Consider the following 57,671-nt stretch of genomic DNA (forward strand, 5'->3'; position numbering starts at 1 on the left):
AGGGAGCAGACTGTAAATCTGCCGTCACAGACTTCGAAGGTTCGAATCCTTCCCCCACCACCACTTTCTGGCAGCGTAAATGCCGCCGGAGCTGGTTGGAAAAATTAGCCAGCTCAAACTGAAAAAGAGAGAAATCTCTTTTTTCGTTACAGAAAGAACTGGGTAGCCGAGTTTCAGGATGCGGGCATCGTATAATGGCTATTACCTCAGCCTTCCAAGCTGATGATGCGGGTTCGATTCCCGCTGCCCGCTCCAATACGTGCTGATATGGCTCAGTTGGTAGAGCGCACCCTTGGTAAGGGTGAGGTCCCCAGTTCGACTCTGGGTATCAGCACCACTTCACTTCTCCTTCCCGTTTCTCTCTGTTTCAATTTTACTGTATTCAACAATTCAGGCATTTCGCCTGGTTGATGTGGTGATATCACCGATTTATCCGTGTCTTAGAGGGACAATCGATGTCTAAAGAAAAGTTTGAACGTACAAAACCGCACGTTAACGTCGGTACTATCGGCCACGTTGACCATGGTAAAACAACGCTGACCGCTGCAATCACTACCGTTCTGGCAAAAACCTACGGTGGTTCCGCTCGTGCATTCGACCAGATCGATAACGCACCAGAAGAAAAAGCTCGTGGTATCACCATCAACACTTCCCACGTTGAATACGACACCCCGACTCGCCACTACGCACACGTAGACTGCCCAGGCCACGCCGACTATGTTAAAAACATGATCACCGGTGCTGCGCAGATGGACGGCGCGATCCTGGTTGTTGCTGCGACTGACGGCCCAATGCCTCAGACTCGTGAGCACATCCTGCTGGGTCGTCAGGTAGGCGTTCCTTTCATCATCGTGTTCCTGAACAAGTGCGACATGGTTGATGACGAAGAGCTGCTGGAACTGGTAGAGATGGAAGTTCGTGAACTGCTGTCTCAGTACGATTTCCCAGGCGACGACACTCCAATCGTTCGTGGTTCCGCGCTGAAAGCGCTGGAAGGCGAAGCAGAGTGGGAAGCGAAAATCATCGAACTGGCAGGCTTCCTGGATTCTTACATCCCAGAACCAGAGCGTGCGATTGACAAGCCATTCCTGCTGCCAATCGAAGACGTATTCTCCATCTCCGGTCGTGGTACCGTTGTTACCGGTCGTGTAGAGCGCGGTATCATCAAAGTTGGCGAAGAAGTTGAAATCGTTGGTATCAAAGAGACTGCGAAGTCTACCTGTACTGGCGTTGAAATGTTCCGCAAACTGCTGGACGAAGGCCGTGCGGGTGAGAATGTTGGTGTTCTGCTGCGTGGTATCAAACGTGAAGAAATCGAACGTGGTCAGGTTCTGGCGAAGCCAGGCTCAATCAAGCCACACACCAAGTTCGAATCTGAAGTGTACATCCTGTCCAAAGATGAAGGCGGCCGTCATACTCCGTTCTTCAAAGGCTACCGTCCACAGTTCTACTTCCGTACAACTGACGTGACCGGTACCATCGAACTGCCAGAAGGCGTTGAGATGGTAATGCCAGGCGACAACATCAAGATGGTTGTGACTCTGATCCACCCAATCGCGATGGACGACGGTCTGCGTTTCGCAATCCGTGAAGGTGGCCGTACCGTTGGCGCGGGCGTGGTTGCTAAAGTTCTCGGCTAATCGCTGATAACATTTGACGCAATGCGCATGAAAAGGGCATCATTTGATGCCCTTTTTGCACGCTTTCACATCAGAACCTGGCTCATCAGTGATTCTTTTTGTCATAATCATTGCTGAGACAGGCTCTGCAGAGAGCGTATAATCCATAAAGGGATTAGCGTTTCGATTTGGCTCGCCTCGCAATCGCGGGGTGAAATTATTTGTAGAATTCTTCTGACAGGTTGGTTTATGAGTGCGAATACCGAAGCTCAAGGGAGCGGGCGCGGCCTGGAAGCGATGAAGTGGATCGCTGTTGCCGTGCTGCTGATTGTGGCAATCGTTGGCAACTATCTTTATCGTGACATGATGCTGCCGCTCCGCGCGCTGGCAGTGGTGATTCTGATTGCTGCAGCGGGCGGTGTCGCGCTGTTGACGACTAAAGGTAAAGCAACCGTTGCTTTCGCTCGCGAAGCACGTACCGAAGTCCGCAAGGTCATTTGGCCGACTCGCCAGGAAACATTGCACACCACGCTGATCGTAGCGGCGGTTACCGCTGTAATGTCACTGATCCTGTGGGGACTGGATGGTATTCTGGTTCGCCTGGTTTCCTTTATTACTGGCCTGAGGTTCTAAGATGTCTGAAGCCCCTAAAAAGCGTTGGTACGTCGTTCAGGCGTTTTCCGGTTTTGAAGGCCGCGTAGCAACGTCGCTGCGTGAGCATATCAAATTACACAATATGGAAGAGTTATTTGGCGAAGTTATGGTTCCGACCGAAGAAGTGGTTGAGATCCGTGGCGGCCAACGTCGCAAAAGCGAGCGTAAATTCTTCCCGGGTTACGTGCTGGTTCAGATGGTGATGAACGACGCGAGCTGGCACCTGGTGCGCAGCGTACCGCGCGTAATGGGCTTTATCGGCGGCACGTCTGACCGTCCGGCGCCAATCAGCGACAAAGAAGTTGATGCGATTATGAACCGCCTGCAGCAGGTGGGTGATAAGCCGCGTCCGAAAACGCTATTTGAACCGGGTGAAATGGTTCGTGTTAGCGACGGTCCGTTTGCTGACTTTAACGGTGTGGTTGAAGAAGTGGACTACGAGAAGTCCCGCCTGAAAGTTTCTGTTTCTATCTTCGGTCGTGCGACCCCGGTAGAGCTGGACTTTTCGCAGGTCGAAAAAGCCTAAGCAGCGATCAAAAAAGCGACGATTTAATCGTTGCACAGGGCGCGAGATTGGAATACAATTTCGCGCCTTTTGTTTTTATGGGCCCGGCCCGTAAAACGAATTTTATTCACGGGGAGCCTCCCTGAGGCGCTATTACCCAATCAGAGGATTTTAGAATGGCTAAGAAAGTACAAGCCTACGTCAAGCTGCAGGTTGCAGCTGGTATGGCGAACCCAAGTCCACCAGTTGGTCCAGCTCTGGGTCAGCAGGGTGTGAACATCATGGAATTCTGTAAAGCGTTCAACGCCAAAACCGAATCCCTGGAAAAAGGTCTGCCAATCCCAGTCGTCATCACTGTTTACGCTGACCGTTCTTTCACTTTCGTTACCAAAACCCCTCCAGCAGCAGTTCTGCTGAAGAAAGCGGCTGGTATCAAGTCTGGTTCCGGTAAGCCGAACAAAGACAAAGTGGGTAAAATTTCCCGCGCTCAGCTGCAGGAAATCGCGCAGACCAAAGCTGCCGACATGACTGGTGCCGACATTGAAGCGATGACTCGCTCAATCGAAGGTACTGCACGTTCCATGGGCCTGGTAGTGGAGGACTAAGAAATGGCTAAACTGACCAAGCGCATGTCCGTGATCCGTGACAAAGTTGATGCGACCAAACAGTACGACATCAACGAAGCTATCGCTCTGCTGAAAGAACTGGCAACGGCTAAGTTCGTTGAAAGCGTTGACGTTGCCGTTAACCTCGGCATCGACGCGCGTAAATCCGATCAGAACGTTCGTGGCGCAACCGTACTGCCACACGGTACTGGCCGTTCCGTTCGCGTAGCTGTATTTGCTCAGGGTGCAAACGCTGAAGCTGCTAAAGCTGCCGGCGCTGAACTGGTAGGTATGGAAGATCTGGCTGATCAGATCAAGAAAGGCGAAATGAACTTTGACGTTGTTATTGCTTCTCCAGATGCAATGCGCGTTGTTGGCCAGCTGGGCCAGGTTCTGGGTCCACGCGGCCTGATGCCAAACCCGAAAGTGGGTACTGTAACCCCTAACGTTGCTGAAGCGGTTAAGAACGCTAAAGCAGGTCAGGTTCGTTATCGTAACGACAAAAACGGCATCATCCACACCACCATCGGTAAAGTGGACTTTGACGCTGACAAACTGAAAGAAAACCTGGAAGCTCTGCTGGTTGCGCTGAAAAAAGCAAAACCAACTCAGGCGAAAGGCGTGTACATCAAGAAAGTTAGCATCTCCACCACCATGGGTGCAGGTGTTGCAGTTGACCAGGCTGGCCTGAGCGCTGCTGCAAACTAATGCCTTTACGTGGGCGGTGATTTTGTCTACAATCTTACCCCCACGTTTGCTAACGAAAGTTAGCGGCTAAAAGATTTGTTCGTTGGAGCCTGGCCTAATCCAGGCCTCCGTCGAAGACCGCAGGTGTTTCGCAAGAAACTTAATCCCCTGCGTAGACGGTGACAGAACGCTAAGATTATTTTTTGAATATTCTGGCTTGTTTCTGCTCACCGTATTAAGACGCTCTTCCCGTTGGGTTGAGTGAAGTGAGTTCCGGAACATGAGTTCCGGCAAACATCCAGGAGCAAAGCTAATGGCTTTAAATCTTCAAGACAAACAAGCGATTGTTGCTGAAGTCAGCGAAGTAGCCAAAGGCGCGCTGTCTGCAGTAGTTGCGGATTCCCGTGGCGTTACTGTAGACAAAATGACTGAACTGCGTAAAGCAGGTCGTGAAGCTGGCGTATACATGCGTGTTGTTCGTAACACCCTGCTGCGCCGCGTAGTTGAAGGTACTCAGTTCGAGTGCCTGAAAGACACGTTTGTTGGTCCGACCCTGATTGCATACTCTATGGAACACCCGGGCGCTGCTGCTCGTCTGTTCAAAGAGTTCGCGAAAGCGAATGCAAAATTTGAGGTCAAAGCTGCAGCCTTTGAAGGTGAGTTGATCCCGGCATCGCAAATCGATCGCCTGGCAACCCTGCCGACCTACGAAGAAGCAATTGCACGCCTGATGGCAACCATGAAAGAAGCTGCGGCTGGCAAACTGGTTCGCACTCTGGCTGCTGTACGCGATGCGAAAGAAGCTGCTTAATCGCAGTTATCTTTATAAAGCATTTGCTTACGTATAAACTTTATTCTGATTTTCAGGAACAATTTAAATGTCTATCACTAAAGATCAAATCATTGAAGCAGTAGCAGCTATGTCCGTAATGGACGTTGTAGAGCTGGTTTCTGCAATGGAAGAAAAATTCGGTGTTTCTGCTGCTGCTGCTGTAGCTGTAGCTGCGGGCCCGGCTGAAGCTGCTGAAGAAAAAACTGAATTCGACGTAATTCTGAAAGCTGCTGGCGCGAACAAAGTTGCTGTTATCAAAGCAGTACGTGGCGCAACTGGCCTGGGTCTGAAAGAAGCTAAAGACCTGGTAGAATCTGCTCCAGCTGCGCTGAAAGAAGGCGTGAGCAAAGACGACGCAGAAGCACTGAAAAAATCTCTGGAAGAAGCTGGCGCTGAAGTTGAAGTTAAATAAGCCAACTTTTCTGGTTGCAGCCTAAGCAATTAGGCTGATGGCTGGTGACTTTTTAGTCACCAGCCTTTTTGCGCTGTAAGGCATCAGTAGCATTTCACACTGTTTGACTGCTGATTGTCCTGACAATGCATGTTTCTATCGACGACTTAATATATTGCGACAGGGTGCTCGCTCTGTGTAAATCGCGACGAAATGATTTAAGCGTGATAGCAACAGGTATTGCGGAAAGTATTCAATTTTCCGGTCCACAAAATGGTGTTGCACAAACTGTCCCTTCGTCGGACAGATGGGTCGACTTGTCAGCGAGCTGAGGAACCCTATGGTTTACTCCTATACCGAGAAAAAACGTATTCGTAAGGATTTTGGTAAACGTCCACAAGTTCTGGACATTCCATATCTCCTTTCTATCCAGCTTGACTCGTTCCAGAAGTTTATCGAGCAAGATCCTGAAGGGCAGTACGGTCTGGAAGCAGCCTTCCGCTCCGTGTTCCCGATTCAGAGCTACAGCGGTAACTCCGAGCTGCAGTACGTCAGCTACCGCCTTGGCGAACCGGTGTTTGACGTTCAGGAATGTCAGATCCGTGGCGTGACCTATTCCGCACCGCTGCGCGTAAAACTGCGTCTGGTGATCTACGAGCGCGAAGCGCCGGAAGGCACCGTAAAAGACATTAAAGAACAAGAAGTCTACATGGGTGAAATTCCACTCATGACGGACAACGGTACTTTCGTTATCAACGGTACTGAGCGTGTTATCGTTTCCCAGCTGCATCGTAGCCCGGGCGTCTTCTTCGACAGCGATAAAGGTAAAACACACTCTTCCGGTAAAGTACTGTATAACGCACGCATCATTCCTTACCGTGGTTCATGGCTGGACTTCGAGTTCGATCCGAAAGACAACCTGTTTGTCCGTATCGACCGTCGTCGTAAGCTGCCTGCAACCATCATTCTGCGTGCACTGAACTATACCACTGAGCAGATCCTGGACCTGTTCTTTGAGAAAGTGATCTTCGAAATCCGCGACAACAAGCTGCAGATGGAGCTGGTGCCGGAACGTCTGCGTGGTGAGACCGCGTCGTTCGACATCGAAGCCGACGGCAAAGTGTATGTGGAAAAAGGTCGCCGTATCACCGCGCGCCACATCCGCCAGCTGGAAAAAGATGATATCAAACACATCGAAGTTCCGGTTGAATACATTGCAGGAAAAGTAGCCGCGAAAGATTACGTTGATGAATCAACTGGCGAGCTGATCTGCCCGGCGAACATGGAGCTGAGCCTGGATCTGCTGGCTAAGCTGAGCCAGTCTGGCCACAAGCGTATCGAAACGCTGTTCACCAACGATCTGGACCACGGTGCGTATATCTCTGAGACGATTCGCGTCGACCCAACCACCGATCGTCTGAGCGCGCTGGTAGAAATTTACCGCATGATGCGTCCTGGTGAGCCACCAACTCGCGAAGCGGCGGAAAGCCTGTTCGAGAACCTGTTCTTCTCCGAAGACCGCTACGATCTGTCCGCGGTAGGTCGTATGAAGTTCAACCGTTCTCTGCTGCGTGACGAAATCGAAGGTTCCGGTATCCTGAGCAAAGACGACATCATCGAAGTGATGAAGAAGCTCATCGATATCCGTAACGGTAAAGGCGAAGTGGACGATATCGACCACCTCGGCAACCGTCGTATCCGTTCCGTAGGCGAAATGGCGGAAAACCAATTCCGCGTTGGCCTGGTACGTGTTGAGCGTGCGGTGAAAGAGCGTCTGTCTCTGGGCGATCTGGATACCCTGATGCCTCAGGATATGATCAACGCCAAGCCGATTTCTGCAGCAGTGAAAGAGTTCTTCGGTTCCAGCCAGCTGTCTCAGTTCATGGACCAGAACAACCCGCTGTCTGAGATTACGCACAAACGTCGTATCTCTGCACTCGGCCCAGGCGGTCTGACCCGTGAACGCGCAGGCTTTGAAGTTCGAGACGTACACCCGACGCACTACGGTCGCGTATGTCCAATCGAAACGCCTGAAGGTCCAAACATCGGTCTGATCAACTCCCTGTCCGTGTACGCACAGACGAACGAATACGGTTTCCTTGAGACGCCGTACCGTAAAGTGACTGACGGTGTTGTAACCGACGAAATTCATTACCTGTCTGCTATCGAAGAAGGCAACTACGTTATCGCTCAGGCGAACTCCAACCTGGATGACGAAGGCCACTTTGTAGAAGATCTGGTTACCTGCCGTAGCAAAGGCGAATCCAGCTTGTTCAGCCGCGACCAGGTTGACTACATGGACGTATCCACCCAGCAGGTGGTATCCGTCGGTGCGTCCCTGATCCCGTTCCTGGAACACGATGACGCCAACCGTGCGTTGATGGGTGCGAACATGCAACGTCAGGCCGTTCCAACTCTGCGCGCTGATAAGCCGCTGGTTGGTACCGGTATGGAACGTGCTGTTGCCGTTGACTCCGGTGTTACTGCGGTTGCTAAGCGTGGCGGTACCGTTCAGTACGTTGACGCATCCCGTATCGTTATCAAAGTTAACGAAGACGAGATGTATCCGGGCGAAGCAGGTATCGACATCTATAACCTGACCAAATACACCCGTTCTAACCAGAATACCTGTATCAACCAGATGCCATGTGTGTCTCTGGGTGAGCCAGTTGAGCGCGGCGACGTGCTGGCAGACGGTCCGTCCACCGACCTCGGTGAACTGGCGCTCGGTCAGAACATGCGCGTAGCGTTCATGCCGTGGAACGGTTACAACTTCGAAGACTCCATCCTCGTCTCCGAGCGTGTGGTTCAGGAAGATCGTTTCACCACTATCCACATTCAGGAACTGGCATGTGTGTCCCGTGACACCAAGCTGGGGCCAGAAGAGATCACCGCTGACATCCCTAACGTGGGTGAAGCTGCGCTCTCCAAACTGGATGAATCCGGTATCGTTTATATCGGTGCGGAAGTGACCGGCGGCGACATTCTGGTTGGTAAAGTGACGCCGAAAGGTGAAACCCAGCTGACGCCAGAAGAGAAACTGCTGCGTGCTATCTTCGGTGAGAAAGCGTCTGACGTTAAAGACTCTTCTCTGCGCGTACCAAACGGCGTTTCCGGTACGGTTATCGACGTTCAGGTCTTCACTCGTGACGGCGTTGAGAAAGATAAGCGTGCGCTGGAAATCGAAGAGATGCAGCTCAAACAGGCTAAGAAAGACCTGTCTGAAGAACTGCAGATCCTCGAAGCGGGTCTGTTCAGCCGTATCTATGCGGTGCTGGTTGCCGGTGGCGTTGAAGCTGAGAAGCTCGACAAACTGCCACGCGATCGCTGGCTGGAACTGGGCCTGACCGACGAAGAGAAACAGAATCAGCTGGAACAGCTGGCTGAGCAGTATGACGAGCTGAAACACGAGTTCGAGAAAAAACTCGAAGCGAAACGCCGCAAAATCACTCAGGGCGACGATCTGGCACCAGGCGTGCTGAAGATTGTTAAGGTTTATCTGGCTGTTAAACGTCAGATCCAGCCGGGTGATAAGATGGCAGGTCGTCACGGTAACAAGGGTGTTATCTCTAAGATCAACCCGATCGAAGATATGCCGCACGATGCTAACGGTACGCCGGTAGATATCGTACTGAACCCGCTGGGCGTACCGTCTCGTATGAACATTGGTCAGATCCTGGAAACTCACCTGGGTATGGCTGCGAAAGGTATCGGCGACAAGATTAACGCCATGCTGAAACAGCAGCAGGAAGTCGCGAAACTGCGCGAATTCATCCAGCGTGCCTACGATCTGGGTACCGACGTGCGTCAGAAAGTCGACCTGAACACCTTCAGCGATGAAGAAGTGCTGCGTCTGGCAGAGAACCTGCGCAAAGGTATGCCAATTGCAACGCCGGTATTCGACGGTGCAAAAGAAGCTGAAATTAAAGAGCTGCTGCAACTGGGTGGTCTGCCAACGTCTGGTCAGATTACGCTGTTTGACGGCCGTACCGGTGAACAGTTCGAGCGTCCGGTAACCGTAGGTTACATGTACATGCTGAAACTGAACCACCTGGTCGACGACAAGATGCACGCTCGTTCTACCGGTTCTTATAGCCTGGTTACTCAGCAGCCGCTGGGTGGTAAGGCACAGTTCGGTGGTCAGCGCTTCGGGGAGATGGAAGTGTGGGCGCTGGAAGCATACGGCGCGGCATACACCCTGCAGGAAATGCTCACCGTTAAGTCTGATGACGTGAACGGTCGTACCAAGATGTATAAAAACATCGTGGACGGCAACCATCAGATGGAGCCGGGCATGCCAGAATCCTTCAACGTACTGTTGAAAGAGATTCGTTCGCTGGGTATCAACATCGAACTGGAAGACGAGTAATTCTCGCTCAAACAGGTCACTGGTGCCGGGTTAACCCCCGGCACCAGATTGTGCTAACTCCGACGGGAGCAAATCCGTGAAAGATTTATTAAAGTTTCTGAAAGCGCAGACTAAAACCGAAGAGTTTGATGCGATCAAAATTGCTCTGGCTTCGCCAGACATGATCCGTTCATGGTCTTTCGGTGAAGTTAAAAAGCCGGAAACCATCAACTACCGTACGTTCAAACCTGAGCGTGACGGCCTTTTCTGTGCGCGCATTTTCGGGCCAGTAAAAGATTACGAGTGCCTGTGCGGTAAGTACAAGCGCCTGAAACACCGTGGTGTGATCTGTGAGAAGTGCGGCGTTGAAGTGACCCAGACCAAAGTGCGTCGTGAGCGCATGGGCCACATCGAGCTGGCGTCTCCGACTGCTCATATCTGGTTCCTGAAATCTCTGCCGTCCCGTATCGGTCTGCTGCTGGATATGCCGCTGCGCGATATCGAACGTGTTCTGTACTTCGAATCTTATGTGGTTATCGAAGGCGGGATGACGAACCTGGAACGTCATCAGATCCTGACTGAAGAGCAGTATCTGGACGCGCTGGAAGAGTTCGGTGACGAATTCGACGCGAAGATGGGTGCGGAAGCTATTCAGGCCCTGCTGAAGAGCATGGATCTGGAGCAAGAGTGCGAGCAGCTGCGTGAAGAGCTGAACGAAACCAACTCCGAAACCAAACGTAAAAAGCTGACCAAGCGTATCAAACTGCTGGAAGCGTTCGTTCAGTCTGGTAACAAACCAGAGTGGATGATCCTGACCGTTCTGCCGGTTCTGCCGCCAGATCTGCGTCCACTGGTTCCGCTGGATGGTGGTCGTTTCGCAACGTCGGATCTGAACGATCTGTATCGTCGCGTGATCAACCGTAACAACCGTCTGAAACGTCTGCTGGATCTGGCTGCGCCGGACATCATCGTACGCAACGAAAAACGTATGCTGCAGGAAGCGGTAGATGCCCTGCTGGATAACGGTCGTCGCGGTCGTGCGATCACCGGTTCTAACAAACGTCCTCTGAAATCTTTGGCCGACATGATCAAAGGTAAACAGGGTCGTTTCCGTCAGAACCTGCTCGGTAAGCGTGTTGACTACTCCGGTCGTTCTGTTATCACCGTAGGTCCATACCTGCGTCTGCATCAGTGTGGCCTGCCGAAGAAAATGGCACTGGAGCTGTTCAAACCGTTCATCTACGGCAAGCTGGAGTTGCGAGGACTCGCCACCACCATCAAAGCCGCGAAGAAAATGGTTGAGCGTGAAGAAGCTGTCGTTTGGGATATCCTGGACGAAGTTATCCGCGAACACCCGGTACTGCTGAACCGTGCACCAACCCTGCACCGTTTGGGTATCCAGGCATTTGAGCCAGTCCTGATCGAAGGTAAAGCTATCCAGCTGCACCCGCTGGTTTGTGCGGCCTATAACGCCGACTTCGATGGTGACCAGATGGCTGTTCACGTACCGCTGACGCTGGAAGCCCAGCTCGAAGCGCGTGCGCTGATGATGTCTACCAACAACATCCTGTCTCCAGCGAACGGTGAACCAATCATCGTTCCTTCTCAGGACGTTGTATTGGGTCTGTACTATATGACCCGTGACTGTGTTAACGCCAAAGGCGAAGGCATGGTGCTGACTGGCCCGAAAGAAGCTGAGCGTATTTATCGCGCTGGCCTGGCCTCTCTGCATGCGCGCGTTAAAGTGCGTATCACCGAATACGAAAAAGATGAAAACGGCGAATTCGTTGCGAAAACCAGCCTGAAAGACACGACCGTTGGCCGTGCCATTCTGTGGATGATCGTACCGAAAGGTCTGCCTTTCTCCATCGTCAACCAGGCGCTGGGCAAGAAAGCGATCTCCAAAATGCTGAACACCTGTTACCGCATTCTGGGCCTGAAGCCGACCGTTATCTTCGCTGACCAGACCATGTACACCGGCTTTGCTTACGCTGCGCGCTCAGGTGCGTCCGTAGGTATCGACGACATGGTTATCCCAGAGAAGAAACACGAGATCATCTCTGAAGCGGAAGCCGAAGTGGCTGAGATCCAGGAGCAGTTCCAGTCTGGTCTGGTTACCGCGGGCGAACGCTATAACAAAGTTATCGATATCTGGGCCGCGGCGAACGATCGTGTATCCAAAGCGATGATGGATAACCTGCAGACCGAAACCGTGATTAACCGTGACGGTGTAGAAGAGCAGCAGGTTTCCTTCAACAGCATCTACATGATGGCCGACTCCGGTGCGCGTGGTTCCGCAGCACAGATTCGTCAGCTGGCAGGTATGCGTGGTCTGATGGCGAAGCCAGATGGCTCCATCATCGAAACGCCAATCACCGCGAACTTCCGTGAAGGTCTGAACGTACTCCAGTACTTCATCTCCACGCACGGTGCGCGTAAAGGTCTGGCGGATACCGCACTGAAAACAGCGAACTCCGGTTATCTGACACGTCGTCTGGTTGACGTTGCGCAGGATCTGGTTGTGACCGAAGACGACTGCGGCACGCTGGAAGGTCTGGTGATGACCCCGGTTATCGAAGGTGGCGATGTTAAAGAGCCACTGCGCGATCGCGTTCTGGGTCGTGTGACCGCGGAAGACATTCTGAAGCCGGGTACGGCAGACATTCTGGTTCCACGCAACACGCTGCTGCACGAGCACTGGTGTGACCTGCTGGAAGCGAACTCTGTTGACTCCGTGAAAGTACGTTCCGTTGTATCCTGTGACACCGACTTTGGTGTGTGTGCGCACTGCTATGGTCGTGACCTGGCGCGTGGCCACATCATCAACAAAGGTGAAGCCATCGGCGTTATCGCGGCACAGTCCATCGGTGAGCCGGGTACACAGCTGACGATGCGTACGTTCCACATCGGTGGTGCGGCATCTCGTGCGGCTGCTGAATCCAGCATCCAGGTGAAAAACAAAGGTAGCATCAAGCTCAGCAACGCGAAGTCTGTTGTTAACTCCGCAGGCAAGCTGGTTGTGACCTCTCGTAACACCGAGCTGAAGCTGATCGACGAATTCGGTCGTACCAAAGAGAGCTATAAAGTGCCTTACGGTGCGGTTATGGCGAAAGGTGATGGCGAGCAGGTTGCCGGCGGTGAAACCGTTGCAAACTGGGATCCGCACACCATGCCGGTTATCACCGAAGTAAGTGGTTTCATCCGCTTCACTGACATGATCGACGGCCAGACCATTACTCGTCAAACCGACGAGCTGACCGGTCTGTCTTCTCTGGTGGTTCTGGATTCTGCTGAACGTACTACCGGCGGTAAAGATCTGCGTCCTGCACTGAAAATCGTTGATGCTCAGGGTAACGACGTTCTGATCCCGGGTACCGACATGCCTGCGCAGTACTTCCTGCCGGGTAAAGCGATCGTTCAGCTGGAAGATGGTGTTCAGATCGGTGCGGGTGATGCTCTGGCGCGTATTCCTCAGGAATCCAGCGGTACCAAGGACATCACCGGTGGTCTGCCACGCGTTGCGGACCTGTTCGAAGCACGTCGTCCGAAAGAGCCTGCAATCCTGGCTGAAATCAGCGGTATCATCTCCTTCGGTAAAGAGACCAAAGGTAAACGCCGTCTGGTTATCACCCCAGTAGACGGCAGCGAGCCGTACGAAGAGATGATTCCTAAGTGGCGTCAGCTCAACGTGTTCGAAGGTGAACGTGTAGAACGTGGTGACGTGGTTTCCGATGGTCCAGAAGCGCCGCACGACATTCTGCGTCTTCGTGGCGTACACGCGGTAACGCGTTACATCACCAACGAAGTGCAGGACGTTTACCGTCTGCAGGGCGTTAAGATTAACGATAAGCACATCGAAGTTATCGTTCGTCAGATGCTGCGTAAAGCAACCATCGAAAACGCGGGCAGCTCCGAGTTCCTGGAAGGCGAGCAGGTTGAATACTCACGCGTCAAGATCGCTAACCGCGAACTGGAAGCGAACGGCAAAATCGGTGCGACCTTCTCGCGCGATCTGCTGGGTATCACCAAAGCGTCTCTGGCAACCGAGTCCTTCATCTCTGCAGCATCGTTCCAGGAAACGACTCGTGTCCTGACCGAAGCCGCTGTTGCAGGTAAACGTGATGAACTGCGCGGTCTGAAAGAGAACGTCATCGTGGGTCGTCTGATCCCAGCCGGTACCGGTTATGCGTACCATCAGGATCGTATGCGTCGTCGTGCTGCGGGCGAACTGCCGGCTGCACCGCAGGTCACTGCTGAAGATGCATCCGCGAGCCTGGCAGAACTGCTGAACGCAGGTCTGGGCGGTTCCGACAACGAGTAATCGTTGATGCCCGGTGATGAAAATTACCGGGCATATGAATCGTAGGTTGGGTAAGCGTAGCGCCACCCGACAATAAAAAACCCGCCTCGGCGGGTTTTTTTACATCTGCATGTTTTCAGTTCACCAGCGGGATGCGGCGATAAAGCTCAATCATATCGCCCGCCAGGTCCTGAATGACCATCGCGTTCATCAGGTGATCCTGAGAGTGAACGGTGATCAGGTTTACCGGAAGTTTCCCCGTCCCTTCGTCAAGACCAATAAGCTGCGTCTGGATCGTGTGCGCGTGCTTCACATATTCGCGCGACTCTTCCATCGCTTTTTCTGCTTCGTCAAAATCGCCTTTACGTGCCATCTGTAATGCCGTCAGGGCTGCACTGCGCGCCGCGCCTGCGTTGACCAGCAGTTCCATAATCGTTGTTTCTAAGTCTTCCATTATGACTCCAGAAGTTTGAGCGCTTTTTCCAGTACGGCATCACCTTTCATCATGCCGTAATCCATCATGTCGATAACCGCGACCTTTTTGCCCAACGGGTCGGCCTGTGCCTGAAGTTTAGCCTGCTCGTATTTCACCTGTGGCCCCAGCAATACGATGTCGGCCGTTGCGATGTTGTCTTTAAACTCCGCAACCGGAACGGCTTTAATGGTGACTTCAACCCCTTTTTTCTGTGCGGCGTCTTTCATACGTTGAACCAGCATGCTGGTTGACATTCCCGCTGCACAGCATAAAACGATGTTCTTCATAATCAGCCTCGATCTACATGTGTTTATTGATAATTATCCCGTGCAGACCGCTTCAACAACCGGTTTACCGCGATTGTGTGTCAGGCATCACAAAGAAACCGGCGATTTTCTGAAACCGGTTACAATTTTGCCTTAACGGGTACCCCGCCCGTCTAAACGGACAGGGGGAAAGAGTGAGGATTAGCTGATGGACGTTCGATGATGCGGTTTTTGCCCTGCTGTTTGGCGCTGTAGAGAGCGTTATCCACGCTTCCGACAAATTGCTCCAGCGGTTCAAAATGCCACTCTCCAAGACCGCCGCTGAACGTCACCCGCAGGTTCTCTTCCCGCCAGACGCGTTTTTCAACGGCGGTACGCCACGCTTCCAGCAATGAAAGCGCGGAAGCCATCTGTTCAGCCTGGAAGATGACCGCAAACTCTTCGCCACCGTAACGGTAAACCGAGACGTGATGTGGCTGCATGATCTGAATCCCTTCGCGGGCGACGTTGCGCAGAACGATATCACCGGTCAGGTGGCCCAGCGTGTCGTTAATTGACTTAAAGTTATCAATGTCCACTAACGCCATTGCGAAAGGCTGCTGGGCATTCAGCAGCTCCGCGACATCGCTATCGAACGCGCGACGGTTTTTACAGCCCGTCAGCGCATCGTGGGTGGCCTGCCGTACATAGGCCATCTCACGCTCTTTATTGGACTGAATCGTGTGGCTCAGCATTGCTTCCAGGCGCGGCGCCTCGCTGACGTCACCGGTTTTGATGGCATTGATAATGTGCATCAGTACGCTACGCGAGGCGTGACGGAGATATAAGCCAAAGAGGATGATGATGATGGCCGCCAGCGCAAACCCCCAGCCAACGATCGTCGTTTCGTGGCGGGTGATATCGGTGAGCGTCTCACCGGATACCCGGTAGATCACAAACCAGTCCGGGTTAGTAAACGAGTAGTAGTAATACCAGGCGTTGGTTTTCTTGTCGTAAAGATGACCTTCGCCGCTGGTCATTTTGTCCATCAGCGCTTCGCTCACGTACTGTTTGAAGAGCGCGCCCGTATCCGGGTGAAGCACAACGGCGCCGTCGCGTTCGACGACGAAGAATTCCCCCTGAACGGGTGCCACCATCTGGCGCAGAGTATAGCCCATTGAGGTGAGATCGAGATGGAATGCGAGCGTGCCCTTCAGTCTGCCTTCCGGTGAAATCAAGGGCTTATAGACTGTGACCGTCGGATGGCCGGTGAAGTAATCCATGTAAGGGCGGGTATAGTGGCTGAAGATACTGGCTTCCGCCTGAGCGACAAACCACGGTCGCGTCCGGGGATCGAAGGTTTTACTCTTCTCCGTCGGGAGCACTTCCGGTGCGCGGAGATAATGCCCCTGCGTGTCCGCCAGCGAGATGGAGGAGACGGTCGGCATCAGGTTTTGCAGATGCATCATCATCTGCAGGCCCTGCGTCGGGTTGACGCTAAGCGTCTCGTTTAGCCTGTCGTCACGCGCAAAGTACATCGCGGATCGGCCCAGAATATAGTCGTTTTCACGCAGAATAGACTCGGTGTAGTTCACCGCCAGGTTGTGGGTGAAATTACTATTGATCTTATGATAATCCTCAAGAAAATCCTTCCGTTGCGAAAGCGTCACCGCAACCGCGATCACCGCAAAACCGCAGAGGATCCCCGCGAAGCTGAGCATGATGGGCCGGGTAAAAGAGAGCTTTTTGCTGTGAAGTGCCATGAGCTGTACATCGTTCCTGATGGTGAATACATGTCGTCTGCCGATATCCTCTCAGCATAGTCGCTGTCCTGCGGTTAGCGGTGAATTATACGGCCCATGATTTTTGACGGGATGATTTATCTTAAGAACCATTAAGAAAATACTTATTCAACCGGCTGAGGGCAATTGTGCAATGAGCAGGAGGCAGGGCGAAACGAGGAAGAAGCTTTTCGCCCTGGTCAGCATCCGTTGCTGACCGTGTGACAATAAAAAACCGAACGATCGCAGGCAATCATCCGGTTTTGCCTTTTCATCGCGCCTCGACAATTTTTTAGGGTGTTGCAGCGCGTTTCAACGTCACTGCGAGGCTCTTCCCAGCCAGCTGTCCCAGTCTTTCCAGACCGGCTGTAGTCCCTGCGCTGCCAGGGCGGCGGCGACCGCTTCCGGGCGTCGTCCGTCATGCGGTGCAAATTGCTCCAGCTCCGGACGATCGTCGGCGTAGCCGCCAGGCTGCGTTTTGGAAAACGCGCTGACGTTGTTAATCGCCAGCGGGATCGCGCGGTCGCGAAACGCCGGGGATTCACGCGTTGAGAGCGATAATTCCACCTCCGGGGCGAGCAGGCGAAACGCGCAGATGGTTTGCACCAGCTGGCGTTCATCCATCAGTGAAGCCGGTTCAATCCCGCCCGCGCAGGGCCTCAGGCGCGGGAAGGAGATGGAATAACGGCTCTGCCAGTAGCGCTGCTGGAGCCACAGCAAATGTTCCGCCACCATGTAGCAATCCACCCGCCAGCTGTCGGACAGCCCGATCAGCGCCCCCAGACCGATTTTGTCGATACCCGCGCGGCCCAGCCTGTCCGGCGTTTCCAGGCGGAAAAAGAAATCCTGTTTCTTGCCCTTCAGGTGGTGCCGGGCGTACGTCGCCTCGTGGTAGGTTTCCTGGTAGACCATGACCCCGTCCAGCCCGAGGGCTTTGAGCTCCGCGTACTCCTCCTGCGACAGGGGCTGCACTTCCATCTGCAGCGACGCAAACTGGCGGCGAATGGCGGGAAGGTGCTGACGGAAATAGTCCATTCCCACTTTTCCCTGATGTTCGCCCGTGACCAGCAGAAGATGTTCAAAGCCCATTTCACGAATAGCTGCACACTCACGGGCAATCTCACCGTCATCGAGCGTTTTCCGCCTGATGCGGTTGCTCATGGAGAAGCCGCAATAGGTGCAGTCATTGGCGCACAGGTTTGAGAGATAGAGCGGCACGTAGAAACTCACCGTGTTGCCAAAACGCTGGCGGGTGAGCCGCTGCGCCCGCTGGGCCATCGGTTCGAGGTACGCGCTGGCCGCCGGGGAGAGCAGGGCCATCAGATCCTCGCGGGTCAGATGGCGGGCATTCAGCGCGCGCTCCACGTCAGCCGCCGTTTTGCTGTTGATGCGCAGGGCAATGTCGTCCCAGCTAAGCTGCCGCCAGCGCTCGGTAAACGTGCTCATGAGATCGCCTCCAGAAAACCGGTCAGCGGGCTGGTGGCCTGCGCCTGAAAGCTGCGCGAGCCGGGGCCGGAGCCTCTTGCCAGCAGGCCGGCCTCGACGGCCAGGCGGAACGCGCGCGCCATCTTGACCGGATCGTCGGCCACCGCAATCGCCGTATTGACCAGCACCGCGTCGGCACCCATCTCCAGCGCCTGCGCGGCGTGGCTTGGCACGCCAATACCCGCATCGACCACCACCGGTACGGTCGCCTGCTCGATGATGATCTCCAGCATCGCGCGGGTTTCCAGCCCCTGGTTGGAGCCGATGGGGGCGCCCAGCGGCATGACGGCGGCGCAGCCGACCTCTTCCAGCCGTTTGCACAGCACGGGGTCTGCCCCGCAGTACGGCAGAACGATAAACCCTTGCTGCACCAGCTTTTCAGCCGCTTTCAGCGTTTCGATCGGATCCGGCAGCAGCCAGCGGGCGTCAGGATGAATTTCCAGCTTCAGCCAGCGTGTGCCGAGCGCCTCACGCGCCAGCTGCGCGGCAAAAATCGCCTCTTCGGCCGTTTTGGCGCCGGAGGTATTCGGCAACAGCGTGACGCCTGCCTCCAGCAGCGGCGCCAGAATGGCGTCGCTGTGGTGGCGCAGATCCACGCGCTTGAGCGCCAGCGTCACCAGCTGGCTGCCGCTTTCGCGAATGGCCTCCACCATCAGCTGCGGCGAGGCGAATTTTCCGGTTCCGGTAAACAGATGTGAATCAAAGACTTTGTCGGCAATACGTAACATCTCAGCCCCCTGCGATAACCTGAAACAGCAGGATCTGGTCGCCTTCATTGACCTGCTGATGTTCCCACTGCTCGCGCGGCAGGATCTGTTGATTGAGCGCCAGCGCCGTTCCCGGCTTGAGCTGGCGCAGCTTGTCGAGCAGTGCGGCAACGGTAAGCCCGTCGTCGCATCTCATCGGCTCATCGTTAAACAGAATGCGCATCGCGGCCTCCGCATACCGGGCAGCGGCTGGCGCGGTGCAGCGCCAGATGGCGCCAGCCGCTGGAGCGGGCATCAAACAGCCTCAGCGTATTGCGTTCCGTCTCCATGCCGCTGAGCAGCTTGATGGCTTCCAGCGCCTGCAGGGTGCCCATTACCCCAACCACCGGACCCAGAACGCCCGCCGTACGGCAGCTGCGCGCCGGTTCGGCATCATCCGGCCACAGGCAGCGATAGCAGCCCTGCGTCCACGGCGGGGTGAGGACCATCATCTGCCCGCCGAACCCCACCGCGCTGGCGGTGATAAGCGGCGTAATCGTTGCCACGCAGGCGGCGTTAATCGCCTGACGCGTCGCCATGTTATCCGTGCAGTCCAGCACCACGTCGGCCAGGGCGATCTCACGGTGCAGGCTTTCACCGCTGAGCCGCTCCTGCAGGGCAATCAGCGCGATATCCGGGTTAAGCTGGTTCAGACGCTGCCGGGTGATTTCCGCTTTTGGCCGGTTGACATCCTCGGTGGTAAAGAGAATTTGTCGCTGCAGGTTGCTGAGATGAACCTCGTCGTCGTCGGCCAGCACCAGCGTGCCGATGCCCGCGCCTGCCAGATAAAGCGCGGCGGGCGCGCCTAATCCCCCCAGGCCGACAATCAGCACCCGGCTGGCGAGCAGCTTTTGCTGCCCGTCGATGGCGATATCTTCCAGCAGGATCTGACGGCTGTAGCGCATAAAATCACGATCGTTCATCGCCCGCTCCTGCCAGCTGCAACAGCTGTTGAGTGGCGAGCCGCCAGTCTGCGGCCTGGGTGATGGCGCTGACGACGGCGATGCTGCCGACGCCGGTCTCCAGCACCGCCGGGGCGCGTTCAAGGCTGATTCCGCCAATGGCAACGGTGGGGTAATCGGCCAGGCGTTTAACGTGGCTCGCCAGCTGCGCCAGCCCCTGCGGTGCGGAGGGCATCTGCTTGGTTTGCGTCGGGAAGACGTGGCCCAGCGCGATGTAAGAGGGGCGGGCCGCGAGGGCCACGTCGATCTCCATGTCATCGTGCGTTGATACGCCCAGCCGCAATCCGGCTTCACGGATGGCGCTGAGATCCGTCGTTTCTAGGTCCTCCTGACCCAGATGTACGCCGTAAGCACGGTGCTTAACGGCCAGCCGCCAGTAGTCGTTGATAAACAGGCGGGCGTTATGCCGACGCCCCAGCGCGATGGCGGCAACCACATCGGCTTCCACCTCGTCATCGCGTTTATCCTTAATGCGCAGCTGAAGGGTGCGAACGCCAGCCTCCAGCAGGCGTTCAATCCACGCCACGCTGTCTACCACCGGATAGAGCCCTAAGCGGTAGGGGACGGACGGGAAATCGGGCTGGTACATTAGGCCTCCTCTTTTTTGAGGTAGATTTCGCCGCCTTTGGCGCGGAAGGTTTCGGACATGTCCGCCATACCCACTTCAATGGTTTGCGCGGCGGCGTAGTCGCGCACCTCCTGGCTGATTTTCATCGAGCAGAATTTTGGCCCGCACATGGAGCAGAAGTGCGCGACTTTGCCCGACTCCTGCGGCAGGGTCTCGTCGTGATAGGCGCGGGCGGTGAACGGGTCCAGCGCCAGGTTGAACTGATCTTCCCAGCGGAATTCAAAGCGCGCCTTTGACATGGCGTTATCGCGGATTTGCGCGCCCGGGTGGCCTTTCGCCAGATCCGCCGCGTGGGCAGCAATTTTGTAGGTAATCAGACCCTGCTTCACGTCCTCTTTGTTCGGCAGGCCGAGGTGCTCTTTCGGCGTCACGTAGCAGAGCATGGCGCAGCCGAACCAGCCGATCATCGCCGCGCCAATCCCGGAGGTGAAGTGGTCATAGCCTGGGGCAATATCGGTGGTCAACGGCCCCAGCGTGTAGAACGGCGCTTCATGGCAGTGCTCCAGCTCCTCGGTCATATTGCGGCGGATCATCTGCATCGGCACGTGTCCCGGGCCTTCAATCATCACCTGCACGTCATACTCCCAGGCGATTTTGGTCAGCTCGCCCAGCGTGTGCAGCTCGGCAAACTGCGCTTCGTCGTTGCCATCGCGGATAGAGCCCGGGCGCAGGCCGTCGCCCAGCGACAGGGAGACATCGTACGCGGCGCAGATTTCGCAAATTTCGCGGAAGTGTTCGTAGAGGAAGTTTTCCTGATGGTGGGAAAGGCACCACTTCGCCATGATGGAACCGCCGCGCGAGACGATGCCGGTCAGACGTTTCGCGGTCATCGGCACGTAGCGCAGCAGCACGCCCGCGTGAATGGTGAAGTAGTCCACGCCCTGTTCAGCCTGCTCCAGCAGCGTGTCGCGGAACGCTTCCCAGGTGAGGTCTTCGGCAATGCCGTTGACCTTCTCCAGCGCCTGATAAATCGGGACGGTGCCAATCGGTACCGGGCTGTTACGCAGGATCCATTCGCGGGTTTCATGAATATAGCGCCCCGTGGAGAGGTCCATTACCGTGTCCGCGCCCCAGCGCGTGGACCAGACCAGCTTTTCCACCTCTTCTTCAATGGAGGAGGTGACGGCAGAGTTACCAATATTGGCGTTGACCTTCACCAGGAAGTTGCGGCCGATAATCATCGGCTCGGATTCCGGGTGGTTGATGTTGGCGGGGATAATCGCGCGGCCAGCGGCCACTTCGTCACGCACAAACTCCGGCGTGATGTTCTCCGGCAGCCGAGCGCCAAAGCCTTCCCCAGGATGCTGATAGCGCAGCACTTCGCTGCGGATGCGCTCGCGACCCATGTTTTCGCGGATGGCGATGAACTCCATCTCCGGCGTGACGATGCCCTGGCGGGCGTAGTGCAGTTGGGTCACGCAGCTGCCCGCTTTAGCGCGTTTTGGCGTCAGCAGGCCGGTAAAGCGCAGCGCGTCCAGGCCGTCGTCGGCCAGCCGCTCTTTGGTGTACGCAGAACTGCGCACGCTCAGCGCTTCGCAGTCGTTACGCGCGTCAATCCAGGGCTGGCGCAGCTTTGCCAGACCCTGCTGTACGTTGATGGCAACCTCAGGGTCGCCGTACGGTCCGGAGGTGTCATACACCGGCACGGCCTCGTTCTCTTCATACTGCGGGTTATCTTTGCTGCCGCCGATAAGCGTCGGGCTGAGCTGGATTTCGCGCATCGGGACGCGGATATCGGCCTGCGAGCCGGAAATGTAGATGCGTTTCGAGTTAGGGAAAGCGGTGCCTTCCAGGGTGTCGATGAAGTGTTGGGCCTGTGCGCGCTGTTCGCGGCGGGTCAGTTTTGCAGTAGACATAGCTCATTCCAAAAGTGAAGGACATGGCTTGTCAGACGACGGATGAAGCAAGAGAGGATCGCCCTGGGGCGATACAACAGCAGTGTGACTCTTGTTCCCTTCGCAGGTATTAGCCTGATCAGGTTCCGCGGATCCCGAATTAACGGTCTCAGCCCGCGCGTTTAAGCGCTGGGCACTCCGACAAGAAAAATCCCCCTCGTGAGAGGGGCGAATGGTTGTAAATTACTCGTTAACGATTAAGAACTCAAGCCGGGCGCGCGACGTTATCTTCGGGGCTGGCGTTAAGGACGAGGCTAATCAGCTTATCCTCCAGCGTGAATCGCTCTTCCAGCGCTTCGCCAAGGTCGGAAAGCGCCCGCTGGAACTCTAGATAATTGTCGTGATCGATGGCGTTCTCAAGCGTGGAATCATAGTAATCCATGATCTGCTGGGTGTTGGCCTCCAGCAGCGGATAGAGTTTGCTGGCCGCTAAATACGGCGTTGTCCCTTCCATTTCACGGATAATGCGTTCATAAATATTGAAATGGCCGTCGGACAGATAGTCGACCAGGCCCTGACAAAAATCATCCAGCGCTTTTTCATTCAGTCGCATAAACGATTCTTTGCCAGGCTTAATACCGACCAGATTGTAATAAGCCACGAGTAGATGCTTGCGCACATGTAGCCAGCGATCCACCAGTTTGTTACTTCCTCTAACGCGCTCAGTCAGGCTTTCCAGCTGGTTTAACATGGTCGACTCCGCAAAGTGTAGGATTGAATCTGCTTATCCAGAATGTAACCACAATGCTAACAACATGTCAGTGAAGCGAAGGTAGTGCAATAGATATGGATCGTATTATTGAAAAATCAGATCTTGGTTGGTGGATCGTCAGTCACGAACAGAAATTATGGCTCCCTGCCGGAGAAATACCCCATGGCGCGGCCGAGGCGTTCGATCTTGTTGGCCAGCCAGCGCTGAAGATCGGCGAATGGCAGGGTGAACCCGTGTGGTTGATCCAACAGCCCCGCCGTCAGGATATGGGATCGGTGCGGCAGGTGCTGGATCAGGATGTTGGCCTGTTCCAGCTGGCGGGCCGCGGCGTACAGCTGGCGGAGTTTTACCGTTCGCATAAATTCTGCGGCTACTGCGGCCATACCATGCGCCCGAGCAAAACCGAGTGGGCGATGCTTTGCAGCCATTGCCGCGAGCGCTACTACCCGCAGATTGCGCCGTGCATTATCGTCGCCATCCGCCGGGAGGATTCCATCCTGTTGGCGCAGCATACCCGCCATCGCAACGGCGTTTATACCGTGCTTGCCGGCTTCGTCGAGGTGGGCGAAACGCTGGAGCAGGCGGTGGCGCGCGAGGTGATGGAGGAGAGCGGGATCAAAGTGAAGAATCTGCGCTACGTCACCTCCCAGCCGTGGCCGTTCCCGCAGTCGCTGATGACGGCATTCATGGCCGAATACGACAGCGGCGAAATCGTTATCGACCAGAAAGAGCTGCTCGACGCGAACTGGTATCGCTACGACGATTTACCGCTGTTACCCCCGCCGGGCACCGTGGCGCGTCGGCTGATAGAAGATACCGTGGCGATGTGTCGGGCCGAGTATGAGTAGTGTTACACTGGGGCCATGACGCTTAAGGAACTGCAAAAATGACCGAACTGAAGAACGATCGTTATCTGCGTGCGCTGCTGCGCCAGCCCGTTGATGTCACCCCGGTGTGGATGATGCGCCAGGCGGGACGCTATCTGCCAGAGTACAAAGCCACGCGCGCGCAGGCGGGCGATTTTATGTCGCTGTGCAAAAACGCCGAGCTGGCCTGTGAAGTGACGCTTCAGCCGCTGCGCCGCTTCCCGCTGGATGCGGCGATCCTCTTCTCGGATATTCTGACCATTCCGGATGCCATGGGCCTTGGCCTGTACTTCGAAACCGGTGAAGGCCCGCGTTTCACCTCGCCCATCCAAAGCAAAGCCGACGTGGATAAGCTGCCGATCCCCGATCCGGAAGGCGAGCTGGGCTACGTGATGAACGCCGTGCGCACTATTCGCCGCGAGCTGAAAGGCGACGTGCCGCTGATTGGCTTCTCCGGCAGCCCGTGGACGCTGGCCACCTATATGGTTGAAGGGGGCAGCAGCAAAGCGTTCACCAAAATTAAAAAGATGATGTACGCCGAGCCGCTGGCCCTGCATGCGCTGCTCGACAAGCTGGCGAAGAGCGTCACCCTCTACCTGAACGCGCAGATTAAGGCCGGTGCGCAGTCGGTGATGATTTTCGACACCTGGGGCGGCGTGCTGACCGGGCGCGACTATCAGCAGTTTTCCCTGTACTACATGCATAAAATCGTCGACGGCCTGCTGCGCGAGAACGAAGGTCGCCGCGTGCCGGTGACGCTGTTCACCAAAGGTGGCGGCCAGTGGCTGGAAGCGATGGCGGCAACCGGCTGCGACGCGCTGGGTCTCGACTGGACCACCGATATCGCCGATGCCCGCCGCCGCGTGGGTGACAAAGTGGCGCTGCAGGGCAATATGGACCCGTCCATGCTCTACGCGCCGCCAGCCCGTATTGAAGAAGAAGTGTCGACTATACTGTCTGGTTTCGGCCAGGGGGAAGGCCACGTCTTTAACCTCGGCCACGGCATTCATCAGGATGTACCGCCAGAACACGCGGGCGTATTTGTGGAGGCGGTGCATCGGCTTTCAGCCCAGTATCACCAGTAAGGAGTGATTATGGATCTCGCGTCGCTACGCGCTCAGCAAATCGAACTGGCCTCATCGGTGATCCGCGAGGATCGTCTGGATAAAGATCCTCCGCAGTACATTGGCGGAGCCGACGTCGGGTTCGAACAGGGTGGGGAAGTGACGCGAGCGGCGATGGTGGTGCTGAAATACCCTTCTCTTGAGCTGGTGGAGTACAAGGTCGCGCGTATCGCCACCACCATGCCGTACATTCCGGGCTTTCTCTCCTTCCGCGAATATCCCGCGCTGCTGGCGGCGTGGGAGCAACTCTCGCAAAAACCTGATCTGCTGTTTGTCGATGGACACGGTATTTCACACCCGCGCCGTTTAGGCGTTGCCAGCCACTTTGGGCTGCTGGTGGATGTGCCGACCATCGGCGTCGCCAAGAAGCGCCTGTGCGGCGCGTTTGAACCGCTTTCTGCCGAGCCGGGCGCGCTGGCGCCGCTTATTCATAAAGGTGAGCAGCTGGCGTGGGTCTGGCGCAGCAAGGCACGCTGTAACCCGCTCTTTATTGCCACCGGCCACCGGGTCAGCATGGACAGCGCGCTGGCGTGGGTGCAGCGCTGCATGAAGGGCTACCGCCTGCCGGAGCCGACGCGCTGGGCCGACGCCGTGGCCTCTTCGCGTCCGGCTTTTGTTCGTTGGCAGGAAATTCAGCGATGATTCAGGTAAACTGCGCCTAATTTTCGATTCGAGAGATCATCATGCTACAAAACCCGATTCACCTGCGCCTTGAGAAACTTGAAAGCTGGCAGCACGTGACGTTTATGGCTTGCCTGTGCGAGCGCATGTATCCCAACTATGCCGCGTTCTGTAAGGAAACGGGCTTTGGTGATGGCCATATCTACCGCCGCATTCTGGATCTGATCTGGGAAACGCTGACGGTGAAGGACGCGCAGGTGAACTTCGACTCCCAGCTTGAAAAGCTGGAAGAGGCGATTCCGGTTGCGGATGATTTTGACCTCTACGGCGTCTACCCGGCGATCGATGCCTGCGTGGCGTTAAGCGAACTGCTCCACTCTCGCCTGAGCGGTGAGACGCTGGAGCACGCTATTGAAGTCAGTAAGGCATCGATTACGACCGTCGCGATGCTGGAAATGACCCAGGAAGGTCGCGAGATGACCGACGAAGAGCTGCGTGCGAACCCGGCGGTTGAGCAAGAATGGGACATTCAGTGGGAAATTTTCCGCCTGCTGGCAGAGTGTGAAGAACGCGATATTGAGCTGATAAAAGGGCTACGCGCGGACTTGCGAGAGGCTGGCGAGAGCAATATTGGTATAATTTTTAACCAATGAGACAATAAAACTTGAGATAACGCCCGTTTTGTCGCTCCTCGACTCTTCCCTTTCGCCCCTTGTCTGGTCTACATTTGTGGGGCGAATAAAAGTGGCTATCGGTGCGTGTATGCAGGAGAGTGCTTTTTTGGCATTTTCGTCGCACTCGATGCTTAGCAAGCGATAAACACATTGAAAGGATAACTTATGAACAAGACTCAACTGATTGATGTAATTGCGGACAAGGCTGATCTGTCTAAAGTGCAGGCTAAAGCTGCTCTGGAATCTACCCTGGCTGCTATTACTGAGTCTCTGAAAGAAGGTGATGCTGTACAACTGGTTGGTTTCGGTACCTTCAAAGTGAACCACCGCGCTGAGCGTACTGGCCGCAACCCGCAGACCGGTAAAGAAATCAAAATCGCCGCAGCTAACGTGCCGGCATTTGTTTCTGGTAAAGCACTGAAAGACGCTGTTAAGTAAGACGCGTGGCAGTGAACAGTTTTAGCGAAGGGGCGGTAACGCCCCTTTTGTCTTTCTGGCGTGGAACGCTCGCGCTGGCAGGCATGCTGCTGCTGTCAGCCTGCAGCCACGATACCTCCCTGCCGCCGTTTACCGCCAGCGGTTACGCGGACAACCAGGGCGCAGTCAGGATCTGGCGCAAAGACTCCGACGGCGAAGTGCATTTGCTTTCTGCCTTCAGCCCGTGGCACAACGGTAATACGTCGACGGCGGAATATCGCTGGCAGGGAGATGACCTGTCGCTGATTGAACTGAACGTCTACAGCAAGACCCCCGAACACGTGAAAGTGCGTTTTGATGACCATGGCGAGCTGAGCTTTATGCAGCGCGAAGTCAGCGGTCAAAAACAGCAGCTTTCCAGCGACCAAATCGCCCTCTATCGTTATCGTGCCGAACAAATCCGCCAGACCAGCGATGCGCTTCGTCTGGGTCGCGTTGTGCTGCGCCAGGGGCGCTGGCATGCCGATGGAACGGTAACCACCTGCGAAGGACAAACGGTGAAGCCTGAGCTTGAATCCTGGGCGACCGAACATATTCAACGCCGTCAGCGTCATTCATCAATGGAGGTGAGTGTGGCGTGGCTTGAGGCGCCGGAAGGCTCTCAGCTGCTGCTGGTGGCAAACGAAGACTTCTGCACCTGGCAGCCGACAGAGAAGAGTTTTTAGTTCCCTCTCCCCTATGGGGAGAGGGTTAGGGTGAGGGGAACAGACGTCTCCCTTACTCCCCCTGCTCGCGGGCAATCGCGCGATAACCGATATCCTGACGGCTAAAGCTGCCGTTCCAGTGAATATCCGCCATCAGCGCATAGGCGCGCTTCTGCGCTTCAGCCACGGTATGACCCAGCGCGGTCGCACACAGCACGCGTCCGCCGTTAGTCAGCACGCGGTCATCATCAGCCAGTTTCGTACCTGCGTGGAACACCTTCGCACCGTCAATCTCTTCCAGCGGCAGACCGTGGATCTCATCACCGGTGCTGTAGTTGCCCGGATAACCACCCGCAGCAATCACCACGCCCAGAGACGCACGCTCGTCCCACTCTGAGGTTTTCTCGTCGAGCTTGCCGTCGCAGGCGGCCAGGCACAGATCCACAAGGTCGGATTTCATGCGCAGCATGATGGGCTGCGTTTCCGGATCGCCAAAGCGGCAGTTGAATTCGATAACCTTAGGGTTGCCCTGCTTGTCGATCATCAGGCCCGCATAGAGGAAACCGGTGTAGGTATTGCCTTCCGCCGCCATTCCCTTCACGGTAGGCCAGATGATGCGATCCATCGTGCGCTGGTGGACGTCGTCAGTGACCACCGGAGCAGGGGAGTAGGCGCCCATCCCGCCGGTATTAGGCCCCGTATCGCCATTGCCCACACGCTTGTGATCCTGGCTGGTGGCCATCGGCAGAACGTGCTCGCCGTCGACCATCACGATAAAGCTCGCCTCTTCACCGTCGAGGAACTCCTCAATCACGATGCGGTGGCCCGCATCGCCAAAGGCGTTACCTGCCAGCATGTCCTGAACCGCGGCTTCGGCTTCTTCGAGCGTCATCGCGACGATCACGCCTTTACCGGCGGCCAGACCGTCGGCCTTGATCACAATCGGCGCGCCCTTCTCACGTAAGTAGGCCAGAGCAGGCTCCACTTCAGTGAAATTCTGATATTCCGCCGTCGGGATGTTATGACGCGCGAGGAAATCTTTGGTGAAGGCTTTGGAGCCTTCCAGCTGCGCGGCGCCTTCCGTTGGGCCAAAGATTTTCAGGCCCGCTGCGCGGAATGCGTCAACAACGCCAATCACCAGCGGGGCTTCCGGGCCGACGATGGTCAGGTCGATTTTCTCGCTCTGGGCAAAGCTCAGCAGCGCCGGAATGTCGGTTACGCCAATGGCGACGTTCTGTAGCGTCGGCTCCAGTGCGGTACCGGCGTTGCCCGGTGCCACGAAGACCGTTTTCACCTGCGGAGACTGCGCCGCTTTCCATGCCAGAGCGTGCTCGCGTCCGCCGTTACCAATGATTAATACTTTCATTTTCTGCTCCGGAAATTAATGGCGGAAGTGACGCATGTCGGTGAAGATCATCGCAATGCCGTGTTCGTCGGCGGCGGCAATCACTTCGTCATCGCGGATAGAACCACCAGGCTGGATCACGCAGGTGATGCCGACAGCGGCTGCAGCGTCGATACCGTCACGGAACGGGAAGAAGGCGTCAGAAGCCATGGCGGAGCCTTTGACTTCCAGACCTTCATCGCCTGCTTTAATACCCGCGATTTTCGCCGAGTAAACGCGGCTCATCTGCCCTGCGCCTATCCCGATGGTCATGTTCTCTTTGGCGTAGACGATGGCGTTGGATTTAACGAACTTCGCCACCTTCCAGCAGAACAGCGCGTCACGTAGCTCCTGTTCGGTCGGCTGACGCTTAGTGACGACGCGCAGGTCGGCTTCGGTCACCATACCCAGGTCGCGATCCTGAACCAGCAGACCGCCGTTCACGCGCTTGAAGTCCAGGCCCGCTACACGTTCTGCCCACTGACCGCAAACCAGCACGCGCACGTTCTGTTTCGCCGCGGTGATTTTCAGCGCCTCTTCGGAGGCCGATGGCGCGATGATCACTTCAACAAACTGGCGGGAGATAATGGCCTGAGCCGTTTCAGCATCCAGCTCGCGGTTGAAGGCGATAATGCCGCCGAATGCGGAGGTCGGGTCGGTTTTGTACGCGCGATCGTAAGCGTCCAGAATAGAGGTGCTTACCGCGACGCCGCATGGGTTGGCGTGCTTGACGATAACGCAGGCCGGCTCGCTGAATTCTTTCACGCATTCCAGCGCGGCGTCGGTGTCGGCAATGTTGTTATAGGAGAGCGCCTTGCCCTGAACCTGCTGGGCAGTTGCAACAGAGGCTTCTTTTACCTCTTCTTCTATATAGAAGGCTGCCTGCTGGTGGCTGTTCTCACCGTAACGCATATCCTGCTTCTTAATGAAGTTCAGGTTCAACGTACGTGGGAAGCGGCCAGAAGGATCTTTGCTTTCACCGTGATAGGCCGGTACCAGGCTACCGAAGTAGTTGGCGATCATGCTGTCGTACGCCGCGGTGTGCTCGAAGGCTTTAATGGCGAGGTCGAAGCGCGTTTCCAGGGTCAGCGACCCTTCGTTGGCGTCCATCTCGTTAATAATGGGGGTGTAATCGCTGCTCTTTACCACGATGGCGACATCTTTATGGTTCTTGGCTGCGGATCGCACCATGGTCGGGCCGCCGATATCAATATTCTCTACGGCATCTTCCAGAGAGCAGCCTTCGCGGGCAACGGTCTGGGCAAACGGGTAGAGGTTAACGACAACCATGTCGATCGGCGCGATGTCGTGCTGCTCCATAATGCCGTCGTCCTGACCGCGACGGCCAAGAATACCGCCGTGGACTTTCGGATGCAGAGTTTTGACGCGTCCATCCATCATTTCCGGGAAACCGGTGTAATCGGACACTTCGGTAACCGGCAGGCCTTTATCTGCTAACAGGCGAGCGGTACCGCCTGTGGAAAGCAGCTCTACACCGCGTGCAGAAAGTGCCTGAGCGAATTCGACGATACCGGCTTTATCAGAAACACTGAGCAGAGCGCGGCGGACTGGACGACGTTGTTGCATGGTAAATCCCCTGGATTTCACGATTACAGAGAGCGTTAGATGAATTTTCCTGTGAAAAACTCATCTAACACACCTGACGGGGCATCCTTGTTAAGCGCGAGCATTTTAACGAAAACGTTTGCGCAACGCTCGCACATTTTCACTTTTTCGTATCATTGTGGATAAGTCTGTGTGTAAAAAGGTATAAGGCGGGGTTTTGCTGTGGAATGCAGCAGTCAGCCATTTTTCTGTCATTTAGCGGTTGCGGCCCGCTGAGAACTCCCTATAATGCGCCTCCATCGACACGGCGGATGTGAATCACTTCACAAACAGCCGGTTCGGTTGAAGAGAAAAAATCCTGAAATAACGGGTTGACTCTGAAAGAGGAAAGCGTAATATACGCCACCTCGCAACGGTGAGCGAAAGCCGCGTTGCACTGCTCTTTAACAATTTATCAGACAATCTGTGTGGGCACTCAAAGTGACATGGATTCTTAATGTCTTCGGACAATAAATGAATACCAAGTCTCTGAGTGAACATACGTAATTCATTACGAAGTTTAATTCACGAGCATCAAACTTAAATTGAAGAGTTTGATCATGGCTCAGATTGAACGCTGGCGGCAGGCCTAACACATGCAAGTCGAGCGGTAGCACAGAGGAGCTTGCTCCTCGGGTGACGAGCGGCGGACGGGTGAGTAATGTCTGGGAAACTGCCTGATGGAGGGGGATAACTACTGGAAACGGTAGCTAATACCGCATAACGTCGCAAGACCAAAGAGGGGGACCTTCGGGCCTCTTGCCATCAGATGTGCCCAGATGGGATTAGCTAGTAGGTGGGGTAACGGCTCACCTAGGCGACGATCCCTAGCTGGTCTGAGAGGATGACCAGCCACACTGGAACTGAGACACGGTCCAGACTCCTACGGGAGGCAGCAGTGGGGAATATTGCACAATGGGCGCAAGCCTGATGCAGCCATGCCGCGTGTATGAAGAAGGCCTTCGGGTTGTAAAGTACTTTCAGCGGGGAGGAAGGTGTTGAGGCTAATAACCTCAGCAATTGACGTTACCCGCAGAAGAAGCACCGGCTAACTCCGTGCCAGCAGCCGCGGTAATACGGAGGGTGCAAGCGTTAATCGGAATTACTGGGCGTAAAGCGCACGCAGGCGGTCTGTCAAGTCGGATGTGAAATCCCCGGGCTCAACCTGGGAACTGCATTCGAAACTGGCAGGCTAGAGTCTTGTAGAGGGGGGTAGAATTCCAGGTGTAGCGGTGAAATGCGTAGAGATCTGGAGGAATACCGGTGGCGAAGGCGGCCCCCTGGACAAAGACTGACGCTCAGGTGCGAAAGCGTGGGGAGCAAACAGGATTAGATACCCTGGTAGTCCACGCCGTAAACGATGTCGACTTGGAGGTTGTGCCCTTGAGGCGTGGCTTCCGGAGCTAACGCGTTAAGTCGACCGCCTGGGGAGTACGGCCGCAAGGTTAAAACTCAAATGAATTGACGGGGGCCCGCACAAGCGGTGGAGCATGTGGTTTAATTCGATGCAACGCGAAGAACCTTACCTACTCTTGACATCCAGAGAACTTTCCAGAGATGGATTGGTGCCTTCGGGAACTCTGAGACAGGTGCTGCATGGCTGTCGTCAGCTCGTGTTGTGAAATGTTGGGTTAAGTCCCGCAACGAGCGCAACCCTTATCCTTTGTTGCCAGCGGTTAGGCCGGGAACTCAAAGGAGACTGCCAGTGATAAACTGGAGGAAGGTGGGGATGACGTCAAGTCATCATGGCCCTTACGAGTAGGGCTACACACGTGCTACAATGGCGCATACAAAGAGAAGCGACCTCGCGAGAGCAAGCGGACCTCATAAAGTGCGTCGTAGTCCGGATTGGAGTCTGCAACTCGACTCCATGAAGTCGGAATCGCTAGTAATCGTAGATCAGAATGCTACGGTGAATACGTTCCCGGGCCTTGTACACACCGCCCGTCACACCATGGGAGTGGGTTGCAAAAGAAGTAGGTAGCTTAACCTTCGGGAGGGCGCTTACCACTTTGTGATTCATGACTGGGGTGAAGTCGTAACAAGGTAACCGTAGGGGAACCTGCGGTTGGATCACCTCCTTACCTTAAAGAACCTGCCTTTGTAGTGCTCACACAGATTGTCTGATGAATGATGAACTTCTGAATGTACTTTTGAGTGCATTAAGAAGTTTTGCTCTTTAAAAATCTGGATCAAGCTGAAAATTGAAACGACACACATGTTATGTGTGTTCGAGTCTCTCAAATTTTCGCAATCAGAAGTGAAACATCTTCGGGTTGTGAGGTTAAGCGACTAAGCGTACACGGTGGATGCCCTGGCAGTCAGAGGCGATGAAGGACGTGCTAATCTGCGAAAAGCGCCGGCGAGGTGATATGAACCTTTGACCCGGCGATGTCCGAATGGGGAAACCCAGTGTGATTCGTCACACTATCGTTAACTGAATACATAGGTTAACGAGGCGAACCGGGGGAACTGAAACATCTAAGTACCCCGAGGAAAAGAAATCAACCGAGATTCCCCCAGTAGCGGCGAGCGAACGGGGAGCAGCCCAGAGTCTGAATCAGCTTGTGTGTTAGTGGAAGCGTCTGGAAAGTCGCACGGTACAGGGTGACAGTCCCGTACACGAAAGCACACAGGTTGTGAACTCGAAGAGTAGGGCGGGACACGTGGTATCCTGTCTGAATATGGGGGGACCATCCTCCAAGGCTAAATACTCCTGACTGACCGATAGTGAACCAGTACCGTGAGGGAAAGGCGAAAAGAACCCCGGCGAGGGGAGTGAAAAAGAACCTGAAACCGTGTACGTACAAGCAGTGGGAGCACCTTCGTGGTGTGACTGCGTACCTTTTGTATAATGGGTCAGCGACTTATATTCTGTAGCAAGGTTAACCGTATAGGGGAGCCGAAGGGAAACCGAGTCTTAACTGGGCGTTAAGTTGCAGGGTATAGACCCGAAACCCGGTGATCTAGCCATGGGCAGGTTGAAGGTTGGGTAACACTAACTGGAGGACCGAACCGACTAATGTTGAAAAATTAGCGGATGACTTGTGGCTGGGGGTGAAAGGCCAATCAAACCGGGAGATAGCTGGTTCTCCCCGAAAGCTATTTAGGTAGCGCCTCGTGAACTCATCTTCGGGGGTAGAGCACTGTTTCGGCTAGGGGGCCATCCCGGCTTACCAACCCGATGCAAACTACGAATACCGAAGAATGTTATCACGGGAGACACACGGCGGGTGCTAACGTCCGTCGTGAAGAGGGAAACAACCCAGACCGCCAGCTAAGGTCCCAAAGTCATGGTTAAGTGGGAAACGATGTGGGAAGGCACAGACAGCCAGGATGTTGGCTTAGAAGCAGCCATCATTTAAAGAAAGCGTAATAGCTCACTGGTCGAGTCGGCCTGCGCGGAAGATGTAACGGGGCTAAACCATGCACCGAAGCTGCGGCAGCGACGCTTATGCGTTGTTGGGTAGGGGAGCGTTCTGTAAGCCGTTGAAGGTGGCCTGTGAGGGTTGCTGGAGGTATCAGAAGTGCGAATGCTGACATAAGTAACGATAAAGCGGGTGAAAAGCCCGCTCGCCGGAAGACCAAGGGTTCCTGTCCAACGTTAATCGGGGCAGGGTGAGTCGACCCCTAAGGCGAGGCCGAAAGGCGTAGTCGATGGGAAACAGGTTAATATTCCTGTACTTGGTGTTGCTGCGAAGGGGGGACGGAGAAGGCTATGTTAGCCGGGCGACGGTTGTCCCGGTTTAAGCATGTAGGCGGAGGTTCCAGGTAAATCCGGTACCTTTTAACGCTGAGGTGTGATGACGAGGCACTACGGTGCTGAAGTAACAAATGCCCTGCTTCCAGGAAAAGCCTCTAAGCATCAGGTAACACGAAATCGTACCCCAAACCGACACAGGTGGTCAGGTAGAGAATACCAAGGCGCTTGAGAGAACTCGGGTGAAGGAACTAGGCAAAATGGTGCCGTAACTTCGGGAGAAGGCACGCTGATATGTAGGTGAAGCCCCTGCGGGTGGAGCTGAAATCAGTCGAAGATACCAGCTGGCTGCAACTGTTTATTAAAAACACAGCACTGTGCAAACACGAAAGTGGACGTATACGGTGTGACGCCTGCCCGGTGCCGGAAGGTTAATTGATGGGGTTAGCGGCAACGCGAAGCTCTTGATCGAAGCCCCGGTAAACGGCGGCCGTAACTATAACGGTCCTAAGGTAGCGAAATTCCTTGTCGGGTAAGTTCCGACCTGCACGAATGGCGTAATGATGGCCAGGCTGTCTCCACCCGAGACTCAGTGAAATTGAACTCGCTGTGAAGATGCAGTGTACCCGCGGCAAGACGGAAAGACCCCGTGAACCTTTACTATAGCTTGACACTGAACACTGGTCCTTGATGTGTAGGATAGGTGGGAGGCTTTGAAGCGTGGACGCCAGTCTGCGTGGAGCCGTCCTTGAAATACCACCCTTTAATGGCTGGTGTTCTAACGTAGACCCGTGATCCGGGTTGCGGACAGTGTCTGGTGGGTAGTTTGACTGGGGCGGTCTCCTCCCAAAGAGTAACGGAGGAGCACGAAGGTTAGCTAATCCTGGTCGGACATCAGGAGGTTAGTGCAATGGCATAAGCTAGCTTGACTGCGAGAGTGACGGCTCGAGCAGGTGCGAAAGCAGGTCATAGTGATCCGGTGGTTCTGAATGGAAGGGCCATCGCTCAACGGATAAAAGGTACTCCGGGGATAACAGGCTGATACCGCCCAAGAGTTCATATCGACGGCGGTGTTTGGCACCTCGATGTCGGCTCATCACATCCTGGGGCTGAAGTAGGTCCCAAGGGTATGGCTGTTCGCCATTTAAAGTGGTACGCGAGCTGGGTTTAGAACGTCGTGAGACAGTTCGGTCCCTATCTGCCGTGGGCGCTGGAGAATTGAGGGGGGCTGCTCCTAGTACGAGAGGACCGGAGTGGACGCATCACTGGTGTTCGGGTTGTCATGCCAATGGCACTGCCCGGTAGCTAAATGCGGAAAAGATAAGTGCTGAAAGCATCTAAGCACGAAACTTGCCCCGAGATGAGTTCTCCCTGACTCTTTAAGAGTCCTGAAGGAACGTTGAAGACGACGACGTTGATAGGTCGGGTGTGTAAGCGCAGCGATGCGTTGAGCTAACCGATACTAATGAACCGTGAGGCTTAACCTTACAACGCCGAAGATGTTTTGGCGGTGAGACGAACAATCAGATTTCAGCTTTGATACAGATTAAACAGAATTTGCCTGGCGGCTTTAGCGCGGTGGTCCCACCTGACCCCATGCCGAACTCAGAAGTGAAACGCCGTAGCGCCGATGATAGTGTGGGGTCTCCCCATGTGAGAGTAGGGAACTGCCAGGCATCAAATAAGAAGAACCCCGTACCGTAAGGTGCGGGGTTTTTTGCTTTTGTTTTTCACCCTCTCCTTGAAACTTTCTCACCTTCCGCTTGCAGACTCGACATTATCCTCGTTTCTGGGTATTGTTAGCTATCTGGATGTCTAAACGTTTATACGTATGCTGTGAGGATACAAAGCTATGCCGATTCGGGTGCAGGACGAGCTACCAGCCGTCAATTTCTTGCGTGAAGAAAACGTCTTCGTCATGACGGCTTCGCGTGCGACAGGTCAGGAAATTCGCCCGCTGAAGGTGCTTATTCTCAATCTGATGCCAAAAAAGATCGAAACAGAAAACCAGTTCCTGCGTCTTCTGTCGAACTCCCCGCTGCAGGTCGATATTCAGCTGCTGCGAATCGATGCCCGGGAGTCACGCAACACGCCTTCTGAACACCTGAACAACTTCTACTGTAACTTCGATGACATTCAGGGTGAAAACTTCGACGGCCTGATTGTTACCGGCGCCCCGCTCGGTCTTGTTGAATTTAACGATGTCGCCTACTGGCCGCAGATCAAACAGGTTCTGGAGTGGGCAAAAGATCACGTCACGTCTACGCTGTTTGTCTGTTGGGCGGTACAAGCCGCGCTGAATATTCTTTATGGCATCCCCAAGCAAACCCGCACTGAAAAGCTCTCCGGCGTATACGAACACCACATTCTTCATCAACATGCCTTGCTGACGCGCGGTTTCGATGACTCTTTCCTGGCCCCGCATTCTCGCTACGCCGATTTCCCGGCCCAGCTGATTCGTGATTACACCGATCTGGAGATCCTGGCCGAAACGGAAGAGGGTGATGCTTATCTGTTTGCCAGCAAGGATAAGCGCATTGCCTTTGTGACCGGGCATCCCGAGTACGATCCGGATACCCTCGCGTCAGAGTATTTTCGTGATGTTGAGGCGGGTCTTAATCCGGATGTACCGTACAACTACTTCCCGAAAAACGATCCGCAAAACAAACCGCGAGCAACCTGGCGCAGCCACGGGAACTTGCTGTTCACTAACTGGCTCAACTATTACGTCTACCAGATAACGCCATACGATCTGCGTCACATGAACCCAACGCTGGAGTAATCTTCTGCACTAGACGATCCTAAAGCGTTTCAGCTATTCGCATCAGGCACCTTCGGGTGCCTTTTTTATTTCCGAAATTCTATTCACCATTCTATATAAATTTAATTTCAACAAAATCAAGCAATTAATCTCATTTGAAAATTAAAATGGAAATTGTTTTTGATTTTAGAAAAAATACAGATAGTCTTAATTCTGCTGAGCGAAAACTACCCAACGATCTTTCGTTCGCATTGGGGGCGTGATTTTGGATCTTTGATGAGGAGCAGAGTAATGACTCAACAGGCAACGACGGTCGATGAACTGGCCTTTACCCAGCCATATGGCGAGCAAGAACAGCAGGTTTTGACGCCAGAAGCGGTAGAATTTCTGACTGAACTGGTGACCCGCTTTACGCCGCAGCGCAACAAGCTGCTGGCGGCACGCATTCACCAGCAGCAGGAAATTGATAACGGCAAGTTGCCTGGTTTCATTTCGGAAACCGCTTCCATTCGTCGTGGTGAGTGGAAAATTCGAGGGATACCTGAGGATTTACTGGATCGCCGCGTCGAGATCACCGGTCCGGTAGAGCGCAAAATGGTGATCAACGCCATGAACGCGAACGTGAAGGTCTTTATGGCTGATTTTGAGGACTCGCTGGCACCGGACTGGCGTAAGGTCATCGAAGGGCAGATCAACCTGCGCGATGCCGTGAACGGCACCATCAGCTATACCAACGAAGCCGGTAAAATCTACCAGCTGAAACCGAATCCGGCGGTGCTGATCTGTCGCGTACGCGGTCTCCATCTGCCTGAAAAACACGTCACCTGGCGTGGGGAAGCCATACCGGGCAGCCTGTTTGATTTCGCACTCTATTTCTTCCACAACTACAAGAATCTGCTGGCAAAAGGCAGCGGCCCCTATTTCTATCTGCCAAAAACGCAGGCCTGGCAGGAAGCGGCCTGGTGGAGCGAGGTCTTCAGCTACGCGGAAGATCGTTTCAATCTGCCGCGCGGCACCATCAAGGCTACGCTGCTAATTGAAACGCTGCCAGCCGTATTCCAGATGAATGAAATTCTGCACGCCCTGCGCGACCACATTGTCGGCCTGAACTGTGGACGCTGGGACTATATTTTCAGCTACATCAAAACCCTGAAAAACTATCCCGATCGCGTCCTGCCGGATCGCCAGGTCGTGACCATGGATAAACCGTTCCTCAGCGCCTACTCGCGTCTGCTGATCAAAACCTGCCACAAGCGCGGTGCCTTTGCGATGGGCGGCATGGCGGCCTTTATCCCGAGCAAAGACGCCGAGCGCAACAATCAGGTGCTCAACAAGGTGAAGGCCGACAAAGAGCTGGAAGCCCGTAACGGTCACGACGGGACGTGGATTGCCCACCCAGGCCTGGCCGATACGGCGATGGAAGTCTTTAACCGCGTCCTCGGCGACAACAAAAACCAGCTGTTTGTCACGCGTGAAGACGATGCCCCAACGGCTGAAGAACAGCTGCTGGCGCCGTGCGCGGGCGAACGTACCGAAGAGGGCATGCGCGCCAACATTCGCGTCGCCGTGCAGTACATTGAAGCATGGATCTCCGGTAACGGCTGCGTGCCGATCTACGGCCTGATGGAAGATGCCGCAACGGCGGAGATTTCTCGCACCTCTATCTGGCAGTGGATCCACCATCAAAAAACCCTTAGCAACGGCAAGCCGGTGACCAAATCCCTGTTCCGCCAGATGCTGGCCGAAGAGATGCGGGTGATCCAGGACGAGCTGGGCGAACACCGGTTCAGCAGCGGACGCTTTGACGACGCTGCACGCCTGATGGAGCAAATCACCACATCAGATGACTTAATCGACTTCCTGACCCTGCCGGGCTACCGCTTCCTGGCGTAATCCACCACATAACAATATGGAGCATCTGCACATGAAAACCCGTACCCAACAAATCGAAGAACTGAAGAAAGAATGGACACAACCTCGCTGGGAAGGCATCCGCCGTCCTTACAGCGCGGAAGAGGTGGTGAAATTACGCGGCTCGGTTAACCCGGAATGCACGCTGGCGCAGAACGGTGCGGCGAAAATGTGGAAGCTGCTGCACGGTGGTTCCAAAAAGGGCTATATCAACAGCCTGGGTGCGCTGACCGGCGGTCAGGCGCTGCAGCAGGCGAAGGCCGGCATTGAGGCTATCTACCTCTCCGGCTGGCAGGTCGCGGCGGACGCCAACCTGGCCTCCAGCATGTATCCGGATCAGTCGCTCTATCCGGCTAACTCCGTGCCGTCGGTGGTAGATCGGATCAACAATACCTTCCGCCGTGCGGATCAGATCCAGTGGGCCGCCGGTATTGAACCTAACGATCCGCGCTTCATCGACTACTTCCTGCCGATCGTCGCGGATGCGGAAGCGGGCTTCGGCGGCGTGCTGAACGCCTTTGAACTGATGAAATCGATGATTGAGGCCGGTGCAGCGGCCGTTCACTTCGAAGACCAGCTGGCGTCAGTCAAGAAATGCGGCCACATGGGCGGTAAGGTACTCGTTCCAACACAGGAAGCGGTTCAGAAGCTGGTTGCCGCGCGTCTGGCGGCTGACGTGCTCGGCGTGCCGACGCTGGTGATTGCCCGTACCGATGCGGACGCGGCGGACCTGATCACCTCTGACTGCGACCCCTACGACAGCGAGTTCATCACCGGCGAGCGTACTAGTGAAGGGTTCTATCGCACCCATGCGGGGATCGAACAGGCGATCAGCCGCGGCCTGGCGTACGCCCCATACGCTGACCTGGTCTGGTGCGAAACCTCCACGCCGGATCTGGCGCTGGCAAAACGCTTCGCTGATGCTATTCACGCGAAATACCCGGGCAAACTGCTGGCCTACAACTGCTCGCCGTCCTTTAACTGGCAGAAGAAGCTGGATGACAAAACCATCGCCAGCTTCCAGCAGCAGCTGTCCGACATGGGCTACAAATACCAGTTCATCACCCTGGCGGGCATCCACAGCATGTGGTTCAACATGTTCGACCTGGCCCATGCCTATGCGCAGGGTGAGGGCATGAAGCACTACGTCGAGAAGGTGCAGCAGCCGGAGTTTGCGGCTGGCAAAGACGGTTATACCTTCGTGTCTCACCAGCAGGAGGTGGGCACCGGCTACTTTGATAACGTGACCACCATTATTCAGGGCGGCACCTCCTCCGTCACCGCCTTAACGGGTTCAACGGAAGAAGCACAGTTCTGATGTTTTCCCCCTCACCCCGGCCCTCTCCCCAAGGGGCGAGGGGGAAAACAGATTCGCACCAGACCGTCCCCTCTTCCCTTTGGGGAGAGGGTTAGGGTGAGGGGTAAGGGGAATTTATGTCGCGTGGCCTGGAATTACTGATTGCCCAAACTATTTTGCAGGGCTTCGATGCCCAGTATGGTCGTTTTCTTGAAGTGACATCCGGCGCGCAGCAGCGCTTCGAACATGCTGACTGGCATGCGGCACAGCAGGCCATGAAGCAGCGTATCCACCTCTACGACCACCACGTGGGTCTGGTGGTGGAGCAGCTGCGCTGTATTACCGACGGTAAAAGTCCGGATGCGGATTTTTTACTGCGCGTGAAGGAGCACTACACCCATCTGTTACCCGACTATCCTCGCTTCGAGATTGCGGAGAGCTTTTTCAACTCCGTCTATTGCCGGTTATTTGACCACCGCTCGTTATCTCCTGAGCGGTTATTTATCTTCAGCTCCCAGCCTGAACGGCGCTTTCGAACCATTCCCCGTCCGCTGGCGAAGGATTTCTTCCCCGATCGCGGATGGGAAAAGCTCCTGCACCGCGTGCTAACGGATTTGCCGCTGCGCCTGCCCTGGGAGAATAAAAGCCGGGATATCGGGTATATCCACGCGCATCTCAACGAAGCCTTCGGCGCGGAGGTGCTCGGCTGCAGCCATCTGCAGGTGGCCAACGAGCTGTTCTACCGCAATAAAGCCGCCTGGCTGGTGGGCAAACTGGTTACGCCGACCGCCATCGTGCCGTTTTTGTTACCGATCCACCGTACCGACGACGGGGAACTGTTTGTCGATACCTGCCTGACCACCGGCGCCGAGGCCAGCATCGTATTTGGCTTCGCCCGCTCCTATTTTATGGTTTATGCGCCGCTGCCTGCCGCGCTGGTGGAGTGGCTGCGCGAAATCCTGCCGGGCAAAACCACCGCCGAGCTGTATATGGCGATTGGCTGCCAGAAGCACGCCAAAACGGAAAGCTATCGCGAATACCTGCGCTATGTCACCGCGGCTGATGAGCAGTTTATCGAAGCGCCCGGCATTCGCGGCATGGTGATGCTGGTCTTTACGCTGCCGGGCTTCGACCGGGTGTTTAAGGTGATTAAAGACCGGTTCGCGCCGCAGAAAGAGATGACCGCCGCGCACGTCCGCGCCTGCTATCAGCTGGTCAAAGAGCACGACCGCGTCGGGCGCATGGCGGATACCCAGGAGTTCGAAAACTTTGTGCTTGATAAGCAGCAGATCGACCCGGCGCTCATGGGACTATTAATGCAGGAAGCGCCCGCGAAAATCACCGATCTTGGTGACAAAATCGCGATTAGCCATCTCTACATTGAGCGTCGTATGGTGCCGCTGAACATCTGGCTGGAGCAGTCTGAAGGTCAGGCGCTGCGCGATGCGATAGAAGAGTACGGCAACGCGATTCGCCAGCTTGCCGCCGCCAATATTTTCCCGGGCGATATGCTGTTTAAAAACTTCGGCGTCACCCGTCACGGGCGGGTGGTGTTCTACGATTACGATGAAATTTGCTACATGACCGAGGTGAACTTCCGCGATATACCCCCGCCGCGCTACCCGGAGGATGAGCTTTCCGGCGAGCCGTGGTACAGCGTTTCACCGGGCGATGTGTTTCCGGAAGAGTTTCGCCACTGGCTGTGCGCCGACCCGCGCATCGGGCCGCTGTTCGAAGAAATGCATGAGGATCTGTTTCGCGCCAGCTACTGGCGCGGGCTGCAAACGCGGATCAAAAATGGGCACGTCGAAGATGTATATGCCTACCGCCGCAAGCAGCGGTTTTGCATCCGTTTTTCTCCCTCTCCCTGTGGGAGAGGGCCGGGGTAAGGGCATCAGGCCGCACTCAATTTTAACGCATCCCACCGTACGCCAGCGTCACCTCTTTCGCCGCCTTAATCACCAGCGCACCCAGCTCGGTCACGCGGTCGTCGGTCATGCGCGAAATCGGCCCGGAGATGGAGATAGCGGCAAACGGTTCGCGGTGCTCGTCAAAAATACAGGCCGCGAGGCAGCGCAGGCCCAGGGCATGTTCTTCATCATCAAACGAATAGCCTCGCTTGCGGGTCAGGGCCAGATCTTCTTTCAGATGCACGGGCGAAACCAGCGTGGCGTGGGTATAGGCGTGCAGACCTTTACGGTGCAGCAGCCCCGTCACCTGCTCCTCGCTCAGCTGCGAGAGAAACGCTTTCCCCGCTCCGGACGCGTGCATCGGCAGCTTGCCGCCAATCGGCGCGGACATGCGCATCAGCTGCGTGCACTGCACCTGGTCGATGATGATGGCCTGATGGTCGCTCTGGTCCAGCACCGCCAGGTTTACGGTCTCGCCGGACTCCTCCATCAGCTTGCGCAGAATCGGGTGAACAATCGCCAGCAGGTTGCGGCTCTGCAGAAAGCTGCTGCCAACGATAAACGCATGCGCGCCCACCGCCCAGTGCCCCAGCTCGCCGACCTGGCGGACAAAACCCAGCTGCTGCATGGTGGTCAGCAGGCGATGCGTCGTGGAGTTCGGCAGGCCTGCCTGCTGGGCCAGCTCCGTCAGGGCCACGCTGCTGTGCGACTCGGCTATCCACTCCAGCAGCTTCAAACCGCGCGTGAGCGATTGAACCTGTCCGCCCTGCGGTGCGGCGGGGGTAGCAGCAGGTTTTCTGCCGCGTTTAGCGGGAACGGTCGCGACCATGACGATCTCCTTTTTCTGTATCGTGGAAATCATTTTCGTTTTATTTGGTGAATTTGCAACCGTATCCTGACTGATCGGATGAGTGATGGTGAACATGTCTCATGTTACCGCTGCGCGACTTTTCCACCCTGCAAGATTGTGCCAGTATGGAACGCAGCCTTTTGGCCTTGTTGAGCGTTGTCGGGAGCAAGTGTGAGCAGCAAAGTAGAGCAACTGCGTGCGCAGTTAAATGAACGAATTCTGGTGCTGGACGGCGGCATGGGCACCATGATCCAGGGCTATCGTCTCAGTGAAGATGATTTCCGCGGCGAACGCTTTGCCGACTGGCCATGCGACTTGAAAGGGAACAACGACCTGCTGGTGCTCAGCAAGCCGTCCGTCATTAAGGATATCCACAACGCCTACTTCGAAGCGGGTGCGGATATCGTTGAAACCAACACCTTCAACTCGACAACCATCGCCATGGCGGATTACCAGATGGAATCCCTGTCGGCGGAGATCAACTTTGAGGCGGCTAAACTGGCCCGTGCCTGCGCCGACGAATGGACGGCCCGCACGCCGGACAAACCGCGTTACGTGGCCGGGGTGCTTGGCCCAACCAACCGCACCGCGTCAATCTCACCGGACGTCAACGATCCGGCGTTTCGTAATATCACCTTCGATCAGCTGGTCGCAGCCTACCGTGAATCGACCAAAGCGCTGGTGGAAGGCGGTTCCGATCTCATCCTGATTGAAACGGTTTTCGACACCCTCAACGCCAAGGCCGCCATTTACGCGGTAAAAGAAGAGTTCGAGGCGCTGGGCGTTGATCTGCCAATCATGATTTCCGGCACCATCACCGACGCTTCCGGCCGCACCCTGTCCGGCCAGACGACCGAAGCGTTTTATAACTCTCTGCGCCACGCCGACGCGCTCTCCTTTGGCCTGAACTGCGCGCTGGGGCCGGATGAACTGCGCCAGTACGTGCAGGAGCTGTCGCGCATTGCGGAATGCTACGTCACCGCCCACCCAAACGCCGGTCTGCCGAACGCCTTTGGTGAATACGATCTGGATGCCGACACCATGGCGGCGCAAATCCGCGAGTGGGCCGAGTCTGGCTTCCTGAACATCGTCGGCGGCTGCTGCGGCACCACGCCAGAGCACATCGCCGCCATGAGCCACGCCGTGGCCGGGCTGCCGCCGCGCAGGCTGCCGGAGCTTCCCGTTGCCTGTCGTCTGTCCGGCCTTGAGCCGTTGACCATCGGCGACGACAGCCTGTTTGTGAACGTGGGTGAGCGTACTAACGTTACCGGTTCGGCGAAGTTCAAGCGCCTGATCAAAGAAGAGAAATACAGCGAAGCGCTGGACGTCGCCCGCCAGCAGGTGGAAAGCGGCGCGCAGATTATCGATATCAACATGGATGAGGGGATGCTCGACGCCGAAGCGGCGATGGTGCGTTTCCTCAACCTGATTGCCGGTGAGCCGGACATCGCCCGCGTGCCGATCATGATCGACTCCTCCAAGTGGGAGGTCATCGAAAAAGGGCTGAAGTGCATTCAGGGTAAAGGCATCGTCAACTCCATCTCGATGAAAGAGGGCGTGGATATCTTCATCCACCACGCGAAAATGGTCCGCCGCTACGGTGCCGCCGTGGTGGTAATGGCCTTTGACGAAGTGGGCCAGGCCGATACCCGCGAGCGCAAAATAGAAATTTGCCGCCGCGCGTACAAGATTTTGACCGAAGAGGTGGGCTTCCCGCCGGAAGACATCATCTTTGACCCGAACATCTTCGCCGTGGCGACCGGCATCGAAGAGCATAATAACTATGCGCAGGACTTTATCGGCGCGTGCGAGGACATCAAGCGCGAGCTGTCGCATGCGCTCATCTCCGGCGGCGTGTCGAACGTGTCGTTCTCGTTCCGCGGCAACGACCCGGTGCGTGAAGCGATCCACGCCGTGTTCCTCTACTACGCCATTCGTAACGGGATGGACATGGGGATCGTCAACGCTGGCCAGCTGGCGATTTACGACGACCTGCCTGCCGAGCTTCGCGACGCGGTAGAAGACGTGATCCTTAACCGCCGCGACGACGCCACCGAGCGCATGCTTGACCTGGCGGAGAAATACCGCGGCAGCAAGTCGGATGAATCGGCCAACGTTCAGCAGGCCGAGTGGCGTTCCTGGGACGTGAGAAAGCGTCTGGAATATTCGCTGGTGAAAGGCATTACCGAGTTTATCGAGCAGGACACCGAAGAGGCGCGCCAACAGGCAGCCCGCCCGATTGAGGTGATCGAAGGCCCGCTGATGGACGGCATGAACGTGGTCGGCGATCTGTTCGGCGAGGGCAAAATGTTCCTGCCGCAGGTGGTGAAATCCGCCCGCGTGATGAAGCAGGCCGTGGCGTACCTGGAGCCGTTTATCGAGGCCAGCAAGGAGAAAGGTTCCAGCAACGGCAAGATGGTCATCGCCACCGTGAAGGGCGACGTCCACGACATCGGCAAAAACATCGTCGGCGTGGTGCTGCAGTGCAATAACTACGAAATTATCGACCTGGGCGTCATGGTCCCGGCGGATAAAATCCTTAAGACCGCGCGCGAGGTGAACGCCGACCTGATTGGCCTTTCCGGGCTGATCACGCCATCGCTGGACGAAATGGTCAATGTGGCAAAGGAGATGGAGCGTCAGGGCTTCACTATTCCGCTGCTGATCGGCGGTGCGACCACCTCCAAAGCGCATACGGCGGTAAAAATCGAACAGAACTACAGCGGCCCGACGGTCTACGTGCAGAACGCCTCGCGCACGGTGGGCGTGGTGTCCGCGCTGCTCTCCGACACCCAGCGCGACGAGTTTGTTGCGCGCACCCGCAAAGAGTACGAGACCGTCCGCATTCAGCACGGGCGCAAGAAGCCGCGCACCCCGCCCGTTTCACTTCAGGCGGCGCGCGACAACGACCTGGCATTTGACTGGTCCAGCTATACGCCGCCGGTGGCGCACCGCCTGGGCGTGCAGGACGTCACCGCCAGCATCGAAACGCTGCGCAACTACATCGACTGGACGCCGTTCTTTATGACCTGGTCGCTGGCGGGAAAATACCCGCGCATCCTCGAAGATGAGGTGGTGGGTGAAGAGGCGAAGCGCCTGTTTAAAGACGCCAACGACATGCTCGACACGCTGAGCGCAGAGAAAACCCTCAACCCGCGCGGCGTCGTGGGCCTGTTCCCGGCGAACCGCGTGGGTGACGACATCGAAATTTACCGCGATGAGACCCGCACCCACGTGCTTGCGGTCAGCCGCCATTTGCGCCAGCAAACCGAAAAAGTGGGCTTCGCCAACTACTGCCTGGCCGATTTCGTCGCGCCGAAGCTGAGTGGTAAAGCCGACTATATCGGCGCCTTCGCGGTAACCGGCGGCCTGGAAGAAGATGCCCTGGCGGACGCGTTCGACGCGCAGCACGATGATTACAATAAAATCATGGTGAAAGCGATAGCCGACCGCCTGGCGGAAGCTTTCGCCGAGTACCTCCACGAGCGCGTGCGCAAGGTGCACTGGGGCTACGCGGCTAACGAGAATCTCAGCAACGAGGAGCTTATTCGCGAAAACTACCAGGGGATTCGCCCGGCGCCGGGCTATCCGGCCTGCCCGGAGCACACCGAAAAAGGCACCATCTGGAAACTTCTCGATGTTGAGGCCCATACGGGGATGAAGCTCACCGAGTCGTTCGCCATGTGGCCGGGTGCCTCTGTTTCCGGCTGGTACTTCAGCCACCCGGACAGCAAGTACTTTGCCGTGGCGCAGCTGCAGCGCGATCAGATCGAAGATTACGCCCTGCGCAAAGGCATGAGCGTGTCAGAGGTTGAGCGCTGGCTGGCCCCGAATCTCGGCTACGACGCCGACTAAAATCACTTTTCCTTACAACAAACAGGGCGCTCATGGGGCGCCCTGTCTCTTTCTTACGTTTAAACCCTTATACTGAACCTAAGGAAAATGAATAACGATAAGGAGGAAAACCTTCCGTGCTGACGTTGTTACACCTGCTTTCCGCAGTCGCACTGCTCGTTTGGGGGACCCATATCGTCCGTACCGGCGTGATGCGCGTCTTTGGCGCCCGTTTACGCACCGTCCTCAGCAGCAGCGTTGAGAAGAAGCCGCTCGCCTTCTGCGCGGGCATTGGCGTCACGGCGCTGGTTCAGAGCAGTAACGCTACAACCCTGCTCGTCACCTCCTTTGTGGCGCAGGATCTGGTGGCGCTCGCTCCGGCGCTGGTCATTGTGCTGGGCGCCGACGTGGGTACCGCGCTGATGGCGCGTATCCTGACGTTTGACCTCTCCTGGCTGTCACCGCTGCTGATTTTCATCGGCGTCATCTTCTTCCTTGGCCGCAAGCAGACCCGCGCCGGGCAGCTCGGGCGCGTGGGCATTGGCCTGGGGCTGATCCTGCTGGCGCTGGAGCTGATTGTGCAGGCGGTGACCCCGATAACCCAGGCCAACGGCGTTCAGGTCATCTTCGCCTCGCTGACCGGTGACATCATGCTCGACGCGCTGATCGGGGCGGTGTTTGCCATCGTCAGCTACTCCAGCCTGGCGGCGGTCCTGCTGACGGCGACCTTAACCGCAGCCGGAGCGATCTCCTTCCCGGTGGCGCTGTGTCTGGTCATTGGTGCCAACCTGGGATCTGGCCTGCTGGCAATGCTCAACAACAGCGCCGCCAACGCTGCCGCCCGCCGCGTGGCGCTCGGCAGCCTGCTGTTTAAGCTGGTGGGGAGCCTGATTATCCTGCCGTTTGTGCACCCGCTGGCGAACCTGATGGATAACCTCTCGCTGCCGAAGGCGGAGCTGGTGATCTATTTCCACGTGTTCTACAACCTGGTGCGCTGCCTGGCGATGGTGCCTTTTGCGGCGCCGATGGCCCGCTTCTGCGAACGTCTCATTCAGGATGAACCGGAGCTGGATGCGCGCCTGAAGCCGAAGCATCTGGATACGTCCGCGCTGGATACCCCGGCGCTGGCGCTGGCGAATGCCGCGCGCGAGACGCTGCGCATGGGCGATGCAATGGAAACCATGCTCGAAGGCCTGCAAAAGGTGATGCACGGCGAGCCGCGTGAAGAGAAAGAATTGCGCCGATTAGCGGACGATATCAACGTGCTTTATACCGCCATTAAGCTCTATCTGGCGCGCATGCCGCAGGACGAGCTGGCGGAAGAGGAGTCTCGCCGCTGGGCGGAAATCATCGAGATGTCGCTTAACCTTGAGCAGGCTTCCGATATCGTTGAGCGTATGGGCAGCGAGATCGCCGACAAATCCCTTGCCGCGCGTCGTGCGTTTTCAGGTGAAGGCTTGAAGGAGCTTGAGGCGCTGCACGAACAGCTGCTGAGCAACCTGAAGCTGGCGATGCTGGTCTTCTTTTCCAGCGACGTGCCGAGCGCGCGCCGCCTGCGCCGCAACAAGCATCGTTTCCGCATTCTGAACCGCCGCTACTCGCACGCCCACGTTGAGCGTCTGCATCAGCAGAACGTGCAGAGTATCGAGACCAGTTCTCTGCACCTGGGGCTGCTGGGGGATATGAAGCGTCTCAACTCGCTTTTCTGCGCGGTGGCCTACAGCGTGATGGAGCAGCCGGATGAAGACGACGAGCGGGATGAGTATTAATCTCTGAAAGCGCCTCGCAGATTCTGGCCGCGAGGCGTGACCAAATCCTGAAGAAAACATAACGTAGTTCCACGAGTCGCGACGTGCTCGTGGAGTAACGCTATTGTTTGATGGTGTATAAAATTTTATACAAGGATGTGGTATGCTTTCACAAAGGCCAGTCATAAGGCCGATTGCATGGATGGGAAGTGCATTTGACGATCTACGCGGTTTTCCAGAAGAAATTCGCAGAGATGCTGGCTATCAGCTACACCGGCTGCAGGCTGGCCTGGAGGCGGCGGACTGGAAGCCGATGTCTGAAATTGGCAAAGGCGTGGCGGAAATACGGCTTCGTGGGAACATGGGGGCTTATCGAATCCTTTATTTAGCCCGTTTTGACGATGCGGTGTATGTGCTGCATTGCTTTAACAAAAAAACGCAGCGTACAACAAGCCATGATAAGCATATCGCCAGGACACGCTTTCAGGCCGTACTTGATGCCCGGAGGAATTGAATATGCGAGACCGTGTTGATACAAAAATTCGCCACGTGACGGCGGCAGAAGCAAATATTTTTACTGAACTGGGCTTCGAAGAGAATGAGGCCGAGCGACTACAAGACAGCGCTGAAAAAGAGGTTGAGCAACTGCTGGCGATCAAGCGACAGCTCATGCAGGAGATTTCCTCATGGATTGCTGAAAACAAGCTTCGCCAGGCGGATGCCGCGGTCCGATTAAATGTATCCAGACCACGTGTCTCCGACGTGGTGAATCTTAAAACTAATAAATTTACGCTCGACACGCTGGTCATGATGCTGGGCAAACTTGGAAAACCCGTCTCAGTTACCGTCGGCTAATCTTTTTTTCCAGCCCGTACCTAAGGTATATTTCGCCCTTCACAGGAGAAACTATGCTGCCAACTCAATCAACCCGATTAAACAAATACATTAGCGAGAGCGGGATCTGCTCACGTCGCGAGGCGGACCGTTACATTGAACAAGGTAACGTGTTTCTTAACGGCAAACGCGCCACGATCGGCGATCAGGTGGTGCCTGGCGATGTGGTCAAAGTGAATGGTCAGGTCATCGAACCGCGTGATGCCGAAGACCTGGTGTTTATCGCGTTGAACAAGCCGGTTGGGATTGTCAGCACCACGGAAGACGGCGAGCGGGACAACATCGTTGATTTCGTGAACCACAGCAGCCGTATCTTCCCGATTGGCCGTCTGGATAAAGACTCGCAGGGGCTGATTTTCCTCACCAACCACGGCGATCTGGTCAACAAAATTCTGCGAGCCGGTAACGACCACGAGAAAGAGTACATTGTGACGGTGAATAAGCCGGTCACGGACGACTTTATTCGCGGCATGGGCGCCGGCGTGCCGATCCTCGGTACCGTCACGAAAAAGTGTAAGGTGAAGAAAGAAGCGCCGTTCGCGTTCCGCATTACCCTGGTGCAGGGCCTGAATCGTCAGATCCGCCGCATGTGCGAGCACTTCGGTTATGAAGTGACGAAGCTTGAGCGCACGCGCATCATGAACGTCAGCCTGTCCGGTATCCCGCTGGGCGAGTGGCGTGACCTAACGGACGATGAGCTGATCGAGCTGTTCAAGCTAATCGAAAACTCCTCATCTGAAGCGAAGCCGAAGGCCAAAGCCAAACCAAAAGCTCAGGCGATTAAACGCCCGGTGGTGAAGGCGCCGCAGGCGGAAGAGAAAGGGCGAGGCAAGCCGGGCAACGGAAAACGCTTTACCCAGCCGGGGCGCAAAAAGAAAGGGCGCTGATTAGCGCCTTCCGCGGGTAGAGGTATTGGCCGACCAGGAAAAGGTGGCCTCTGCATCGGGTTTATAAGCCTGCTCTTTTTTCAGCTTGCGGGCTTTTTTCGTCGCGGCCTCACGCTGCGCCATCAGCTTATCGATGTACTCTTTTTTAACCTGATTGGTTTCGGCATTCGTCAGCGTGCGGCCATGCGCGATGCGGGCGCGGTCGAGAAGCGTTTTCAGTTCGCGCTGCTCGGCTTCGGTCATGTCTTTCTGGGTTAAACGTGGTGTCGCCATTGCTGAAGCCTCCTGATAGGGAGGCTTCAGTGTAAAGCAAGCCGCGTCAATTAACCCTGCTTCACCGCATCTTTTTTCGTTTGTTCATCAATTGGTTTGCCGGACCAGTATCCCGCCAGCAGCGAACCGGAGAGGTTATGCCAGACGGAGAACAGCGCGCCAGGCAGGGCCGCCAGCGGGGAGAAGTAAATTTTACCGAGCGCCGCCGCCAGGCCGGAGTTCTGCATGCCCACCTCGATTGCCAGCGTGCGGCAGGTCGATTCGTCAAAACCAAACAGCTTCCCGCCCCAGTAGCCGCCCAGCAGGCCAATGGTGTTATGCAGCACCACCGCGACGATCACCGCAAACCCGACGGAAGCAATATGCGATGCGGAACCGGCTACCACGGCGCTGATGATGGCCAGAATACAGACCATCGAAAACGCAGGCAGGTAGGGCTCAACCGCTTTCACCACGCGCGGGAAAAGATGGTGAATGACCAGCCCCAGCGCAATCGGGATCACCACAATCTGCAGAATGCTCACCAGCATGCCCATTACGTCCACCTGAATATGCGCGTCCACGTACAGGCGGGTTAACAGCGGCGTGGCAATTACGCCCACCAGCGTGGAAACGGATGAAATAGTGACGGAGAGGGCCACGTCACCTTTCGCCAGATAGATCATGACGTTGGACGCCGTGCCGCTGGCCACGCTGCCTACCAGCACCATCCCGGCGGAGAGATCGGGCGGCATCTTAAAGGCCATCGCCAGCAGCCACGCCGCGAGCGGCATCACCAGGTAGTGCAGAAATATTCCTGCCGCGACGGGCGCAGGGCGAGACAGCACGCGTTTAAAGTCGTCGATTTTCAGATGCACACCCATGCCGAACATGATCAGCATCAGCAGCGTGGTAACCCACGGACCAATGCCGGTGAACGCGGTGGGCGTGTAATAGGCGAGTACGGAGAGCAGCAGCGCCCATAACGGGAACAGCCGCGTGATGGCGGATAACATAATGGATTCCTTGCAGTATTGTCGTGTTGTTTAGTTATGAAAAAGCCGGGTCTGTGCCCGGCTTATTGATATTGTTTAACGTGCTAACGAATTTTATTCAAACAAATTCTGATGAAGTTTCTGCACGACCTGCTCGGCCTGGTCGGCCGGGACCAGGAAGCAGAGGTTATAGCTGGATGCGCCGTAGCAAATCATGCGGATGTTGAACGGGTCGAGCACGCCAAACACCTCTTTGCCCACGCCGCAGGCGCGCGACAGCTTGTTGCCAATGATGGCAACCAGCGCCAGGTCTTCTTCCACTTCCACGCGGCACAGTTCAGACAGCTCAATCAGCAGCGACTGCGTCAGCAGCGTGTCGCCGGTGGAGGTTGAGCCGGTGGTGTCCAGCGTCAGGGCAATGCTAACTTCAGAGGTGGTGATCAGATCCACCGAGATATTGTGGCGCGCAAGAATGCCGAACACTTCCGCCAGAAAGCCGCGGGAATGCAGCATATTGTGGCTGTGCAGCGTCACCAGCGTCTGGCGACGGCGCAGGGCCAGGGCGCGGAACAGCGGCGGGTTTTCCGTTTTCTTGCACACCAGCGTCCCGCCGGCTTTCGGATCTTTACTGGAGCCGACGAAGACCGGAATATCGCTGCGCACGGCGGGCAGCAGCGTGGCCGGGTGCAGCACCTTCGCGCCGAAGGTGGCCATTTCCGCCGCTTCTTCAAACGCGATCACATCAATACGTTTCGCCGCGGAAACGACGCGCGGGTCGGTGGTGTAGATGCCCGGAACGTCAGTCCAGATATCGACGCGCGTGGCGTGCAGGGCTTCGCCCAGCAGCGCGGCGGTGTAGTCGCTGCCGCCGCGGCCAAGCGTGGTGGTGCGGCCTTTCGCTTCGCTGCCGATAAAGCCCTGAGTAATCACGATACCGTCTGCCAGACGCGGTGCCAGCTGCTGACTGGTCAGCTCCGCCAGCGCCTCAACGTCCGGCTCGGCGCGGCCAAAGCGGTCGCTGGTACGCATGATTTTACGCACGTCAAACCACTGCGCCTGAACGTTACGCTCGCGCATGATTTCAACAAACAGCAGGGTGGACATCAGCTCGCCGTGGCTGACCAGCTCGTCGGTCAGGGCGGTGGAGGTGGCCAGAGACGCCGCTTCTGCCAGGGTGGTGATATTTTCCAGCAGGCGTTCCACTTCTTCGCGGATCACGTTCGGGTTCTGCAGACGCTCAAGGATGTTGAACTGAATTTTGCGCAGTGCATCCAGCTTCACGAAACGTTCTGTCGCTTCCAGTCCTTCAGACAGAGAAACCAGCAGGTTCGTCACTCCGGCGGAGGCAGACAGCACCACCAGCCGGGTATTCGGATCGGCCAGCACCACATCGGCGCTGCGGTTCATGGCATCGTAATCGGCCACACTGGTGCCGCCAAATTTGGCGACCACAAAACTCGTCATAACAACCTCGTGTCAGGGAATGAATAAGCGACCTTGGCACAAGAGTGAAACGAAAACAGGTGCAGGCGCAAAATACGGCCCTATAAATAAAATGCGGGGGAGGTCCTGTCAATGCTGGGATTATGCGGATTTTTTATGGGGGGGTACCCCTGAGAAACAGGACTTATAACAGCGCCAGATTTTATGCTCCGTTTTACCCTGTTTTGACCGACATTTCGCCGCCCCGGGAAGGCGCTTCAGCAGCTATACTTTTCGGGTCTTTTCACCTGCGTTTGATGCAGGCCAGGCAATGGCATAAAAACCATCACAATTTTTATTTGCAGGCGCTACAATCGACCGCAGTCACAATTCTCAAATCAGAAGAGTATTGCTAATGAAAAACATCAACCCAACGCAGACCGCTGCCTGGCAGGCACTCCAGAAACATTATGATGAAATGAAAGACGTCACCATCGCGGATCTGTTCGCGAAAGATGCCGATCGTTTCACGAAATTCTCCGCGACCTTCGACGACCTGATGCTGGTGGATTTCTCCAAAAACCGCATTACCGAAGAGACGCTGGCAAAGCTGCAGGATCTGGCGAAAGAAACCGAGCTGGCGGACGCCATCAAATCCATGTTCTCCGGTGAGAAAATTAACCGCACCGAAGACCGTGCCGTGCTGCACGTGGCCCTGCGTAACCGTAGCAATACGCCAATCATCGTTGACGGCAAAGACGTGATGCCGGAAGTGAACGCGGTGCTGGAAAAGATGAAAACCTTCTCCGAAGCGATCGTCTCCGGTAGCTGGAAAGGCTACACCGGCAAAGCGATCACCGACGTGGTGAACATCGGTATCGGCGGTTCCGATCTCGGTCCATTCATGGTGACCGAGGCGCTGCGCCCGTACAAAAACCACCTCAATATGCATTTCGTGTCTAACGTCGATGGTACCCACATCGCCGAAGTGCTGAAGAACGTGAACCCGGAAACCACGCTGTTCCTGGTGGCGTCTAAAACCTTCACGACGCAGGAAACCATGACCAACGCCCACAGCGCGCGCGACTGGTTCCTGAAAACCGCGGGCGACAACAAGCACGTGGCGAAACACTTCGCGGCGCTGTCCACCAACGGTAAAGCGGTTAGCGAGTTTGGCATTGATACCGCGAACATGTTCGAGTTCTGGGACTGGGTTGGCGGCCGCTACTCCCTGTGGTCTGCGATTGGCCTGTCCATCATCCTGTCCGTGGGCTTCGACAACTTCGTTGAGCTACTCTCCGGCGCGCACGCGATGGATAAACACTTCTCCACGACCGCACCAGAGAAAAACCTGCCGGTGCTGCTGGCGCTGATCGGTATCTGGTACAACAACTTCTTCGGCGCTGAAACCGAAGCGATCCTGCCGTACGACCAGTATATGCACCGCTTTGCGGCCTACTTCCAGCAGGGCAATATGGAATCCAACGGTAAATACGTTGACCGTAACGGCAACGCGGTGGATTACCAGACTGGCCCAATCATCTGGGGCGAGCCGGGCACCAACGGTCAGCATGCCTTCTACCAGCTGATCCACCAGGGCACCAAAATGGTACCGTGCGATTTCATCGCCCCGGCTATCACCCATAACCCGCTGTCTGACCACCATCCGAAGCTGCTGTCGAACTTCTTCGCGCAGACCGAAGCGCTGGCGTTTGGTAAATCCCGTGAAGTCGTTGAGCAGGAATACCGTGACCAGGGTAAAGATCCGGCAACCCTGGAGCACGTTGTGCCGTTCAAGGTGTTCGAAGGCAACCGCCCAACCAACTCTATCCTGCTGCGCGAAATCACGCCGTTCAGCCTGGGCGCGCTGATTGCCCTGTACGAGCACAAAATCTTCACGCAGGGCGCGATCCTGAACATCTTCACCTTTGATCAGTGGGGCGTTGAGCTGGGCAAACAGCTGGCAAACCGTATTCTGCCAGAGCTGGGTGACGATAAAGCGATTGCCAGCCACGACAGCTCGACAAATGGTCTGATCAACCGTTATAAAGCCTGGCGTGCGTAATTAAAACGCTATGAAAACGTGCCGGCTTAATGCCGGCATTTTTTTATCGGATAATTCCTGATGTCTGTTAGTTAACTCAAATTATGGCTCTGAGTTTAATCCGAAAAAGACGCTTAACCCGTTAATTGCTGCGGTTTATTTTAAGAAAATACGCAGAAGATAACTAATATGTTTATATTATAAATCCTTGTTTTGTATTAATTATGTATTTTTAATATTTGCCTTTCATTTCGATTTTATCCATTAGTCTGAAAACCCTACCCCTATTTCCCCGTACGGCAAACCCGCGGCTTGAGTTGTGTATACTCGATTCCGCCTGAAATTCTTTTCGGGCAAATCTCCATTCATTCATTGAAGGGAAATTGTTATGAAGAAAGTACTGTATGGCATTTTTGCCATATCTGCACTTGCGGCGACATCTGTCTATGCAGCTCCGGTTCAGGTCGGGGAAGCAGCAGGGTCGGCAGCGACGTCTGCGTCTGCGGGGAGTTCTACCGCGGCCAGCACCAGCACCGTAAGTTCAGCCGTGGGTGTCGCGCTGGCGGCAACCGGTGGCGGTGATGGCTCCAATACCGGAACCACGACCACTACGACAACCAGCACCCAGTAAGACCGGGTGTTTTAATCATAACCACACTTCGGTGTGGTTATTTCGCCCCTTCGGAGAAGAGTCGTGAAGCGACCTGCAATCATTCTGATTTGCCTGCTGCTGCAGGCGTGCTCGGCCACCACCAAAGGGCTGGGACATTCCCTGTGGGAAAGCCTGTTCGGCACACCCGGCGTGCATCTGACCGATGACGAACTGCAAAACATGCCTTATGCCAGCCAGTACATGCAGCTTAACGATGGCCCGCAGCTGTTTGTGGTGCTCGCTTTCGATGAAAACGGGCAGCAGAAATGGGTGACGCAGGATCAGGCCACCATCGTGACGCAGCACGGCCGCATAGTGAAAACGCTGCTCGGCGGCGACAACCTGCTGGAAGTGAATAATATCGCCGACGACCCGCTGATCAAGCCGAACCAGATCGTCGACGGCGCAGGCTGGACGCGCACGATGGGCTGGACCGAACATAAGCAGGTGCGTTACGCCACGGCGCATTCCACCTTCCGCTGGGACGGCACCGACAGCGTGAAGGTCGGCAGCGACGAAACGCAGGTTCGCGTGCTGGATGAAGCGGTCACCACCGACCAGGCTACCTGGCACAACCGCTTCTGGATCGACGAGGAAGGGCAGATCCGCCAGTCCTTGCAGTATCTCGGTGCCGGTTTCTTCCCGGTGAAAACCACGCTGATCAAGGCCGCAAAATCATGAGAACAATTATCCGCGTTGCGCTAATTGCGAGCCTTGCCACCCCTGCGGCGTGGTCTGCAGGAACGGTGAAGGTCTATACGCCGGACAGTGAAAAACCTAAAACCTTAACCCACGCCGAGCATCTGCTCGATCTTGTCGGGCAGCCGAGGCTCGCCAACAGCTGGTGGCCGGGGGCGGTGATCGCTGAACGGCAGAAAACCGCTGAAGCGGAACAACAGCATAAGGCGCTTCTTGCCAGGCTAACGGGACTTGCGGAGCAGGAAGACGGCGACGACGCGGCGGCCATTAACAGCGTCCGCCAGCAGCTGCAGGCGCTGAAGGTGACGGGCCGTCAGAAGGTGAATCTTGATCCGGACGAGGTGCGCGTCACGGAAAACGGCAACCCGACGCTGGAAGGGGAGTATACGCTCTGGCTTCCGGCGAAGCCGACGACGGTGACCGTGATGGGGCTTATCAGCAGCCCGGGCAACAAGCCCTTTACGCCGGGACGCGACGTGGCGAGCTACCTCGACGAGCAGAGCCTGCTCAGCGGTGCCGATAACAGCTACGCCTGGGTGGTTTACCCTGACGGGCACACGCAAAAAGCGCCGGTGGCTTACTGGAACAAGCGCCATATCGAACCTATGCCGGGCAGCATCATTTTTGTCGGTTTTGCCGACCATTTCTGGACGAAGGCGTATGACGGGCTTAACGCCGATATCCTTCACTCCCTGATTCAGCGGATACCGGAATAATGAAAAGACCTTATCTCTACAGCATGCTGGCGCTCTGCGTGAGTGCCGCCTGCCATGCAGAAACGTATCCGGCACCCGTTGGCCCGTCTCAGTCAGACTTCGGCGGCGTCGGTTTACTGCAAACCCCCACCGCGCGTATGGCGCGCGAAGGGGAAATCAGCCTTAACTACCGCGATAACGACCAGTACCGCTACTACTCGGCGTCGGTGCAGCTGTTCCCGTGGCTTGAAACCACGCTGCGCTATACCGACGTGCGGACGAAACAGTACAGCAGCGTGGAGGCATTCTCCGGCGATCAGACCTACAAAGATAAAGCCTTCGACCTCAAGCTGCGCCTGTGGGAAGAGAGCTACTGGATGCCGCAGGTGTCCGTGGGCGCCAAGGATATCGGCGGGACCGGCCTGTTTGACGCGGAATACATTGTGGCCAGCAAGGCCTGGGGGCCGTTCGACTTCTCGCTCGGTCTTGGCTGGGGCTATCTGGGCACCAGCGGCAACGTAAAAAACCCGTTTTGCTCCTACAGCGATAAATATTGCTACCGCGATAATAGCTATAAAAAAGCCGGTTCAATTAACGGCGATCAGATGTTCCACGGCCCGGCGTCGCTGTTTGGCGGCGTGGAATACCAGACGCCGTGGCAGCCGCTGCGCCTGAAGCTGGAGTACGAAGGGAATGACTATTCCCAGGAATTCGCCGGGAAGATTGAGCAGAAGAGCAAGTTTAACGTCGGCGCCATTTATCGCGTCACCGACTGGGCCGACGTTAACCTCAGCTACGAGCGCGGCAATACGGTGATGTTCGGCTTCACGCTGCGCACCAACTTTAACGACATGC

At 55.9% G+C, this 57,671-nt stretch carries 45 protein-coding genes, 3 tRNA genes, 3 rRNA genes and 1 riboswitch (2 of these 52 running past the window's edge); of the genes, 35 read left to right on the forward strand and 16 right to left on the reverse strand.

What is annotated here, in order from left to right:
- The 12 genes from FY206_RS01095 to rpoC all read left to right on the forward strand — a co-directional run.
- A tRNA-Tyr gene (locus FY206_RS01095) sits at positions 1-63 on the forward strand (it extends 22 nt beyond the left edge of the window).
- A gap of 117 nt (positions 64-180) precedes the next feature.
- A tRNA-Gly gene (locus FY206_RS01100) sits at positions 181-255 on the forward strand.
- A 6-nt stretch (positions 256-261) separates the two neighbouring features.
- Positions 262-337, forward strand: a tRNA-Thr gene (locus FY206_RS01105).
- Positions 338-455: 118 nt separating this feature from the next.
- Positions 456-1,640, forward strand: a complete 1,185-nt coding sequence (tuf, locus tag FY206_RS01110) for an elongation factor Tu (protein ID WP_014068448.1) — start codon at positions 456-458, stop codon at positions 1,638-1,640.
- A 228-nt stretch (positions 1,641-1,868) separates the two neighbouring features.
- Complete coding sequence (gene secE / locus FY206_RS01115) at positions 1,869-2,252, forward strand: preprotein translocase subunit SecE (protein WP_032644497.1); 384 nt, start codon at positions 1,869-1,871, stop codon at positions 2,250-2,252.
- A 1-nt stretch (position 2,253) separates the two neighbouring features.
- Positions 2,254-2,799: a transcription termination/antitermination protein NusG gene (gene nusG / locus FY206_RS01120; protein WP_006816549.1), complete on the forward strand. Its 546-nt coding sequence runs from the start codon at positions 2,254-2,256 to the stop codon at positions 2,797-2,799.
- Between the two features lie 155 nt (positions 2,800-2,954).
- Positions 2,955-3,383, forward strand: coding sequence for a 50S ribosomal protein L11 (rplK, locus tag FY206_RS01125; RefSeq protein ID WP_008503452.1), 429 nt, complete (start codon positions 2,955-2,957; stop codon positions 3,381-3,383).
- Positions 3,384-3,386: 3 nt separating this feature from the next.
- A complete protein-coding gene (rplA, locus tag FY206_RS01130; protein WP_006810530.1) occupies positions 3,387-4,091 on the forward strand; it encodes a 50S ribosomal protein L1 in 705 nt (234 codons plus the stop codon).
- Positions 4,092-4,383: 292 nt separating this feature from the next.
- Positions 4,384-4,881: a 50S ribosomal protein L10 gene (gene rplJ, locus FY206_RS01135; RefSeq protein ID WP_003862338.1), complete on the forward strand. Its 498-nt coding sequence runs from the start codon at positions 4,384-4,386 to the stop codon at positions 4,879-4,881.
- A 67-nt stretch (positions 4,882-4,948) separates the two neighbouring features.
- Positions 4,949-5,314, forward strand: a complete 366-nt coding sequence (rplL, locus tag FY206_RS01140) for a 50S ribosomal protein L7/L12 (protein WP_002445276.1) — start codon at positions 4,949-4,951, stop codon at positions 5,312-5,314.
- Between the two features lie 319 nt (positions 5,315-5,633).
- On the forward strand, positions 5,634-9,662 hold the full coding sequence (gene rpoB / locus FY206_RS01145; protein WP_032644498.1) for a DNA-directed RNA polymerase subunit beta: 4,029 nt from the start codon (positions 5,634-5,636) through the stop codon (positions 9,660-9,662).
- Between the two features lie 76 nt (positions 9,663-9,738).
- Positions 9,739-13,962 carry a DNA-directed RNA polymerase subunit beta' gene (gene rpoC / locus FY206_RS01150; protein ID WP_032644499.1) on the forward strand — a complete coding sequence of 1,408 codons (4,224 nt, stop codon included), beginning with the start codon at positions 9,739-9,741 and terminating at the stop codon, positions 13,960-13,962.
- Between the two features lie 115 nt (positions 13,963-14,077).
- Here the strand turns inward: rpoC and FY206_RS01155 are convergent, their stop codons facing one another.
- From FY206_RS01155 to FY206_RS01200, 10 genes are all read right to left on the reverse strand, one after another.
- Positions 14,078-14,395 carry a PTS lactose/cellobiose transporter subunit IIA gene (locus FY206_RS01155; protein ID WP_003862327.1) on the reverse strand — a complete coding sequence of 106 codons (318 nt, stop codon included), beginning with the start codon at positions 14,393-14,395 and terminating at the stop codon, positions 14,078-14,080.
- Positions 14,395-14,703 (reverse strand): PTS sugar transporter subunit IIB, encoded by a 309-nt coding sequence (locus tag FY206_RS01160; RefSeq protein ID WP_010425948.1) that lies wholly within the window; start codon positions 14,701-14,703, stop codon positions 14,395-14,397. Before FY206_RS01160 ends, FY206_RS01155 begins: the two co-directional genes overlap by 1 nt.
- A 152-nt stretch (positions 14,704-14,855) precedes the next feature.
- The gene (locus FY206_RS01165) at positions 14,856-16,424 is read right to left on the reverse strand and encodes a sensor domain-containing diguanylate cyclase (protein ID WP_077064570.1); all 1,569 of its coding nucleotides are present in this window, start codon (positions 16,422-16,424) and stop codon (positions 14,856-14,858) included.
- A 336-nt stretch (positions 16,425-16,760) separates the two neighbouring features.
- Positions 16,761-17,888, reverse strand: a complete 1,128-nt coding sequence (thiH, locus tag FY206_RS01170) for a 2-iminoacetate synthase ThiH (RefSeq protein ID WP_032644500.1) — start codon at positions 17,886-17,888, stop codon at positions 16,761-16,763.
- The gene (thiG, locus tag FY206_RS01175; protein ID WP_032644501.1) at positions 17,885-18,655 is read right to left on the reverse strand and encodes a thiazole synthase; all 771 of its coding nucleotides are present in this window, start codon (positions 18,653-18,655) and stop codon (positions 17,885-17,887) included. The genes thiH and thiG overlap by 4 nt, the downstream gene beginning before the upstream one ends.
- A gap of 1 nt (position 18,656) precedes the next feature.
- Positions 18,657-18,857, reverse strand: a complete 201-nt coding sequence (gene thiS, locus FY206_RS01180) for a sulfur carrier protein ThiS (protein ID WP_032644502.1) — start codon at positions 18,855-18,857, stop codon at positions 18,657-18,659.
- The gene (gene thiF, locus FY206_RS01185; protein WP_032644503.1) at positions 18,841-19,596 is read right to left on the reverse strand and encodes a thiazole biosynthesis adenylyltransferase ThiF; all 756 of its coding nucleotides are present in this window, start codon (positions 19,594-19,596) and stop codon (positions 18,841-18,843) included. The genes thiS and thiF overlap by 17 nt, the downstream gene beginning before the upstream one ends.
- A complete protein-coding gene (gene thiE / locus FY206_RS01190; protein WP_032644504.1) occupies positions 19,583-20,224 on the reverse strand; it encodes a thiamine phosphate synthase in 642 nt (213 codons plus the stop codon). The genes thiF and thiE overlap by 14 nt, the downstream gene beginning before the upstream one ends.
- Positions 20,224-22,119 carry a phosphomethylpyrimidine synthase ThiC gene (gene thiC, locus FY206_RS01195; protein ID WP_032644505.1) on the reverse strand — a complete coding sequence of 632 codons (1,896 nt, stop codon included), beginning with the start codon at positions 22,117-22,119 and terminating at the stop codon, positions 20,224-20,226. The genes thiE and thiC overlap by 1 nt, the downstream gene beginning before the upstream one ends.
- Positions 22,120-22,197: 78 nt before the next feature.
- A riboswitch (TPP riboswitch) is annotated at positions 22,198-22,309 on the reverse strand.
- Between the two features lie 54 nt (positions 22,310-22,363).
- Positions 22,364-22,849 (reverse strand): Rsd/AlgQ family anti-sigma factor, encoded by a 486-nt coding sequence (locus tag FY206_RS01200; protein ID WP_032644506.1) that lies wholly within the window; start codon positions 22,847-22,849, stop codon positions 22,364-22,366.
- Between the two features lie 95 nt (positions 22,850-22,944).
- Between FY206_RS01200 and nudC the strand changes: the two genes are divergently transcribed.
- The 6 genes from nudC to FY206_RS01230 all read left to right on the forward strand — a co-directional run bounded on the left by nudC (position 22,945) and on the right by FY206_RS01230 (position 27,297).
- Entirely contained in the window at positions 22,945-23,718 is a 774-nt protein-coding gene (nudC, locus tag FY206_RS01205) for an NAD(+) diphosphatase (RefSeq protein WP_032644507.1), read from the forward strand.
- A gap of 38 nt (positions 23,719-23,756) precedes the next feature.
- On the forward strand, positions 23,757-24,821 hold the full coding sequence (hemE, locus tag FY206_RS01210) for a uroporphyrinogen decarboxylase (protein ID WP_032644508.1): 1,065 nt from the start codon (positions 23,757-23,759) through the stop codon (positions 24,819-24,821).
- 9 nt (positions 24,822-24,830) lie between these two features.
- The gene (gene nfi, locus FY206_RS01215; RefSeq protein WP_023309979.1) at positions 24,831-25,502 is read left to right on the forward strand and encodes a deoxyribonuclease V; all 672 of its coding nucleotides are present in this window, start codon (positions 24,831-24,833) and stop codon (positions 25,500-25,502) included.
- Positions 25,503-25,543: 41 nt separating this feature from the next.
- On the forward strand, positions 25,544-26,134 hold the full coding sequence (locus FY206_RS01220; protein ID WP_077064569.1) for a YjaG family protein: 591 nt from the start codon (positions 25,544-25,546) through the stop codon (positions 26,132-26,134).
- Positions 26,135-26,320: 186 nt separating this feature from the next.
- Complete coding sequence (hupA, locus tag FY206_RS01225; protein ID WP_002445246.1) at positions 26,321-26,593, forward strand: nucleoid-associated protein HU-alpha; 273 nt, start codon at positions 26,321-26,323, stop codon at positions 26,591-26,593.
- 11 nt (positions 26,594-26,604) lie between these two features.
- Positions 26,605-27,297 (forward strand): DUF1481 domain-containing protein, encoded by a 693-nt coding sequence (locus FY206_RS01230; protein ID WP_032644510.1) that lies wholly within the window; start codon positions 26,605-26,607, stop codon positions 27,295-27,297.
- Positions 27,298-27,349: 52 nt separating this feature from the next.
- Here FY206_RS01230 and purD read toward each other — a convergent pair whose 3' ends face one another.
- Positions 27,350-28,642, reverse strand: a complete 1,293-nt coding sequence (gene purD, locus FY206_RS01235) for a phosphoribosylamine--glycine ligase (protein ID WP_032644511.1) — start codon at positions 28,640-28,642, stop codon at positions 27,350-27,352.
- 15 nt (positions 28,643-28,657) lie between these two features.
- Positions 28,658-30,247, reverse strand: a complete 1,590-nt coding sequence (gene purH / locus FY206_RS01240; RefSeq protein ID WP_032644512.1) for a bifunctional phosphoribosylaminoimidazolecarboxamide formyltransferase/IMP cyclohydrolase — start codon at positions 30,245-30,247, stop codon at positions 28,658-28,660.
- Between the two features lie 560 nt (positions 30,248-30,807).
- On the opposite strand from purH, the gene FY206_RS01245 reads away from it, so the two are divergent.
- From FY206_RS01245 to aceK, 7 genes are all read left to right on the forward strand, one after another.
- Positions 30,808-32,349 (forward strand): 16S ribosomal RNA (locus FY206_RS01245).
- 198 nt (positions 32,350-32,547) lie between these two features.
- Positions 32,548-35,452, forward strand: a 23S ribosomal RNA gene (locus FY206_RS01250).
- A gap of 73 nt (positions 35,453-35,525) precedes the next feature.
- Positions 35,526-35,641: ribosomal RNA gene (gene rrf / locus FY206_RS01255) — 5S ribosomal RNA — on the forward strand.
- The 16S, 23S and 5S rRNA genes sit together here, the layout of an rRNA operon.
- A gap of 176 nt (positions 35,642-35,817) precedes the next feature.
- Positions 35,818-36,747 carry a homoserine O-acetyltransferase MetA gene (metA, locus tag FY206_RS01260; RefSeq protein ID WP_032644652.1) on the forward strand — a complete coding sequence of 310 codons (930 nt, stop codon included), beginning with the start codon at positions 35,818-35,820 and terminating at the stop codon, positions 36,745-36,747.
- A gap of 270 nt (positions 36,748-37,017) precedes the next feature.
- Positions 37,018-38,619, forward strand: a complete 1,602-nt coding sequence (gene aceB / locus FY206_RS01265; protein ID WP_032644653.1) for a malate synthase A — start codon at positions 37,018-37,020, stop codon at positions 38,617-38,619.
- Between the two features lie 31 nt (positions 38,620-38,650).
- A complete protein-coding gene (gene aceA, locus FY206_RS01270; protein WP_023334117.1) occupies positions 38,651-39,955 on the forward strand; it encodes an isocitrate lyase in 1,305 nt (434 codons plus the stop codon).
- A 116-nt stretch (positions 39,956-40,071) separates the two neighbouring features.
- A complete protein-coding gene (gene aceK / locus FY206_RS01275; RefSeq protein ID WP_032644655.1) occupies positions 40,072-41,823 on the forward strand; it encodes a bifunctional isocitrate dehydrogenase kinase/phosphatase in 1,752 nt (583 codons plus the stop codon).
- A 22-nt stretch (positions 41,824-41,845) separates the two neighbouring features.
- Here aceK and iclR read toward each other — a convergent pair whose 3' ends face one another.
- Positions 41,846-42,673, reverse strand: coding sequence for a glyoxylate bypass operon transcriptional repressor IclR (gene iclR, locus FY206_RS01280; RefSeq protein ID WP_077064501.1), 828 nt, complete (start codon positions 42,671-42,673; stop codon positions 41,846-41,848).
- A gap of 192 nt (positions 42,674-42,865) precedes the next feature.
- Here iclR and metH point away from each other — a divergent pair, with 192 nt between their 5' ends.
- The 5 genes from metH (at position 42,866) to rluF (ending at position 50,057) form a co-directional block, all read left to right on the forward strand.
- Positions 42,866-46,549: a methionine synthase gene (gene metH, locus FY206_RS01285; protein WP_032644656.1), complete on the forward strand. Its 3,684-nt coding sequence runs from the start codon at positions 42,866-42,868 to the stop codon at positions 46,547-46,549.
- 116 nt (positions 46,550-46,665) lie between these two features.
- Positions 46,666-48,297, forward strand: coding sequence for a Na/Pi cotransporter family protein (locus tag FY206_RS01290; protein WP_032644657.1), 1,632 nt, complete (start codon positions 46,666-46,668; stop codon positions 48,295-48,297).
- A gap of 142 nt (positions 48,298-48,439) precedes the next feature.
- On the forward strand, positions 48,440-48,790 hold the full coding sequence (locus FY206_RS01295; RefSeq protein WP_032644658.1) for a type II toxin-antitoxin system RelE/ParE family toxin: 351 nt from the start codon (positions 48,440-48,442) through the stop codon (positions 48,788-48,790).
- Positions 48,791-48,792: 2 nt separating this feature from the next.
- Positions 48,793-49,131: a helix-turn-helix domain-containing protein gene (locus tag FY206_RS01300; protein WP_032644659.1), complete on the forward strand. Its 339-nt coding sequence runs from the start codon at positions 48,793-48,795 to the stop codon at positions 49,129-49,131.
- A gap of 53 nt (positions 49,132-49,184) precedes the next feature.
- On the forward strand, positions 49,185-50,057 hold the full coding sequence (gene rluF / locus FY206_RS01305; RefSeq protein WP_032644660.1) for a 23S rRNA pseudouridine(2604) synthase RluF: 873 nt from the start codon (positions 49,185-49,187) through the stop codon (positions 50,055-50,057).
- Here the strand turns inward: rluF and FY206_RS01310 are convergent, their stop codons facing one another.
- From FY206_RS01310 to lysC, 3 genes are all read right to left on the reverse strand, one after another.
- Positions 50,058-50,330, reverse strand: a complete 273-nt coding sequence (locus tag FY206_RS01310) for a YjbD family protein (RefSeq protein WP_032644661.1) — start codon at positions 50,328-50,330, stop codon at positions 50,058-50,060.
- Positions 50,331-50,380: 50 nt separating this feature from the next.
- On the reverse strand, positions 50,381-51,325 hold the full coding sequence (gene panS, locus FY206_RS01315) for a ketopantoate/pantoate/pantothenate transporter PanS (RefSeq protein ID WP_032644662.1): 945 nt from the start codon (positions 51,323-51,325) through the stop codon (positions 50,381-50,383).
- Between the two features lie 93 nt (positions 51,326-51,418).
- A complete protein-coding gene (gene lysC, locus FY206_RS01320) occupies positions 51,419-52,768 on the reverse strand; it encodes a lysine-sensitive aspartokinase 3 (protein ID WP_032644663.1) in 1,350 nt (449 codons plus the stop codon).
- 373 nt (positions 52,769-53,141) lie between these two features.
- Between lysC and pgi the strand changes: the two genes are divergently transcribed.
- The 5 genes from pgi to FY206_RS01345 form a co-directional block, all read left to right on the forward strand.
- Positions 53,142-54,791, forward strand: a complete 1,650-nt coding sequence (pgi, locus tag FY206_RS01325; protein ID WP_032644664.1) for a glucose-6-phosphate isomerase — start codon at positions 53,142-53,144, stop codon at positions 54,789-54,791.
- A gap of 367 nt (positions 54,792-55,158) precedes the next feature.
- The gene (gene yjbE / locus FY206_RS01330; protein WP_013095034.1) at positions 55,159-55,401 is read left to right on the forward strand and encodes an exopolysaccharide production protein YjbE; all 243 of its coding nucleotides are present in this window, start codon (positions 55,159-55,161) and stop codon (positions 55,399-55,401) included.
- A 63-nt stretch (positions 55,402-55,464) separates the two neighbouring features.
- Positions 55,465-56,103 (forward strand): YjbF family lipoprotein, encoded by a 639-nt coding sequence (locus FY206_RS01335; protein ID WP_032644665.1) that lies wholly within the window; start codon positions 55,465-55,467, stop codon positions 56,101-56,103.
- Positions 56,100-56,837, forward strand: a complete 738-nt coding sequence (locus tag FY206_RS01340) for a capsule biosynthesis GfcC family protein (protein WP_032644666.1) — start codon at positions 56,100-56,102, stop codon at positions 56,835-56,837. Before FY206_RS01335 ends, FY206_RS01340 begins: the two co-directional genes overlap by 4 nt.
- A protein-coding gene (locus tag FY206_RS01345; RefSeq protein ID WP_032644667.1) for a YjbH domain-containing protein crosses the window boundary here: on the forward strand, positions 56,837-57,671 show its 5' end (the start). Its footprint extends 1,262 nt past the window's final position; only the first 835 of its 2,097 coding nucleotides appear in the window; its start codon is at positions 56,837-56,839; the stop codon falls past the right edge of the window. Before FY206_RS01340 ends, FY206_RS01345 begins: the two co-directional genes overlap by 1 nt.

Source organism: Enterobacter chengduensis (assembly GCF_001984825.2).
GTDB lineage: Bacteria > Pseudomonadota > Gammaproteobacteria > Enterobacterales > Enterobacteriaceae > Enterobacter > Enterobacter chengduensis.

Coding starts and splice junctions, on each gene's coding strand:
- FY206_RS01340 (WP_032644666.1), top strand. CDS start 56,100: ATGAGAACAATTATCCGCGTTGCGCTAATTGCGAGCCTTGCCACCCCT.
- yjbE (WP_013095034.1), top strand. CDS start 55,159: ATGAAGAAAGTACTGTATGGCATTTTTGCCATATCTGCACTTGCGGCG.
- rplL (WP_002445276.1), top strand. CDS start 4,949: ATGTCTATCACTAAAGATCAAATCATTGAAGCAGTAGCAGCTATGTCC.
- aceK (WP_032644655.1), top strand. CDS start 40,072: ATGTCGCGTGGCCTGGAATTACTGATTGCCCAAACTATTTTGCAGGGC.
- FY206_RS01200 (WP_032644506.1), bottom strand. CDS start 22,849: ATGTTAAACCAGCTGGAAAGCCTGACTGAGCGCGTTAGAGGAAGTAAC.
- tuf (WP_014068448.1), top strand. CDS start 456: ATGTCTAAAGAAAAGTTTGAACGTACAAAACCGCACGTTAACGTCGGT.
- hemE (WP_032644508.1), top strand. CDS start 23,757: ATGACCGAACTGAAGAACGATCGTTATCTGCGTGCGCTGCTGCGCCAG.
- nudC (WP_032644507.1), top strand. CDS start 22,945: ATGGATCGTATTATTGAAAAATCAGATCTTGGTTGGTGGATCGTCAGT.
- iclR (WP_077064501.1), bottom strand. CDS start 42,673: ATGGTCGCGACCGTTCCCGCTAAACGCGGCAGAAAACCTGCTGCTACC.
- FY206_RS01300 (WP_032644659.1), top strand. CDS start 48,793: ATGCGAGACCGTGTTGATACAAAAATTCGCCACGTGACGGCGGCAGAA.
- purD (WP_032644511.1), bottom strand. CDS start 28,642: ATGAAAGTATTAATCATTGGTAACGGCGGACGCGAGCACGCTCTGGCA.
- thiG (WP_032644501.1), bottom strand. CDS start 18,655: ATGTTACGTATTGCCGACAAAGTCTTTGATTCACATCTGTTTACCGGA.
- rplA (WP_006810530.1), top strand. CDS start 3,387: ATGGCTAAACTGACCAAGCGCATGTCCGTGATCCGTGACAAAGTTGAT.
- FY206_RS01155 (WP_003862327.1), bottom strand. CDS start 14,395: ATGGAAGACTTAGAAACAACGATTATGGAACTGCTGGTCAACGCAGGC.
- FY206_RS01160 (WP_010425948.1), bottom strand. CDS start 14,703: ATGAAGAACATCGTTTTATGCTGTGCAGCGGGAATGTCAACCAGCATG.
- FY206_RS01220 (WP_077064569.1), top strand. CDS start 25,544: ATGCTACAAAACCCGATTCACCTGCGCCTTGAGAAACTTGAAAGCTGG.
- thiF (WP_032644503.1), bottom strand. CDS start 19,596: ATGAACGATCGTGATTTTATGCGCTACAGCCGTCAGATCCTGCTGGAA.
- thiE (WP_032644504.1), bottom strand. CDS start 20,224: ATGTACCAGCCCGATTTCCCGTCCGTCCCCTACCGCTTAGGGCTCTAT.
- secE (WP_032644497.1), top strand. CDS start 1,869: ATGAGTGCGAATACCGAAGCTCAAGGGAGCGGGCGCGGCCTGGAAGCG.
- rplK (WP_008503452.1), top strand. CDS start 2,955: ATGGCTAAGAAAGTACAAGCCTACGTCAAGCTGCAGGTTGCAGCTGGT.
- purH (WP_032644512.1), bottom strand. CDS start 30,247: ATGCAACAACGTCGTCCAGTCCGCCGCGCTCTGCTCAGTGTTTCTGAT.
- metA (WP_032644652.1), top strand. CDS start 35,818: ATGCCGATTCGGGTGCAGGACGAGCTACCAGCCGTCAATTTCTTGCGT.
- lysC (WP_032644663.1), bottom strand. CDS start 52,768: ATGACGAGTTTTGTGGTCGCCAAATTTGGCGGCACCAGTGTGGCCGAT.
- aceB (WP_032644653.1), top strand. CDS start 37,018: ATGACTCAACAGGCAACGACGGTCGATGAACTGGCCTTTACCCAGCCA.
- panS (WP_032644662.1), bottom strand. CDS start 51,325: ATGTTATCCGCCATCACGCGGCTGTTCCCGTTATGGGCGCTGCTGCTC.
- FY206_RS01165 (WP_077064570.1), bottom strand. CDS start 16,424: ATGGCACTTCACAGCAAAAAGCTCTCTTTTACCCGGCCCATCATGCTC.
- nfi (WP_023309979.1), top strand. CDS start 24,831: ATGGATCTCGCGTCGCTACGCGCTCAGCAAATCGAACTGGCCTCATCG.
- FY206_RS01295 (WP_032644658.1), top strand. CDS start 48,440: ATGCTTTCACAAAGGCCAGTCATAAGGCCGATTGCATGGATGGGAAGT.
- pgi (WP_032644664.1), top strand. CDS start 53,142: ATGAAAAACATCAACCCAACGCAGACCGCTGCCTGGCAGGCACTCCAG.
- rluF (WP_032644660.1), top strand. CDS start 49,185: ATGCTGCCAACTCAATCAACCCGATTAAACAAATACATTAGCGAGAGC.
- rplJ (WP_003862338.1), top strand. CDS start 4,384: ATGGCTTTAAATCTTCAAGACAAACAAGCGATTGTTGCTGAAGTCAGC.
- FY206_RS01310 (WP_032644661.1), bottom strand. CDS start 50,330: ATGGCGACACCACGTTTAACCCAGAAAGACATGACCGAAGCCGAGCAG.
- rpoB (WP_032644498.1), top strand. CDS start 5,634: ATGGTTTACTCCTATACCGAGAAAAAACGTATTCGTAAGGATTTTGGT.
- nusG (WP_006816549.1), top strand. CDS start 2,254: ATGTCTGAAGCCCCTAAAAAGCGTTGGTACGTCGTTCAGGCGTTTTCC.
- thiS (WP_032644502.1), bottom strand. CDS start 18,857: ATGCGCATTCTGTTTAACGATGAGCCGATGAGATGCGACGACGGGCTT.
- thiC (WP_032644505.1), bottom strand. CDS start 22,119: ATGTCTACTGCAAAACTGACCCGCCGCGAACAGCGCGCACAGGCCCAA.
- aceA (WP_023334117.1), top strand. CDS start 38,651: ATGAAAACCCGTACCCAACAAATCGAAGAACTGAAGAAAGAATGGACA.
- thiH (WP_032644500.1), bottom strand. CDS start 17,888: ATGAGCACGTTTACCGAGCGCTGGCGGCAGCTTAGCTGGGACGACATT.
- hupA (WP_002445246.1), top strand. CDS start 26,321: ATGAACAAGACTCAACTGATTGATGTAATTGCGGACAAGGCTGATCTG.